General features: G+C 55.7%; 50 protein-coding genes, 1 tRNA gene and 1 riboswitch (2 of these 52 only partly in view). Of the genes, 22 read left to right on the top strand and 29 right to left on the bottom strand.

Features of this window, described 5'->3' with window-relative positions; translation table 11 throughout:
• Both K5Y32_RS14460 and yeiP read right to left on the bottom strand, forming a co-directional pair.
• Positions 1-559: the 5' portion of a GTP-binding protein gene (locus K5Y32_RS14460; RefSeq protein WP_192411497.1), read on the bottom strand. It extends 416 nt beyond the left edge of the window; 559 of the gene's 975 nt are visible here — the first part of the coding sequence; the start codon lies at positions 557-559; its stop codon lies off the left edge, out of view.
• A 106-nt stretch (positions 560-665) separates the two neighbouring features.
• A complete protein-coding gene (gene yeiP, locus K5Y32_RS14465) occupies positions 666-1,241 on the bottom strand; it encodes an elongation factor P-like protein YeiP (protein WP_008105009.1) in 576 nt (191 codons plus the stop codon).
• Positions 1,242-1,393: 152 nt separating this feature from the next.
• Between yeiP and K5Y32_RS14470 the strand changes: the two genes are divergently transcribed.
• The 4 genes from K5Y32_RS14470 to fruA all read left to right on the top strand — a co-directional run bounded on the left by K5Y32_RS14470 (position 1,394) and on the right by fruA (position 5,706).
• The gene (locus tag K5Y32_RS14470) at positions 1,394-1,648 is read left to right on the top strand and encodes a YkgJ family cysteine cluster protein (protein ID WP_222184895.1); all 255 of its coding nucleotides are present in this window, start codon (positions 1,394-1,396) and stop codon (positions 1,646-1,648) included.
• A 278-nt stretch (positions 1,649-1,926) separates the two neighbouring features.
• Positions 1,927-3,057, top strand: a complete 1,131-nt coding sequence (gene fruB / locus K5Y32_RS14475) for a fused PTS fructose transporter subunit IIA/HPr protein (protein WP_101763701.1) — start codon at positions 1,927-1,929, stop codon at positions 3,055-3,057.
• A complete protein-coding gene (gene fruK / locus K5Y32_RS14480) occupies positions 3,054-3,992 on the top strand; it encodes a 1-phosphofructokinase (protein ID WP_101763702.1) in 939 nt (312 codons plus the stop codon). Before fruB ends, fruK begins: the two co-directional genes overlap by 4 nt.
• A 16-nt stretch (positions 3,993-4,008) precedes the next feature.
• The gene (fruA, locus tag K5Y32_RS14485) at positions 4,009-5,706 is read left to right on the top strand and encodes a PTS fructose transporter subunit IIBC (protein WP_222184703.1); all 1,698 of its coding nucleotides are present in this window, start codon (positions 4,009-4,011) and stop codon (positions 5,704-5,706) included.
• A 54-nt stretch (positions 5,707-5,760) separates the two neighbouring features.
• Here the strand turns inward: fruA and nfo are convergent, their stop codons facing one another.
• Complete coding sequence (gene nfo / locus K5Y32_RS14490) at positions 5,761-6,606, bottom strand: deoxyribonuclease IV (protein WP_101763704.1); 846 nt, start codon at positions 6,604-6,606, stop codon at positions 5,761-5,763.
• A 57-nt stretch (positions 6,607-6,663) separates the two neighbouring features.
• Positions 6,664-7,710 (bottom strand): YeiH family putative sulfate export transporter, encoded by a 1,047-nt coding sequence (locus K5Y32_RS14495; RefSeq protein ID WP_222184705.1) that lies wholly within the window; start codon positions 7,708-7,710, stop codon positions 6,664-6,666.
• 176 nt (positions 7,711-7,886) lie between these two features.
• Between K5Y32_RS14495 and yieE the strand changes: the two genes are divergently transcribed.
• From yieE to K5Y32_RS14515, 4 genes are all read left to right on the top strand, one after another.
• Positions 7,887-8,753: a DNA-binding transcriptional regulator YeiE gene (gene yieE / locus K5Y32_RS14500; protein WP_101763706.1), complete on the top strand. Its 867-nt coding sequence runs from the start codon at positions 7,887-7,889 to the stop codon at positions 8,751-8,753.
• 136 nt (positions 8,754-8,889) lie between these two features.
• The gene (locus K5Y32_RS14505) at positions 8,890-10,356 is read left to right on the top strand and encodes an amino acid permease (RefSeq protein WP_222184707.1); all 1,467 of its coding nucleotides are present in this window, start codon (positions 8,890-8,892) and stop codon (positions 10,354-10,356) included.
• Between the two features lie 162 nt (positions 10,357-10,518).
• Positions 10,519-11,598 (top strand): iron ABC transporter permease, encoded by a 1,080-nt coding sequence (locus tag K5Y32_RS14510; RefSeq protein WP_222184708.1) that lies wholly within the window; start codon positions 10,519-10,521, stop codon positions 11,596-11,598.
• The gene (locus K5Y32_RS14515) at positions 11,598-12,383 is read left to right on the top strand and encodes an ABC transporter ATP-binding protein (protein ID WP_222184710.1); all 786 of its coding nucleotides are present in this window, start codon (positions 11,598-11,600) and stop codon (positions 12,381-12,383) included. Before K5Y32_RS14510 ends, K5Y32_RS14515 begins: the two co-directional genes overlap by 1 nt.
• Before the next feature lie 208 nt (positions 12,384-12,591).
• Here K5Y32_RS14515 and fghA read toward each other — a convergent pair whose 3' ends face one another.
• From fghA to K5Y32_RS14530, 3 genes are all read right to left on the bottom strand, one after another.
• On the bottom strand, positions 12,592-13,434 hold the full coding sequence (gene fghA, locus K5Y32_RS14520) for an S-formylglutathione hydrolase (RefSeq protein WP_222184712.1): 843 nt from the start codon (positions 13,432-13,434) through the stop codon (positions 12,592-12,594).
• A gap of 12 nt (positions 13,435-13,446) precedes the next feature.
• Positions 13,447-14,571, bottom strand: a complete 1,125-nt coding sequence (locus K5Y32_RS14525) for an S-(hydroxymethyl)glutathione dehydrogenase/class III alcohol dehydrogenase (RefSeq protein WP_064739274.1) — start codon at positions 14,569-14,571, stop codon at positions 13,447-13,449.
• A gap of 67 nt (positions 14,572-14,638) precedes the next feature.
• Complete coding sequence (locus K5Y32_RS14530) at positions 14,639-15,550, bottom strand: LysR family transcriptional regulator (protein ID WP_101763711.1); 912 nt, start codon at positions 15,548-15,550, stop codon at positions 14,639-14,641.
• Between the two features lie 99 nt (positions 15,551-15,649).
• Here K5Y32_RS14530 and K5Y32_RS14535 point away from each other — a divergent pair, with 99 nt between their 5' ends.
• From K5Y32_RS14535 to mglC, 7 genes are all read left to right on the top strand, one after another.
• Positions 15,650-16,777: a YbfB/YjiJ family MFS transporter gene (locus tag K5Y32_RS14535; RefSeq protein ID WP_222184714.1), complete on the top strand. Its 1,128-nt coding sequence runs from the start codon at positions 15,650-15,652 to the stop codon at positions 16,775-16,777.
• A 117-nt stretch (positions 16,778-16,894) separates the two neighbouring features.
• Positions 16,895-17,560, top strand: a complete 666-nt coding sequence (gene folE / locus K5Y32_RS14540) for a GTP cyclohydrolase I FolE (RefSeq protein ID WP_049852430.1) — start codon at positions 16,895-16,897, stop codon at positions 17,558-17,560.
• 53 nt (positions 17,561-17,613) lie between these two features.
• Positions 17,614-18,774 (top strand): DUF418 domain-containing protein YeiB, encoded by a 1,161-nt coding sequence (gene yeiB / locus K5Y32_RS14545; RefSeq protein ID WP_101763713.1) that lies wholly within the window; start codon positions 17,614-17,616, stop codon positions 18,772-18,774.
• A 142-nt stretch (positions 18,775-18,916) separates the two neighbouring features.
• Positions 18,917-19,957, top strand: a complete 1,041-nt coding sequence (gene galS / locus K5Y32_RS14550) for an HTH-type transcriptional regulator GalS (protein ID WP_222184716.1) — start codon at positions 18,917-18,919, stop codon at positions 19,955-19,957.
• A 303-nt stretch (positions 19,958-20,260) separates the two neighbouring features.
• Positions 20,261-21,256 carry a galactose/glucose ABC transporter substrate-binding protein MglB gene (mglB, locus tag K5Y32_RS14555; protein ID WP_222184717.1) on the top strand — a complete coding sequence of 332 codons (996 nt, stop codon included), beginning with the start codon at positions 20,261-20,263 and terminating at the stop codon, positions 21,254-21,256.
• Between the two features lie 70 nt (positions 21,257-21,326).
• Positions 21,327-22,847 carry a galactose/methyl galactoside ABC transporter ATP-binding protein MglA gene (gene mglA / locus K5Y32_RS14560; RefSeq protein ID WP_110866613.1) on the top strand — a complete coding sequence of 507 codons (1,521 nt, stop codon included), beginning with the start codon at positions 21,327-21,329 and terminating at the stop codon, positions 22,845-22,847.
• Between the two features lie 18 nt (positions 22,848-22,865).
• On the top strand, positions 22,866-23,876 hold the full coding sequence (gene mglC / locus K5Y32_RS14565) for a galactose/methyl galactoside ABC transporter permease MglC (protein ID WP_007889502.1): 1,011 nt from the start codon (positions 22,866-22,868) through the stop codon (positions 23,874-23,876).
• A gap of 96 nt (positions 23,877-23,972) precedes the next feature.
• Here the strand turns inward: mglC and sanA are convergent, their stop codons facing one another.
• From sanA to metG, 6 genes are all read right to left on the bottom strand, one after another.
• Positions 23,973-24,692, bottom strand: coding sequence for an outer membrane permeability protein SanA (sanA, locus tag K5Y32_RS14570; protein ID WP_008104952.1), 720 nt, complete (start codon positions 24,690-24,692; stop codon positions 23,973-23,975).
• A gap of 134 nt (positions 24,693-24,826) precedes the next feature.
• Positions 24,827-26,524 (bottom strand): NAD-dependent malic enzyme, encoded by a 1,698-nt coding sequence (locus tag K5Y32_RS14575; RefSeq protein ID WP_176972365.1) that lies wholly within the window; start codon positions 26,522-26,524, stop codon positions 24,827-24,829.
• A gap of 160 nt (positions 26,525-26,684) precedes the next feature.
• Positions 26,685-27,581, bottom strand: coding sequence for a cytidine deaminase (gene cdd, locus K5Y32_RS14580; RefSeq protein ID WP_222184719.1), 897 nt, complete (start codon positions 27,579-27,581; stop codon positions 26,685-26,687).
• Between the two features lie 124 nt (positions 27,582-27,705).
• A complete protein-coding gene (locus K5Y32_RS14585; protein ID WP_222184721.1) occupies positions 27,706-28,398 on the bottom strand; it encodes a CidB/LrgB family autolysis modulator in 693 nt (230 codons plus the stop codon).
• Positions 28,391-28,774 (bottom strand): CidA/LrgA family protein, encoded by a 384-nt coding sequence (locus K5Y32_RS14590; protein WP_192411506.1) that lies wholly within the window; start codon positions 28,772-28,774, stop codon positions 28,391-28,393. The genes K5Y32_RS14585 and K5Y32_RS14590 overlap by 8 nt, the downstream gene beginning before the upstream one ends.
• Before the next feature lie 203 nt (positions 28,775-28,977).
• Positions 28,978-31,011 (bottom strand): methionine--tRNA ligase, encoded by a 2,034-nt coding sequence (gene metG, locus K5Y32_RS14595; RefSeq protein ID WP_222184723.1) that lies wholly within the window; start codon positions 31,009-31,011, stop codon positions 28,978-28,980.
• A 161-nt stretch (positions 31,012-31,172) separates the two neighbouring features.
• Here metG and apbC point away from each other — a divergent pair, with 161 nt between their 5' ends.
• Positions 31,173-32,285, top strand: coding sequence for an iron-sulfur cluster carrier protein ApbC (gene apbC / locus K5Y32_RS14600; RefSeq protein ID WP_222184725.1), 1,113 nt, complete (start codon positions 31,173-31,175; stop codon positions 32,283-32,285).
• Here the strand turns inward: apbC and K5Y32_RS14605 are convergent.
• Entirely contained in the window at positions 32,282-32,734 is a 453-nt protein-coding gene (locus K5Y32_RS14605; RefSeq protein ID WP_137386156.1) for a GNAT family N-acetyltransferase, read from the bottom strand. The genes apbC and K5Y32_RS14605 overlap by 4 nt on opposite strands.
• Before the next feature lie 325 nt (positions 32,735-33,059).
• On the opposite strand from K5Y32_RS14605, the gene ahpC reads away from it, so the two are divergent.
• The gene (gene ahpC / locus K5Y32_RS14610; RefSeq protein WP_101763328.1) at positions 33,060-33,623 is read left to right on the top strand and encodes an alkyl hydroperoxide reductase subunit C; all 564 of its coding nucleotides are present in this window, start codon (positions 33,060-33,062) and stop codon (positions 33,621-33,623) included.
• 67 nt (positions 33,624-33,690) lie between these two features.
• Entirely contained in the window at positions 33,691-35,259 is a 1,569-nt protein-coding gene (gene ahpF / locus K5Y32_RS14615) for an alkyl hydroperoxide reductase subunit F (protein WP_222184727.1), read from the top strand.
• 69 nt (positions 35,260-35,328) lie between these two features.
• Here ahpF and K5Y32_RS14620 read toward each other — a convergent pair whose 3' ends face one another.
• The 6 genes from K5Y32_RS14620 to K5Y32_RS14645 form a co-directional block, all read right to left on the bottom strand.
• A complete protein-coding gene (locus K5Y32_RS14620) occupies positions 35,329-35,532 on the bottom strand; it encodes a hypothetical protein (protein WP_101763330.1) in 204 nt (67 codons plus the stop codon).
• Between the two features lie 185 nt (positions 35,533-35,717).
• Complete coding sequence (locus K5Y32_RS14625) at positions 35,718-37,583, bottom strand: GNAT family N-acetyltransferase (RefSeq protein WP_222184729.1); 1,866 nt, start codon at positions 37,581-37,583, stop codon at positions 35,718-35,720.
• On the bottom strand, positions 37,583-38,614 hold the full coding sequence (gene galE / locus K5Y32_RS14630) for a UDP-glucose 4-epimerase GalE (RefSeq protein ID WP_222184731.1): 1,032 nt from the start codon (positions 38,612-38,614) through the stop codon (positions 37,583-37,585). The genes K5Y32_RS14625 and galE overlap by 1 nt, the downstream gene beginning before the upstream one ends.
• Before the next feature lie 56 nt (positions 38,615-38,670).
• Complete coding sequence (locus K5Y32_RS14635; protein ID WP_222184733.1) at positions 38,671-39,795, bottom strand: sugar efflux transporter; 1,125 nt, start codon at positions 39,793-39,795, stop codon at positions 38,671-38,673.
• 53 nt (positions 39,796-39,848) lie between these two features.
• Positions 39,849-42,512 (bottom strand): beta-N-acetylhexosaminidase, encoded by a 2,664-nt coding sequence (locus K5Y32_RS14640; protein WP_222184734.1) that lies wholly within the window; start codon positions 42,510-42,512, stop codon positions 39,849-39,851.
• Positions 42,513-42,563: 51 nt separating this feature from the next.
• Positions 42,564-43,961, bottom strand: a complete 1,398-nt coding sequence (locus tag K5Y32_RS14645; RefSeq protein WP_222184736.1) for an OprD family outer membrane porin — start codon at positions 43,959-43,961, stop codon at positions 42,564-42,566.
• Positions 43,962-44,227: 266 nt separating this feature from the next.
• Positions 44,228-44,323, top strand: a riboswitch (TPP riboswitch).
• Positions 44,324-44,356: 33 nt separating this feature from the next.
• Here K5Y32_RS14645 and thiM point away from each other — a divergent pair.
• From thiM to fbaB, 3 genes are all read left to right on the top strand, one after another.
• Entirely contained in the window at positions 44,357-45,142 is a 786-nt protein-coding gene (gene thiM, locus K5Y32_RS14650; RefSeq protein WP_222184738.1) for a hydroxyethylthiazole kinase, read from the top strand.
• Positions 45,139-45,939, top strand: a complete 801-nt coding sequence (gene thiD, locus K5Y32_RS14655; protein WP_222184740.1) for a bifunctional hydroxymethylpyrimidine kinase/phosphomethylpyrimidine kinase — start codon at positions 45,139-45,141, stop codon at positions 45,937-45,939. Before thiM ends, thiD begins: the two co-directional genes overlap by 4 nt.
• Before the next feature lie 147 nt (positions 45,940-46,086).
• Positions 46,087-47,139, top strand: coding sequence for a class I fructose-bisphosphate aldolase (gene fbaB, locus K5Y32_RS14660; protein WP_110866629.1), 1,053 nt, complete (start codon positions 46,087-46,089; stop codon positions 47,137-47,139).
• Between the two features lie 155 nt (positions 47,140-47,294).
• On the opposite strand, the gene K5Y32_RS14665 is transcribed toward fbaB, so the two are convergent.
• The 5 genes from K5Y32_RS14665 to K5Y32_RS14685 form a co-directional block, all read right to left on the bottom strand.
• Positions 47,295-47,981 (bottom strand): GntR family transcriptional regulator, encoded by a 687-nt coding sequence (locus K5Y32_RS14665; protein WP_101763339.1) that lies wholly within the window; start codon positions 47,979-47,981, stop codon positions 47,295-47,297.
• Between the two features lie 98 nt (positions 47,982-48,079).
• On the bottom strand, positions 48,080-49,540 hold the full coding sequence (locus K5Y32_RS14670; protein WP_222184742.1) for a mannitol dehydrogenase family protein: 1,461 nt from the start codon (positions 49,538-49,540) through the stop codon (positions 48,080-48,082).
• A gap of 44 nt (positions 49,541-49,584) precedes the next feature.
• Positions 49,585-50,868 carry an MFS transporter gene (locus K5Y32_RS14675; protein ID WP_101763341.1) on the bottom strand — a complete coding sequence of 428 codons (1,284 nt, stop codon included), beginning with the start codon at positions 50,866-50,868 and terminating at the stop codon, positions 49,585-49,587.
• An 84-nt stretch (positions 50,869-50,952) separates the two neighbouring features.
• Entirely contained in the window at positions 50,953-51,963 is a 1,011-nt protein-coding gene (locus tag K5Y32_RS14680) for a Zn-dependent oxidoreductase (protein WP_222184897.1), read from the bottom strand.
• A gap of 208 nt (positions 51,964-52,171) precedes the next feature.
• Positions 52,172-52,247, bottom strand: a tRNA-Asn gene (locus K5Y32_RS14685).
• A 306-nt stretch (positions 52,248-52,553) separates the two neighbouring features.
• Between K5Y32_RS14685 and K5Y32_RS14690 the strand changes: the two genes are divergently transcribed.
• On the top strand, positions 52,554-53,675 hold the full coding sequence (locus K5Y32_RS14690; protein WP_217548664.1) for a Gfo/Idh/MocA family protein: 1,122 nt from the start codon (positions 52,554-52,556) through the stop codon (positions 53,673-53,675).
• 40 nt (positions 53,676-53,715) lie between these two features.
• Here the strand turns inward: K5Y32_RS14690 and yegS are convergent, their stop codons facing one another.
• The 4 genes from yegS to baeS all read right to left on the bottom strand — a co-directional run.
• Positions 53,716-54,615: a lipid kinase YegS gene (yegS, locus tag K5Y32_RS14695; RefSeq protein ID WP_110866633.1), complete on the bottom strand. Its 900-nt coding sequence runs from the start codon at positions 54,613-54,615 to the stop codon at positions 53,716-53,718.
• A 249-nt stretch (positions 54,616-54,864) separates the two neighbouring features.
• Positions 54,865-56,232, bottom strand: a complete 1,368-nt coding sequence (gene yegQ / locus K5Y32_RS14700) for a tRNA 5-hydroxyuridine modification protein YegQ (protein WP_222184744.1) — start codon at positions 56,230-56,232, stop codon at positions 54,865-54,867.
• 145 nt (positions 56,233-56,377) lie between these two features.
• Positions 56,378-57,085 (bottom strand): two-component system response regulator BaeR, encoded by a 708-nt coding sequence (baeR, locus tag K5Y32_RS14705; RefSeq protein ID WP_101763346.1) that lies wholly within the window; start codon positions 57,083-57,085, stop codon positions 56,378-56,380.
• A gap of 9 nt (positions 57,086-57,094) precedes the next feature.
• Positions 57,095-57,671: the 3' portion of a two-component system sensor histidine kinase BaeS gene (gene baeS / locus K5Y32_RS14710; RefSeq protein ID WP_222184746.1), read on the bottom strand. Its footprint extends 809 nt past the window's final position; the window shows 577 of its 1,386 coding nt (coding positions 810-1,386); its start codon lies off the right edge, out of view — the gene reads right to left on this strand; the stop codon is at positions 57,095-57,097.

The raw sequence follows: 57,671 nt of genomic DNA on the forward strand, positions 1-57,671 counted from the left end.
CGATGCGTCCCCACGCCGCTTCCACCAGCTGACGCTCGCCCAAAAATTGCTGTTGCCAGGTGTGTAAACGCTGACGATCATCATCGTTCCAGCGGTCGCTTTTGTTCGCCACGATGATATCGGCCGCCACCAGCTGATCGCGGAAATTCTCATTCTCCACTACGCGTGCGTCGGCAAGCTGGCGCGGATCGAGCAGCGTTAAGGTGGCATCCACCTGAATCCAGGGTTGATAGACGGCAGCACGCAGCATGTTCAGCAGCTGTTTGGGATGGCCAAGGCCGGTAGGTTCGATAATCAGACGATCGGGTTTCGCCTGCTTCAGCAGCATGTTTAGCCCAACCTGCAGCGGCAAGCCGTTCACGCAGCACATGCAGCCGCCGGGAATCTCTTTCAGCGTGGCACCGCGATCGGCGAGCAGTGCGCCGTCGATGCCAATTTCGCCAAATTCGTTGACCAGAATCGCCCAGTTTTCATCCGCGGGTTTATTGGCTAACAGATGCAGCAGAGTGGTGGTTTTTCCGCTGCCGAGAAATCCGGTGATGAGGTTTACGCGCGTCACAAAAGGGCTCCCAAAAAAAGAGAATAAATCGCGCGTGGATGAGAGGCATCCGGCGCGCACGGCCTTGTTATACTATAACAATCACCGGCCGCCGGACGGAAGCACGTTATGAGTCAGCGCGTCCCATATAACGACGTTCAGCAATATGAATGCGGATGCGATCGCCATTACTCAGGTATTCCGGCACCTGAATGGATAAGCCGGTGCTCATGCCTGCGGGTTTGGAGCGGGCGCTGGCGGAGGCGCCTTTAATGCCCGGCGAGGTATCAACAATTTCCATATCGACGGTTTGTGGCAATTCAAGAGCCAATACCTGGCCGTCCATCGTCAGCACCTGAATACCGGGAATGCCGCCTTCGGGAATAAACAGCAGCTCTTCTTCGATCTGCTCTTTTTTGAAGTTGTATGGCGTGTAGTCTTCGTCATCCATAAACACATACTCATCACCATCTATATAGGAGAAGGTGACGGCGCGGCGGCTGAGCGAAATGGCGTCAATAATATCATCGCCCTTGAAACGCTCTTCCACTTTCAGGCCGGTGCGGACATCGGTAAAACGCATCTTATAGAGCGTCGCGGCACCGCGAGCACTTGGGCTCTGTACATCAATGTCTTTCACCAGCAACAGTTTGCCGTTCCAGGTGACAGCCATCCCTTTTTTGATCTCATTTGCCTTTGGCATGGTGTTTTTCTCGCTGACAGGAGGTTAATGCGCGTCACGTTACTCGCGCGGCGAAAAACTGGCAAGTCAGCCAATGTAAAATTGTTGCCACTGCATGGCATTCGCGTTCTGGGACTGTTATTGTCGCGGCGAATTCTCTGCAGGAGCGCATGATGTTTTGTCGTGACCATTGCGGTGCCTGTTGCACAGCCCCCTCAATCTCGTCCCCGATTCCTGGCATGCCGCACGGCAAGCCGGCCAACACGCGTTGCGTACAGCTTGATGAGCAACAGCGCTGCAAAATCTTTGGTTCACCGCTGCGTCCGGCGGTCTGTGCTGGCTTACAGCCCAGCGCCGAAATGTGCGGCAGTAGCCGTGATAGCGCCATGACATTTCTGCTTAAACTGGAAGCCGAGACGGCGCCCTGAAGCACTGCTGACGCATAGCTGAAGAATTGGGTTTAATGCCGTTGGTCTGTACAGCAAAAGCATCAGCCTGCCTGCCGGTAAAAATCTTAAATCCAACATGAAGTGTGCGGAACGTCAAAAATCTGCTACTCAGATCGCGCATTTTCTTGCCTGCTGTACGTGGCTGTACCATATTCCCTGAAACGTTTCAGCGTTGTCATTCCGGCTAAGTCCGCGATGCATAGCATCTTTTTACATCATCTAGCTGAAACGATTCAATACAGTAAGCGAGGAGAGATATGTTCCAGCTCGAAGTTCAGGCCATTCATACCGGTGCTAGCGCACAGAATAAAGAAGAGGCCATTCGTCAGGTTGCCGCTGCGTTAACCGCTGCAGGCAATGTGGCCGAAGGCTACGTTAACGGCATGCTGGCGCGCGAACAGCAAACCACCACTTTCCTGGGTAACGGCATCGCCATTCCGCACGGCACCACCGACACCCGCGACCTCGTGCTGAAAACCGGTGTCCAGGTTTATCAGTTCCCGCAGGGCGTGGATTGGGGCGAAGGGCAAACGGCGTATGTGGCGATCGGTATTGCCGCTAAATCGGATGAACACCTCGCGTTGCTGCGCCAGCTCACTCACGTATTAAGTGATGACAGCATTGCTGAACAGCTGAAAACCGCCTCGGCGGAAGATCTGCGTGCGCTGCTGATGGGCGAAAACCAGGCGGCAGAATTCAAATTCGATACCTCGCTGATTGCCGTTGATGTGGCGGCCAGCGATTTAATCACGTTACAGGCACTGAACGCCGGACGTCTGCAGGCTGCAGGCGCGGTGGACGCATCCTTTATTGCTGACGTGATTTCCCGCGCCCCACTGAGCCTCGGTCAGGGCATCTGGCTGAGCGACAGCGCCAACGGCAATCTCGGCAGCGCAGTGGCCGTAAGCCGCGCGGCAGCGCCATTCCAGCATCAGGGCGAAAACGTCGCGCTGTTGCTGACCGTGGCGGCTAACGATCAGCGTCCGTTGGAAGTGCTGGGCTATCTCAGCAATCTGCTGCTGAGCAACAAAGCTGAACGTCTGCTGAAAGCCGATGCCGCCGGTATCCTGGCGCTGCTGACCAGCGAAGTCGATGAAGCTGCCGAGCTGCTGACCGCTGAATTCACCATCCGCAACGAACACGGTCTGCACGCGCGTCCGGGCACGGCGCTGGTGACCGTCATCAAACAGTTCAACAGCGACATCACCGTAACTAATCTCGATGGCAGCGGTAAGCCTGCTAACGGCCGCAGCCTGATGAAAGTCGTTGCGCTCGGTGTGAAAAAAGGCCATCGCCTGCGCTTCACCGCCAGCGGCGAAGATGCACAGCAGGCGCTGAACGCAATTGAAGAAGCGATCAATTCTGGTTTAGGCGAGGGGGTTGCATGAGCCGTCGTGTCGCAACAATTACCTTAAACCCGGCTTACGATCTGGTCGGATACACGCCAGAAATTGAGCGCGGCGAAGTTAACCTGGTGAAAACCACCGGCCTGCACGCGGCGGGTAAAGGCATCAACGTTGCCAAAGTGCTGAAGGATCTCGGTATCGATGTCACCGTCGGCGGTTTCCTCGGCAAAGAGAATCAGGACGGCTTTCAGCAGCTGTTCAGCGAACTCGGCATCGCCAACCGTTTTCAGGTGGTGCAGGGCCGTACGCGTATTAACGTTAAGCTGACCGAAAAAGACGGCGATGTGACCGACCTGAATTTCTCTGGCTTTGAGGTCACCGCGCAGGATTGGGAGCGCTTCACCGCCGATTCTCTCACCTGGCTCGGCCAGTTCGACATGGTGTGCGTCAGCGGCAGCCTGCCAGCCGGCGTGGCGCCAGAAGCCTTCACCAAATGGATGAGCGATCTGCGCACGCTGTGCCCGTGCATCATCTTCGACAGCAGCCGCGAAGCGCTGGTCGCCGGTCTGAAAGCCGCGCCGTGGCTGGTGAAACCGAACCGCCGCGAGCTGGAGATTTGGGCTGGTCGCAAACTGCCTGCGCTGCAGGACGTGATCGGTGCTGCACATGAACTGCGTGAGCAAGGTATTGCGCACGTAGTGATTTCTCTCGGTGCGGAAGGTGCACTGTGGGTGAATGCCTCCGGCGAATGGATCGCCAAACCGCCTGCCTGCGAAGTGGTCAGCACCGTCGGTGCCGGCGATTCGATGGTCGGCGGCCTGATTTACGGCTTGCTGATGCGTGAATCCAGCGAGCACACGCTGCGTCTGGCGACGGCAGTGGCGGCGATGGCCGTCAGCCAAAGCAACGTTGGCGTGAAAGATCGTACCCAGTTGGCCGCGATGATGGCGCGCGTCGACTTACAACCCGTTAACTAACAGCAGGAGAGCGATAATGAAAACGCTGCTGATAAAAGATTCTTCACTGGGACTGGCGTCAGGACATCTGGCGCTGGAACGTTTACGCGCGACGGCGGCACAAGCTGGCCTGACGCTGACCAACAATGCCGCCGAAGCTGAACTGGTGCTGGTTGCTGGCCACAATATGCCAAACGACGCAGAGCTGGCTGGTAAATCGCTGGCGCTGGTTGATGTGCAGCAGGCGCTGCGCGATCCGCTGGCGGCAATCAATCAAGCCAAAGCGAGTGCCAAAACCTGGCAGCCTGCTGCTGCAACCGCTGCCGCGCCAGTAGCTGCGCAGAGCGCTGCTCAGAAACGCATCGTGGCGGTGACCGCCTGCCCAACTGGCGTGGCGCATACCTTTATGGCCGCCGAAGCTATTCAGGCCGAAGCGAACAAACGTGGCTGGTGGGTGAAAGTGGAAACCCGCGGTTCAGTGGGTGCAGGCAACGCGATCACACCAGAAGAAGTGGCGGCGGCCGATCTGGTGATTGTCGCGGCCGATATTGACGTGGATCTGGCGAAATTTGCCGGTAAGCCGATGTACCGTACCTCAACCAGTCTGGCGCTGAAGAAAACCGCGCAGGAGCTGGATAAAGCGCAGGCCGAAGCGAAAACCTATCAGCCGAGCGGCAATCAGGCGGCCAGCGCACAGGGCGACAGCAAAGAGAAAGCCGGTGCCTATCGTCACCTGCTGACTGGCGTTTCGTACATGCTGCCGATGGTGGTTGCCGGTGGTTTGAGCATCGCGCTGTCATTTGCCTTTGGTATCACCGCATTTAAAGAGCCGGGCACCTTAGCGGCGGCACTGATGCAGATCGGTGGCGGCAGCGCCTTCGCGCTGATGGTGCCGGTGTTAGCCGGTTTCATTGCCTTCTCGATTGCGGATCGTCCAGGTCTGACGCCAGGTTTGATTGGCGGCATGATCGCGACCAGCATTAACGCCGGTTTCCTTGGCGGCATCATCGCCGGTTTCATTGCCGGTTACGCCGCGAAGATGCTCAGCAGCAAAGTAAAACTGCCTCAAAGTATGGAAGCGTTGAAGCCGATTCTGATCATTCCGCTGGTGGCGAGTTTGATTACCGGTTTGCTGATGATTTACGTGGTAGGTAAGCCGGTTGCGGGCATCATGACTGGCCTGACAACCTGGCTGGCCAACATGGGCACGGCGAACGCGGTACTGCTGGGCGCGATTCTCGGTGGCATGATGTGTACCGACATGGGCGGCCCGGTGAACAAAGTGGCCTATGCGTTTGGTGTTGGTCTGCTGAGTTCACAAACCTACGCACCGATGGCGGCCATTATGGCAGCCGGTATGGTGCCACCGCTGGCGATGGGCCTGGCGACGCTGGTTGCGCGTCGTAAGTTCAACAAAGGTCAGCAGGAAGGGGGCAAAGCGGCGCTGGTGCTCGGTCTGTGCTTCATCTCTGAAGGTGCTATTCCGTTTGCGGCGCGTGACCCAATGCGTGTGCTGCCGTGCTGTATCATTGGCGGCGCGGTAACCGGTGCGATTTCCATGGCGATTGGCGCGAAACTGATGGCACCGCACGGTGGTCTGTTCGTCCTGCTGATTCCAGGCGCGATTACTCCAGTATTGGGTTATCTGCTGGCGATTGTGATTGGTACTGCGGTAGCGGGACTTGGTTACGCCATCCTGAAACGTCCGGAAGAAGAGCTGGTTAAAGCCGCGTAATCTTCGTCAGACATAAAAAAGGGAGCTGCGGCTCCCTTTTTTTTAATCAGATATTTAACCCTGCTGCTCCGACTTCAACCACGCAATCTCATCCTTCCAGATATCCGGATTAATGGTTTCCAGAATCATGGGAATGCCGTCAAAACGTTTATCTTTCATCAGCCAGCTAAACGCCGTTTTGCCAATATTGCCTTCACCCAGACTGTGATGGCGGTCAACGCGACTGCCCAGCGTGCTCTTGGCATCATTCAGGTGCATACCGCGCAAATACTGGAAACCAACGATGCGCTCAAAGTCGCTGAAGGTCTCGGCGCAGGCTTCTTCGGTACGCAGATCGTAACCGCCCGCAAAGGCGTGGCAGGTATCAATGCACACGCCAACGCGCGACTTATCTTCCACGTGCTCAATAATGGTGGCGAGGTGCTCGAAGCGGAAACCGAGGTTGCTGCCCTGACCGGCGGTGTTTTCGATCACCGCCACCACGCTGCTGGTTTTATCCAGCGCGATGTTGATCGATTCGGCGATACGCTTCAGGCAGGCTTCTTCTTCAATCTGCTTCAGATGGCTGCCCGGGTGGAAGTTCAGCAAGGTCAAACCCAACTGCTCGGCACGCTGCATCTCATCGAGGAAAGCCTCGCGCGATTTCTCAAGCGCTTCCATCACCGGATGGCCGAGGTTAATCAGATAGCTATCGTGCGGCAGAATCTGCGCGGAGGTGAAGTTATAGCGATCGCAGGCGGTTTTGAACGCATCGATCACTTCTCCTGACAGCGGTGCGGCTTTCCACTGGCGCTGATTTTTGGTGAACAGCGCAAAGGCTGTGGCTTCGAGTTCGTGGGCACGGATAACTGCCTGGTCCACGCCGCCTGATGCACTGACGTGTGCGCCGATATATTTCATGCCGCTCTCCTGATTGGGCGATTGCTGCTGCAAAGCTGCCCATCATAGCGGATGCGGTTACGCCATGAAATGTTGCACCAGCACATTGAGTGCTCCGCCGCCAACGATCAACCAGCCAAACATTATCAAGCCGAGCAGCAGCGGTTTCAAACCGGCCTGCTTTAAGGCACTGAAACGTGTGGTTAAACCCAGCGCCGCCATCGCCATCGCCAGCAGCAGATTTGCCAGCTGATTCAGTGTGCCAACAATATTGGCAGGCAGTAGATGCAGCGAGTTAAACAGCGCCACCACAATAAACAGCAGCGCGAACCACGGGAAGCTCACCGCCGAGGATGACTCTGCGCGTTGGTTACGCTGACGTTTCAGCCAGCTGCCGAGAATCAGTAAAAACGGCGCCAGCATCATCACGCGCAGCATTTTGGCAATCACGGCGGTGTTTTCGGCCTCGGCACCCATCGCGTGTCCTGCCGCAACGACCTGCGCTACTTCATGCAACGTCGAACCCGTGAAGATACCGAAATGTTCCGCGCTGACGTTTGGCAGCAGCGACCACAGCAGCGGATAGAGCACGATACCGAGGGTACCAAACAGCACCACAGTCGCAACAGCCACCGCCACTTTTGACGGCGCAGCCTTAACGATAGGTTCACTCGCCAGCACCGCCGCCGCGCCACAAATGCTGCTGCCCGCCCCAATCAGCCACACGGTTTCGCGATCCATCTTCAGCAGACGAATGCCGATAAAACAGGTCAGCAGGAAAGTGGAGCTGAGAACCATCACATCAATCAATACGCCGCTAAGACCGACATCAGCAATCTGCTGTATGGTAATACGAAAGCCATACAGGATGATGCCGAGGCGCAGCAAGCGCTGTTTCGCCAGCATTACGCCGCTGTCACAGGCGCCGGCCATCTGCGGATAAAGGGTGTTACCGAGCACGATGCCCAAAATAATCGCTAACGTCAGCGCACCGAATCCGGCCCCGGCCAACCAAGACTGATTGCTTAACCACGCCGCTGTACCTGCAATTGCGATGGTTAGCAGCAACCCAGGCAGCCAGTGATGTAGATGAAACGGGGTTTTATTGACACTTAACTCAGCCATACTCTTCTCCTCGATGGGCCGGCATAAATGCGCACCCTACAAAACCCTGTAGGGTCGCCATTCATGGCGACCTTCTAACCATCTCTCTCTGCCCTAAGCGTGCGCTGCGCTGGTATAAAAGTAAAATTGATAATATATTTATAATTAACCACAATAAGTAATATAAGGGAAACCGTATGCACATCACATTGCGCCAGATTGAAGTGTTTACCGAAGTGCTGAAGAGCGGCTCGACGACGCAGGCCTCGCAGGTACTGGCGCTGTCGCAGTCGGCGGTGAGCGCCGCGTTAGCAGATTTGGAAAACCAACTCGGTGTGCAGCTGTTTGACCGCGTCGGTAAGCGACTGGTGGTGAATGAGCATGGCCGTTTACTCTATCCGCGCGCCGTGGGTTTGATGGAGCAGGCGGGCGAAATCGAACAGCTGTTTAAGGAAGATAACGGGGCGATTCGCCTGTTCGCCAGCAGCACCATCGGTAATTACCTGCTGCCGGGCATGATCGCCGCCTATCGCCGCGATTTCCCCGCGTTGCCGCTGGAGCTGAGCGTCGGTAACAGTCAGGATGCGATTAATGCGGTGGCGGATTTTCGCGTCGATATCGGTTTGATCGAAGGTCCGTGCCACGAGCTGGATATTATCAGCGAGCCGTGGCTGGAAGATGAGCTGGTGGTGTTTGCCGCGCCGGATGCCGCCATCCTGCAGCAGCCGATTACGCTGGAAGCGCTCGCCGCCGCGCCGTGGATTCTACGCGAGCGCGGTTCAGGCACGCGCGAGATCGTTGATTATCTGCTGCTGTCGCATCTGCCGCAGTTTCAGCTCGGCATGGAGTTGGGCAACTCAGAGGCAATTAAACACGCAGTGCGTCACGGCATGGGCATCAGCTGTTTGTCGCGGCGGGTGATTGAGGATCTGCTGGAAGCCGGCACGCTGGTGGAAGTCGCGATCCCATTGCCGCGCCTGACGCGCACGCTGTATCGCATCCATCATCGACAGAAGCATGTGTCCAAAGCTTTAAGCCGTTTCCTGTCGTATTGCCGTGAATAATCACAGCGCTGATCACGCTGCGGCTAATAATTCCCGGCCGATCATGAAGGTAACTAATAACCCGACGTGAATGCTATACAGCTTGGGGCTAGCTGCTACAATCTCGCCTCATTTTTATCCAGCATAGCGTTTACACATGCATAATGACTCAAAAACAACACAACAACCTGGATTGCGCCGTGAATTAAAAGCGCGTCATCTCACCATGATCGCCATTGGTGGTTCCATCGGTACCGGCCTGTTTGTCGCCTCGGGTGCCACCATTTCTCAGGCCGGACCCGGCGGCGCGCTACTCTCCTATGCGCTCATCGGCCTGATGGTTTACTTCCTGATGACCAGCCTCGGCGAACTCGCGGCCTTTATGCCGGTTTCTGGCTCCTTCTCCACCTACGGTTCAAAATATGTTGAAGAAGGCTTCGGCTTCGCGCTGGGCTGGAACTATTGGTACAACTGGGCGGTGACCATCGCCGTTGACCTCGTCGCCTCGCAGCTCGTCATGAACTACTGGTTCCCGGACACGCCCGGCTGGATCTGGAGCGCACTGTTCCTTGGCCTGATGTTCCTGCTCAACTACATCTCAGTCAAAGGCTTCGGCGAAGCGGAATACTGGTTCTCGCTGATCAAAGTGACCACCGTCATCATCTTTATTGTGGTTGGCGTGTTGATGATCACCGGCATCCTGCGCGGCGCAGAAAACGCCGGCTGGCATAACTGGACCGTGGGCGAAGCGCCGTTCGCCGGTGGTTTTGCCGCGATGATAGGCGTGGCGATGATCGTTGGCTTCTCCTTCCAGGGCACCGAGCTGATCGGTATCGCGGCCGGTGAATCTGAGGATCCGGCGAAGAACATTCCGCGCGCGGTGCGTCAGGTATTCTGGCGAATTCTGCTGTTCTATATCTTCGCTATTCTGATCATTAGCCTGATTCTGCCGTACACCGATCCGAAGCTGCTGCATAACGATGTCACCGATATCGCCATCAGCCCGTTCACGCTGGTGTTCCAGAATGCCGGTCTGCTCTCGGCGGCGGCGGTAATGAACGCGGTGATTCTGACGGCGGTGCTGTCGGCGGGTAACTCCGGCATGTACGCCTCAACGCGTATGCTGTTCAACCTGGCACGCGAAGGTAAAGCGCCACGCATTTTCGGCAAGCTCTCGAAAGGTGGCGTCCCGCGTAACGCGCTGATTGCTACCACTGTGGTGGCGGGATTGTGCTTCCTGAGCTCGAAATTTGGTAACCAGGAAGTTTACCTGTGGCTACTGAACACCTCAGGCATGACCGGTTTTATTGCCTGGTTGGGTATCGCTATTAGCCATTACCGTTTCCGTCGCGGTTATATCGCTCAGGGTCACAATCTGGCCGATTTGCCGTACCGTTCGGGCTTCTTCCCGCTGGGACCGATTTTCGCCTTCATTCTGTGTCTGATCATTACGCTGGGGCAGAACTATCAGGCGTTCCTTGCCGACCGCATTGATTGGTATGGCGTGGCCGCGACCTATATTGGTCTGCCGCTGTTCCTGGTGATTTGGTTGGGCTACAAGCTGACACGCGGCTCGCGCTTTGTGAAATACAGCGAGATGGAATTCCCGACGTTTAAAGAGTGATTGTTGTGTGAAGGTTGCCATTAATGGCGATACGACAATCCTGCAAAGTGCGCAATTATGCGCACTTTTTTTTGGATTTTGTTACTCAGATTGAATTGATAATTATTATCACCTGCACTATTGTGGCTGCCGTTATGATTTCGACAAGAAACGGGTAGAACAATGCGTACCACCGACGCCACACTGCTGGCGGAAAACGGCCTCGAAACCGATACCATGACGCGCTATCGTCAGGTACTGCGCCAGCGACTGATATTAATTGGCGTGCTGGTGCTGGCGATACTGGCGTCAGTGATTCTTGATTTCACGCTCGGCCCGGCTGGGCTCTCCCTCGAAACCTTATGGCAAACGCTGACGCATCCCGATGCGGTCGATGCGGGCACGCGCGTGATTGTCTGGGATATCCGTTTACCGTACGCATTAATGGCGGTGGTGGTGGGCTTCTCGCTCGGCCTCGCCGGTGCAGAGATGCAAACCATCCTGAATAACCCGCTTGCCAGCCCGTTTACGCTCGGCGTCTCGTCGGCGGCGGCCTTTGGCGCCGCGCTGGCAATCGTCCTCGGTATCGGCATTCCCGGCGTGCCGGATCAGTGGTTTATCTCCGCCAACGCGTTTGTGTTTGCGCTGTTTGCCGCCTTAATGCTGGATGGCGTGACGCGCTGGACCAAAGTTTCGACCTCTGGCGTGGTGCTGTTTGGTATCGCGCTGGTATTCACCTTTAACGCATTAGTCTCAATGATGCAGTTCATCGCCAGCGAAGATACCTTGCAGGGCCTGGTGTTCTGGACCATGGGCAGCCTCGCGCGCGCCTCGTGGGAAAAACTCGGCGTATTAACCGCCGCCTTTGCCATCCTGATTCCGTTCTCCATGCTCAGCAGCTGGAAGCTGACCGCGCTGCGCCTCGGCGAAGATCGTGCAGTGAGCTTTGGTATCGACGTGCGCCGTCTGCGCCTGGCGACGCTGCTGCGCATCAGTATTCTCTCCGCGCTGGCGGTGGCGTTTGTCGGCCCGATTGGTTTCATCGGTCTGGTCGCGCCGCACATTGCGCGCATGATGTTTGGTGAAGATCACCGCTATTACCTGCCAGCCAGCGCGCTGGTCGGTGCGCTGGTGCTGTCGCTGGCTTCGGTGGCGTCGAAAAACCTGATTCCCGGCGTGATCATTCCGGTGGGAATTGTGACGTCGCTGGTCGGCGTGCCGTTCTTCCTCAGCATTATTCTGCGTCATCGGGGGACGGTGTAATGGAGCAGGGATTACGTCTGAAGCATTTCTCCGCCGGTTACCCGAAGCGCAAGGTGATTGACGATCTCAACGTGACGGAACTGCCGCAGGGCAAAATCACCGTGTTGCTCGGCCCCAACGGCTGCGGCAAATCGACGCTGTTGCGCGCGCTGGCCGGCTTGGGCAAAGGGCAGGGCGAGCTGTGGCTGAACGGTGAGGAGCTGATGAGCCAGCCGTTTGCGCGCCGGGCGCAGCGTGTGGTTTATCTGCCGCAAAGTTTGCCGGCGGGCGTGCATCTGCACGTGCTGGAGTCGATTATCGTGGCGCAGCGTGCGTCGGGTGGCTTGCACAGCGCCTCGAGCGAAGCGGAGATCATGCATCTACTCGAGCAGCTCGGCATCGCGCATTTAGCCATGCGCTATCTCGATCAGCTATCGGGCGGGCAGAAGCAGTTGGTGGGTCTGGCGCAATCGCTGATTCGGCGTCCGGAACTGTTGCTGCTGGATGAACCGCTCAGCGCGCTGGATCTTAACTACCAGTTCCACGTGATGGATCTGGTGCGTCGTGAAACCCGGTTGCGCAATATTGTGACGGTGGTGGTGGTGCACGATATCAACATCGCGCTGCGTCATGCGGATCACGCGCTGATGCTGAAGGATGGCAATCTGCTGGCGGACGGCGAGCCGTCGAAGGTGATTACGCCGGAGACGCTTGCGCAGGTGTATGGGGTGCGCGGCCGTATCGAGCACTGCTCACGCGGTATGCCGCAGGTGATGATCGACGGGCTGGCGGAGACGTTGGTGTAGTTGGGTGCACGCTGTCCCCCATATGGTGCACGCTGTCCCCCTCATTAGGTGCACGTTGTCCCCCTCCTCGGTCCTCCCCCATTAATGGGGGAGGAAGATGCTGCCATATGTGAGTATTGAAGCTGCATGTGGCAGCATCTCCTTCCCCCGTTTACGGGGGAAGGCCGGGATGGGGGGCAGCCAGCAAGATCTGGAACAACCAGCACAATCACACCAACAAATGCTTCGCGTGGAAACGCAGATGGTCTTCCACGAAGCTGGCGATAAAGAAGTAGCTATGGTCATATCCCGGCTGAATGCGTAACTCCAGCGGGAAACTTTGCTCACGCGCCACCGCTTCCAGTCGCTCTGGACGCAGCTGATCGGCGAGGAACTGATCGCTATCCCCTTGATCAATCAGAATCGGCAAGCGCTGTTCCACGTCACGCATCAACAGGCAGCTATCCCATTCACGCCACGTCTGACGATCTTCCCCCAAATAAGCGGTAAAGGCCTTCTGGCCCCACGGCACTTCGGTAGGATTGACGATTGGCGCGAAGGCAGAAGCCGACGCAAAACGTCCGCCAAGACGCAATGCCAGCACCAGCGCACCGTGTCCGCCCATTGAATGACCCATCACCGACTGACGATCGCTCAGCTTAAAGTTATCCGCCACCAGCTCCGGCAGCTCCGCGCTGAGGTAATCGAACATGCGGAAGTTCGCCGCCCACGGCTGCTGCGTGGCGTTGAGGTAGAAACCTGCGCCCTGGCCGAGATCGTAACCGCTGTCGTTCGCCACATCGTCACCGCGCGGGCTGGTGTCTGGCATAATCAGCACCAAACCCAGCTCCGCAGCCACGCGCTGTGCGCCGGCTTTGGTGGTGAAGTTCTCATCGCTGCAGGTCAATCCGGCGAGAAACCACACCACCGGCGGCGGTGCGTCACTCTGCGGCGGCGGCAGAAAAATGCTGAAGGTCATCGGACAGTTCAGCACCGCCGACTGATGACGCCAGCGCTGCTGCCAGCCACCAAAGATGCGATGCTCTTCTAACAGCTCCAAAGTGGAAGCCATAACGTCTCCTGATTACTTAGTAAAATGCACCACCGTACGGATGGATTTCCCTTCATGCATCAGATCAAAGGCGTCGTTAATCTCTTCCAGCGGCAGGTTATGGGTGATGAAATCGTTCAGGGCGAATTTACCGTCGAGGTAATCCTGCACGATGCCCGGCAACTGTGAACGGCCTTTAACGCCACCAAAAGCGGAACCACGCCATACGCGACCGGTCACCAGCTGGAATGGACGGGTAGAAATCTCCTGGCCCGCGCCAGCCACGCCGATAATCACTGATTCGCCCCAACCTTTGTGGCAGCACTCCAGCGCCGAACGCATCACGTTAACGTTACCGATGCACTCGAAGGAGAAATCGACGCCGCCGTCGGTCAGTTCAACGATCACATCCTGAATCGGTTTATCGTGATCTTTCGGGTTGATCAGATCGGTTGCACCCAGTTTGCGCGCCAGATCGAATTTACTGGTGTTGAGATCGATACCGATGATGCGACCGGCTTTCGCCATCTTCGCGCCGATAATCGCCGACAAACCAATGCCGCCGAGGCCGAAGATCGCCACGGTATCGCCTTCTTTCACTTTGGCCGTGTTCATCACCGCGCCCATGCCGGTGGTGACGCCGCAGCCCAGCAGGCACACTTCTTCAAGAGGCGCTTCTTTGCTGATCACCGCCAGCGAGATTTCCGGAACCACGGTGTATTCAGAGAAGGTTGAGGTGCCCATGTAGTGGAAAATCGGCTTGCCGTCTTTGAAGAAGCGGGTGGTGCCGTCTGGCATCAAACCTTTGCCCTGGGTAGCGCGAATCGCCTGGCACAGGTTGGTTTTGCCCGAAAGACAGAACTTACACTTGCCGCACTCTGGGGTATAAAGCGGGATCACGTGGTCGCCGACGGCCACGCTGGTCACGCCTTCACCCACTGCTTCCACCACGCCGCCGCCTTCGTGGCCGAGGATCGCCGGGAATACGCCTTCCGGATCTTGTCCCGACAAGGTGTAAGCATCGGTGTGGCACACGCCGGTGGCCACGATGCGCACCAGCACTTCACCTTTTTGCGGTGGCATCAGATCCACTTCTTCGATTTTCAGCGGTTCGCCAGCTGCCCAGGCAACGGCGGCGCGGGTTTTAATCATGTTCATGCAATCCCTCTTCCTGTAGATGCGGGGTAAGTGGCCCCGATGGTCGTGATGTCGATAAAACAGAAACTCACTCGGCAACGTGCAGCGGATGCCGCAACTCGTCGTTAACCGGGCGATCGTCAAACAGTTCAATAATCAAGTATTTCAGCGCTTCCACATTGGGTGTAAACGCATCGCGTCGCCACATCAGCCAGGTGGCGGTATCGCGGTAAGCAGGCGGTAGCGCATGTTCCTGCACGCGTGCGCGCGCCGGCATTTGTGCCAGCACCGAGGCGGGAATCATCGCCACGCCCGCGCCGCCGGCCACACACGCCACCATCGCGTGGTAAGACTGTATCTCCATCACGCTGCTCGGCGCGGTTTGGCTTTCGCGATACCAGGCTTCCAGCTTGGTCCGGTAGGAACAGCTGTTGCGGAAAGCAAACAGCGTGTCGCCTTGCACATCGCGCGCGCTGGCAATCGGCGCATGCTCCGGGCTGGTGATCAGCACCATCTGCTCATTAAAGGCAATGCAGCCATTGAGATCGTCGTGTGCCACCGGGCCATCCACCAGCGCGGCGGCCAGCGTGCCTTCGCGCACTTTGTCGATGATTTCACCGGAGGTATTGGTGATCAGCGACAGCTCCACCGCCGGAAAACGCTGGTGATAGGCCGCCAAAAGGGCAGGGAGGCGCGTCGCGGCGGTGCTCTCCATTGAACCGAGCGCGAAGTTACCGCCCGGCTCACCGGCGCGCGCCATGTTCAGCGCTTCATCGCTCAATGCCAGGATGCGCTGCGCATAGTTAAGAAAATTGTGGCCCATCGGCGACAGGCGAATGCGTTGCTTCTCACGAATAAACAGATCAACGCCAATTTCATCTTCCAGCTGGCGCAGACGCGTGGTGAGATTGGAAGGTACGCGATGGAGTTGCTCGGCGGCACGGGCCAGCGAACCGGATTCGGCCACGGAGCAAAACATGCGGAGCTGTACTAAATCCATATTCTCTTCTCGTAAACAACTTGGTTAGTATTATTCACTTTCCGTGAGTTTAAACGTCATGCATGCTAGTGACAAGTGATAAAACATCCTGAGGTCGGTATGGCGTTTCGTGTCGCGCTTAGCGCGTTCTTAAGTTTAGTGGTTGCGATGGGGATTGGGCGATTTGCTTTTACGCCGCAGGTTCCGCTGATGATTCATGACCATCAACTGACGCTCACCAGCGCCAGCCTGGTGGCGGCACTCAACTATCTTGGTTATCTGTTTGGCTCGTTTGATGCGATGCGCGCGCGCAACCGCGTCGAGTGGCGTTTACAGGCGGGCGTGTGGGGCGCAGTGATTTTAACGCTGCTCTCGGCCTGCGTCAGCGGTACGTGGTTACATGGCCTGATTCGTTTCCTGATTGGCTGGGCCAGCGGCTGGGCGATGGTGTTGCTGGCGGCATGGGCCAGCGATCAGCTGCATCATCACGGACGTCCGGGCTTGCTGGCGGCGGTATTTGCCGGACCCGGCACCGGCATCTTTATCAGCGGCATGCTGGCGGTGGCGCTGCACGCCAGCGGTGTTAGCGCGGCCTTTGCGTGGGCGGCTTACGGTTTGCTGGCGCTGTTGTTGATTGCCGCGATTGCGCGTTTCCTGCCGCGTACTGGTCAATTGCATCGTCCCAATCAAGCTGCATCGCCGCTGGTGCTGAATGGCGATCTTAAGCGATTGGTACTGAGCTACAGCCTCGCCGGCTTTGGCTACATTCTGCCCGCCACCTTTATGTCGCAAATGGCGGCGGCGCGTTTTCCTGACAGCGCCTTTGCCCAGTTCGTCTGGCCAGTGTTCGGTGGCGCGGCGGTGATCGGCATCGTGTTAGGCATCCTGACGCGTCACTGGGGCAGCAGCCATGTGCGTCTGGCGATGGTGCTGTGGGCGCAGGCGTTGGGCGTTATCGCCGCGATTGTGCTGCCCGGCTTAAACGGCCTGATGCTGGGTGCGGCGCTGATTGGCGGCGGCTTCCTGTGTGTGGTGCAACTGACGCTGCAATATGGGCGTGAGCTGGCACCGCAGCATGCGCGCTATCTTGCCGGTTTGCTCACCACCGGTTATGCGGTCGGGCAACTAGGTGGTCCGCTGCTGTCGTGGATTTCCAGCATGCTGTGGCATCAACTGGAACCGGCGCTGTGGGTGGCGGGCGCCAGCTTAATCCTTGCGGGAATGCTGGTTTTACGTCGCCGCACGTGATGAAAAGCTTATCAGAATGATTACTGGATTAAGGGCGCGGAGTATTTCACAATACGCGCTCAGAATTTCCCCCGTGGGCGAAAACCCGCGGGCGCATCACCTGTCGGAGAAGAGTAAATGAGCACCTTAAGTCAGGAAGCCGCCCTGGTTCACGAAGCGCTGTTGGCGCGTGGTCTGGAAACGCCGTTACGCGCCCCGGTGCGTGAAATGGATGACGCCGCGCGTAAACGCGAAATTGCCGGCCACATGACGCAAATCATGCAGCTGCTGAACCTGGATCTGGAAGATGACAGCCTGATGGAGACGCCGCACCGCATCGCCAAGATGTATGTGGATGAGATTTTCTCAGGTCTGGATTACGCCAACTTCCCGAAAATCACCGTCATCGAAAACAAGATGAAAGTGGATGAGATGGTGACGGTGCGTGATATCACGCTGACCAGCACCTGCGAACACCACTTTGTGATTATCGATGGTAAAGCCACCGTGGCCTATATCCCGAAAGAGAAAGTGATTGGCCTGTCGAAAATCAACCGTATCGTGCAGTTCTTTGCCCAGCGTCCGCAGGTGCAAGAGCGCCTGACGCAGCAAGTGCTGGTGGCGCTGCAAACGCTGCTTGGCACCAATAACGTTGCGGTGTCAATTGATGCGGTGCATTACTGCGTGAAAGCGCGTGGCGTAAAAGATGCTACCAGCGCCACCACCACCACCTCGCTGGGTGGCTTGTTCAAATCCAGCCAGAACACGCGTCAGGAGTTTTTGCGCGCGGTTCGTCACAGCTAATCTGTTTGGGCAACAGCCTGTTGCCCGATTTCCTCTCTCCGTCAGGGCACTCGATGCAACGCTATCTCGCGCTGGATTTCATTCGTGGTTGCGCCATTCTCGGCATCTTGCTGCTGAACATTGTCGGCTTTGCGTTGCCATCGGCCGCCTATCTCAATCCGGCGTGGCGCGGTGAGGCTGCTACGTCTGATGCCTGGACGTGGGCAATCATGGATGGCCTGGCGCAGCTGAAATTCCTCACGCTCTTTGCCTTGCTGTTTGGTGCCGGCCTTTATATGCAGGCGCCGCGCGGCAGCCGCTGGATGTCGGCGCGTCTGACGCTGCTGGTGCTGCTCGGTTTCATTCACGGCATCTTTTTCTGGGAAGGCGACATCCTGCTGGATTATGGCCTGATTGGGCTGATTATCTGGCGCATGCTGCGTGATGTGCCTTCCGACCGCGCTTTGTTACAAACCGGCGCATTACTCTATCTGGTCGGCTGCGGCGTGCTGCTGATTTTCGGCGCGGTCTCCAGCCCCAATCCCACGCGATCCTGGCTGCCGGGTGCGGCGGACCTGCAGTATGAAAGCTACTGGAAACTGCTCGGCGGTTGGGAAGCGGTGCAGAACCGGCTGGATCATCTGTCATCCGGCTTGATGGCGCTGGCATCGCAATATGGCTGGCAGCTGGCGGGTTTGATGCTGATTGGTGCGGCATTGATGCGCAGCGGCTGGCTCAGCGGGCAATTTAGCGTGCAGCACTATCGCCGTTCGGCGGCGCTGCTGCTGACTATCGGCTGGCTGATCGCCATTCCCGGCATCGCCGCGCAGTGGATGATTGGCTGGGAATTCCGCTGGACCGGCTTTTTCCTGCAGGTGCCGCGCGATCTCGCCAGTCCGTTTATCAGCCTCGGTTATGCCGCACTTTGCCTGGGATTCTGGCCGCAAATTGCGTCAACGCGTGTCAGCTACGCCATTCAATGCGTTGGCCGCATGGCCTTGAGCAATTACCTGTTACAGACGCTGATTTGCACCACGCTGTTCTACCGCTTTGATCTGTTCCTCAGGTTCGATCGACTGCAGCTGCTGGCCTTTGTACCGGCTATCTGGCTGGTTAATATCCTGTTTTCCGTACTGTGGCTGCGCGTCTTCCCGCAAGGCCCAATGGAGTGGATCTGGCGCAAACTGACACGTCTTGCCGCGGGAAAAGCTGATCCTTCCTCCTCGCTCAGATAATGATGTTCATCACAAAGGTTGCAGAATTGTATGTAACCGTTTTCATTGCTGTGACGTGATTCACGTAGTCGTTTCACATGCCCTGACAGAATAGCGCCGTTACGCGCTTGTCGCGCATTTTCAGCCTCTGTGGAACAGCTGCATGATAACGATTCGTGATGTCGCCCGTCAGGCCGGTGTGTCAGTAGCCACCGTGTCGCGTGTGCTCAACAACAGCAGTGCAGTCACCGCCGATACCCGGGAAGCCGTGCTGGCCGCCGTTGATGCGTTAGGCTATCGCCCGAACGCCAACGCGCAGGCGCTGGCTACGCAAATCAGTGACACCATTGGCGTGGTGGTGATGGATGTTTCCGATCCCTTCTTTGGCGCGCTGGTAAAAGCGGTGGATACCGTGGCGCAGCGCGTACATAAACACGTGTTAATCAGTAACTCCTGGCATCAGGAAGAGAAAGAACGTCACGCAATTGAGGTGCTGATACGTCAACGATGTAACGCATTGGTGGTGCACGCGAAAACGCTTTCAGACGCCGAACTGACGCAGTTTATGGATCAGGTTCCCGGTATGGTGTTGATTAACCGCACAATTCCTGGTTATGAACACCGCTGCGTTTGCCTGGATAACGTCACCGGCGCGCAGGTAGCCACGCGCATGTTGTTACAACAGGGACATCAACGCATCGGCTTTCTTAGCTCCAGCCACCCGATTGAGGATGTGACGCAGCGGCGTGAAGGCTGGCTGCAGGCCTTGTCAGAGCAGGGAATTCGCCCGCAGGAGTCATGGATTGCGCATGCTGAACCCGACATGCAAGGCGGCGAAGCAGCGATGGTGGAATTGCTGGGTCGTAACTTACATTTAACAGCAGTGTTTTCCTACAATGACGGCATGGCGGCCGGTGCATTGACCGCTTTGAAGGACAACGGCATCCAGGTTCCGCAGCATTTCTCTGTCATTGGCTTTGATGATATTCCCATCTCCCGCTATACCGATCCGCAGTTAACCACGGTCCGTTATCCTATTGTTTCTATGGCGAAACTCGCCACGGAATTAGCGCTCAAAGGTGCCGCAGGCGAGCTGGATCAGCTGGCTACACACTGCTTTATGCCCACGCTGGTGCGTCGCCATTCTGTTGCCCAGCGGCAAATTGTGGAGTCGGTCACTAATTCAGGCGATAGCCCAGTGTAACCGTTTCCAATCTGTGATTGCATTCACAGTTAATTAACATGCCGCTCACTATGATGGCAGCGTCTTACCGGACTGAAACATCATGTAACGCTGAGAAATCCTCTTCCCAGCCGGTTTCAGTAGCCGATTGAAATAGTTCACAACACTCTTCAGGAAGCGTTTACCTACAGGGAAGTCAGGATTGCGATGGTGGCCCGGCTTTGCGTTACGCGTCCGCCCATTATCAGGTTTACAACCGACGGCGCTGTTTGCCCGCAGGCAAATAGCGCAATGAAATGCCCTACATAAAAAACCGGAGATACCATGAATAAGAAGGTTTTCACGCTCACAGCACTGGTTGCCAGCATGATGTTTGGTGCAACTGCGCACGCCGCCGATACCCGCATTGGCGTGACCATCTACAAATACGACGACAACTTCATGTCGATGGTGCGTAAGGACATTGAGAAAGAAGCAAAATCATTGGGCGGCATTCAGCTTTTGATGAATGACTCTCAGAACGACCAGTCTAAACAGAACGACCAGATTGACGTGCTGATGGCGAAAGGCGTGAAAGCGCTGGCCATCAACCTGGTGGATCCGGCTGCTGCGGCAGTGGTGATTGATAAAGCGCGTGGCAACGATGTGCCGGTGGTGTTCTTCAACAAAGAACCTAACGCCAAAGTGCTGGCCAGCTACCCGAAAGCGTATTACGTCGGTACCGACTCTAAAGAGTCAGGCATCATCCAGGGTCAGCTGATTGAGAAGCATTGGAAAGCCACGCCAGCCTGGGATCTGAACAAAGACGGTACCATCCAGTTCGTACTGCTGAAAGGCGAGCCGGGCCATCCGGATGCCGAAGCGCGTACCAAATACGTGATCGATACCCTGGACAAAGACGGCCTGAAAACGCAGCAGCTGGCGATGGATACCGCGATGTGGGATACCGCACAGGCAAAAGACAAAGTTGACGCCTGGCTCTCTGGCCCGAACGCCAACAAGATTGAAGTGATCATCGCTAATAACGATGCGATGGCGATGGGTGCGGTTGAAGCGCTGAAAGCGCACAACAAAACCAGCATTCCGGTGTTTGGTGTCGATGCACTGCCAGAAGCGCTGGCGCTGGTGAAATCAGGCGCGCTGGCCGGTACCGTGTTGAACGATGCGGAAAACCAGGCGAAAGCGACGCTGGATATTGCTAACAATCTGGCCAATGGCAAAGAGCCAACCGCAGGCACTAACTTCAAGATGGACAACAAAATCGTACGTGTTCCTTACGTACCAGTAGATAAAGAAAATCTGTCGCAGTTTGTGAAGTAATTCATCCTGGGCGCGGCATATCGCCGCGCCTTATTGCATCTGACCAACGCTTTATTTAGCCAGGTAAATTATGGCCAGTGAGAATCCGACCACACAGCGTGAATATCTGCTGGAGATGACGAATGTCTCGAAATCATTTCCAGGGGTTAAAGCCTTAGATAATGTGAATTTAAAAGTGCGGCCGCACTCTGTTCATGCATTAATGGGCGAAAACGGCGCCGGGAAATCTACATTATTAAAATGTCTGTTTGGGATTTATAAAAAGGATACGGGGAGCATCCTTTTTCAGGGTGAGGAAATTGATTATAAGAGCTCCAAAGAAGCGCTGGAAAATGGCGTTTCCATGGTGCACCAGGAATTAAACCTGGTTCTGCAACGCAACGTCATGGATAACATGTGGCTTGGCCGTTATCCACGTAAGGGCGTGTTTGTCGATCAGGATAAAATGTATCGCGATACTAAAGCGATCTTTGATGAATTAGATATTGATATCGATCCGCGCGATAAAGTTGCCACCTTATCGGTGTCGCAGATGCAGATGATCGAAATCGCCAAAGCCTTCTCCTATGACGCCAAAATCGTCATTATGGATGAGCCGACATCATCGCTGACCGAAAAAGAAGTGAACCACTTGTTCACGATTATTCGTAAGCTGAAAGATCGTGGCTGCGGCATTGTGTATATCTCGCACAAGATGGAAGAGATATTCCAGCTGTGTGATGAGATCACAATTTTGCGTGACGGACAGTGGATCGCCACCCAGCCGCTGGAAGGTCTGGACATGGACAAAATCATCTCGATGATGGTTGGCCGTTCATTGAACCAGCGTTTCCCGGACAAGACCAACGTGCCGGGGGAAACCATTCTTGAGGTGCGCCATTTAACCTCACTGCGCCAGCCGTCGATTCGTGATATCTCGTTCGATCTGCGTAAAGGTGAAATTCTTGGTATTGCCGGTTTGGTGGGCGCTAAGCGTACCGACATCGTCGAAACCCTGTTTGGCATTCGCGAGAAGTCAGGCGGTACAATTAAGCTGCACGGCAAGAGTATTAATAACCACAGCGCCAACGAAGCCATTAACCACGGCTTTGCGCTGGTGACGGAAGAGCGTCGCTCCACCGGTATTTATGCGTATCTGGATATAGGCTTTAACTCGCTTATCTCCAATATTAAAAAGTATAAATCCAGCATGGGGCTGCTCGATAATAAACGCATGAAAAGCGATACCCAATGGGTCATTGATTCGATGCGCGTGAAAACGCCGGGTCATCATACGCAAATTGGTTCGCTTTCCGGTGGTAACCAACAGAAAGTGATTATTGGTCGCTGGTTATTAACGCAGCCGGAAATATTGATGCTTGATGAACCGACGCGCGGGATTGATGTAGGCGCGAAATTCGAAATCTACCAACTTATTGCTGAGTTGGCGAAGAAAGAGAAGGGCATCATTATTATCTCTTCTGAAATGCCAGAACTGTTGGGTATTACCGATCGTATTTTAGTGATGAGTAATGGCCAGGTAGCAGGCATTGTTGATACCAAAACGACCTCGCAGAATGAAATCCTGCGTTTAGCGTCATTACACCTTTAATGAAGCAAGGGCTTTAACATGAAAGCGACTACTAAAAAGAATGCGCTAACCTGGTTAAAAGAGGGCGGCATCTACGTTGTCCTGTTTGTACTGCTGGCAATTATTATTTTCCAGGATCCAACCTTCTTAAGTTTAATGAACCTGAGTAACATTCTGACTCAATCTTCGGTGCGTATTATTATCGCACTGGGCGTGGCCGGTTTGATTGTCACCCAGGGTACCGACCTTTCAGCGGGTCGCCAGGTTGGCTTAGCGGCGGTGGTTGCAGCCACGCTGCTGCAGGCAATGGATAACGCGAACAAGGTGTTCCCGCATCTGGATACCGTGCCAATTCCGGTGGTTATCCTGACCGTGTGCATCATCGGCGGTGTGATTGGTCTGGTGAACGGGGTGATCATTGCTTACCTCAAGGTAACGCCATTTATCACCACCTTGGGCACCATGATTATCGTTTACGGCATCAACTCACTCTATTACGACTTCGTGGGTGCATCGCCGATTGCCGGTTTCGATCCTGGCTTCTCCAAATTTGCTCAAGGCTTCCTGCGTTTCGGTGATTTTAAGCTGTCGTTCATCACCTTCTACGCTGTGATTGCCATCGTCTTTGTTTGGGTGCTGTGGAATAAAACCCGCTTCGGCCGAAACATCTTCGCTATCGGTGGTAACCCGGAAGCAGCGAAAGTGTCTGGCGTGAACGTACCGTTCAACCTGATTCTGGTGTATGCATTGTCTGGCGTGTTCTACGCGTTCGGCGGGATGCTGGAAGCGGGCCGTATCGGCAGCGCCACCAACAACCTCGGCTTTATGTATGAGCTGGATGCGATTGCGGCTTGTGTGGTCGGCGGCGTGTCGTTTGCTGGTGGCGTGGGTTCCGTGGCGGGCGTGGTGACCGGTGTCATCATCTTCACTGTGATCAACTACGGTTTGACCTACATCGGCGTTAACCCTTACTGGCAGTACATCATCAAGGGCGGCATCATCATCTTCGCCGTGGCGCTGGATTCACTGAAGTACGCACGAAAAAAATAAGACATCACCCAGCAAACAAAGGGCCGCGCAATGCGGCCCTTTTTGCATTGGCGGTCGCCATAAATGGCGTCCCTACAAAAAATGCACCGGCCACACTTACTTCTGCAGTTTCTCTTCCAACTCTAAAAGCTGCTCCGGCGTCACCGCCGGATAACTCTGCGCATCTTCCGGCACTTCATGCACCGCAGGAATCGGCACTAACGGGCCGAGGAAACGCGGCTCGCGCTTCATCAAATACAAATCCGCCAGCGCACCCAAACGTGCACCCACTTCGCGGAAACGTACCGACAACATGTTTTTCGGCGATGGCACCGCATAACACTGCGCCTGAATCCCCAGATGCTGCGCGATATACAGCGCGCGTTCGCAGTGGAAGCGCTGAGTAATGATGATGAAATCGTTGGTATCGAACACTTTGCGCGTGCGCACAATTGAATCCAGCGTGCGGAAGCCAGCGTAATCCAGCACGATGTCCGACGGCGCTACGCCCGCTTTGATCAAATCGCGGCGCATGGTCATCGGTTCGTTATAGCTTTGCTGCGCATTATCACCGCTCAGCAGCAGGTAATTGACCTTACCGCTGTTATAGGCGTTCAACGCACCCTGAATGCGATAGAGGTAATACTGATTGATAACGCCTGTGCGGTAATACTTGGCTGTGCCCAAGACCACGCCGACCTGACGATGCGGCAGCGAGGTGACATCTTCGTAAATAAAGGGCGCGGTTTTCCAGCTGATCCAGCGATCCAGGCCGAGCGCGGTCGCCACCATCAGTAAGATGATGAAAAACAGACCAAAGAAAACGCGTTTAATCATGCGCGCGGGCACTCGGTTGGCAGAATTCAGAATGGATAAAGGCTACTTGAGGCGGGCGGGGGAAGCAAGTAAACGCCAGTTGGCTGACGTTTTTTTAAACGTTGCCGGATCTAAATGATCCGGCAACGAATTTATCAGATCGAAGTACGACGATAGTTACGATACTGCGGCAGCCAGAAGTTGTTGCTGACAGCTTTCGACAACACATCTTCCGACGTCACCACCGCCACGCCCGCCAGCTGCGCGGCTTTACCCACTTCGATGGCAATCAGCTTGGAAACGCCCTGAATGTCTTTGATCTCCGGCAGAACCGGACCTTCACCATCGTTAACCAGCGGCGAGCAGTCGGCCAGCGCGCGGCTGGCGGTCATCAGCATCGAATCCGTCACGCGACTGGCGCCCGCCGCGATAACACCCAAACCAATACCAGGGAAGATATAGGAGTTGTTGCACTGGGCGATTGGATAGGTTTTACCTTTCCAGGTCACCGGCGAGAACGGGCTGCCGGTGGCAACCAGCGCGGCGCCATCGGTCCAGGCAATGATGTCGGCTGGCGTCGCTTCAACGCGTGAAGTCGGGTTCGACAGCGGCATAACAATCGGACGCTTGGTGTGCTTGTGCATCTCGCGGATGATCTCTTCGGTGAACAGGCCAGGTTGGCCAGACACGCCGATCAGAATATCCGGTTTGGCGTTGCGCACCACGTCGAGCAGCGAAATTGAGTCGCTGCTGGTGTCCCAATCTTTCAGGCTGTCGCTCTTCTGCACCAGCTTGCTCTGGAAATTGAGCAGGTTCGGCAGCTTGTCGGTGAGCAAACCGAAGCGATCGACCATCATCACGCGGGCACGCGCTTCATCATCGCTCAATCCTTCCGACTTCATTTGCGCGATGATCTGCTCAGCGATACCGCAACCGGCAGAACCGGCACCGAGGAACACCACTTTCTGCTCGCACAGGCGGCTGCCGGCAGCGCGGCTGGCGGCGATCAGGGTGCCGACGGTCACTGCGGCGGTGCCCTGAATATCGTCGTTGAAGCAGCAGATCTCATCGCGATAGCGCTCCAGCAGCGGCATGGCGTTTTTCTGCGCGAAGTCTTCGAACTGCAACAGCACGTTCGGCCAGCGACGATTCACTGCCTGAATAAACTCATTGACGAACTCTTCGTACTCTTCGCCAGTGATACGCGGATGACGCCAGCCCATATAGAGCGGATCGTTCAGCAGCTGCTGGTTGTTAGTACCGACATCCAGCACCACCGGCAAGGTATAAGCCGGACTGATGCCGCCACACGCGGTATACAGCGACAGTTTACCGATTGGGATGCCCATGCCGCCGATACCCAAATCGCCGAGGCCGAGAATACGTTCGCCATCGGTCACCACGATCACTTTGACATTCTGCTTGGTGGCGTTCTGCAGCATGTCTTCAATGCGGTCGCGATTGTTATAAGAGATGAATACGCCACGCGCGCGACGGTAGATTTCAGAGAAGTGTTCACAGGCGGCGCCGACCGTTGGGGTGTAGATAATCGGCATCATCTCTTCGAGATGATTGTCGAGCAGGCGGTAGAACAGGGTTTCGTTGGTGTCCTGGATGTTGCGCAGATAGACATGCTTGTCGTTGTTGTTTTTAAAATCCAGGAACTGGCGCCAGGCACGTTCTGCCTGCTCTTCAATGGTTTCTACCGCTTCGGGTAGCAAGCCGTTGAGGTTAAATTCGTTACGTTCTTCGAGGGTGAAGGCGCTGCCTTTATTCAACAGCGGAAATTCCAGCAGGATCGGACCCGCATAAGGAATATACAGCGGGCGTTTACTTTCGTAGTCGAGTTCCATGCAGTGCTTGCTCCGGTTGCAGTGTTTTCTGACGTATCGCCGGGAAAAGGTAACGCCAGTCCATCTTGAAGTGAAGAGGTTCTGGCGCCCGATCCTATGAAAATTCCTGCAGATGTACAGCTTTTGTTAACAGAAGGTCACAAAAGCGGTAAAAGGATCACTAAACTGATGTTTTCGAAACTAAAGTAAGTGAGAAATCCTCACATCCTAACGCCTTAAGCGTAGCGCGGGTGGCATCCAGCTGACTCAGCGTGCTGTCCTGGCATTCCGCCAAAACCGCTTGCTGAATTGTCTCCAACGCTTCGTTGCTCATGTTCATCAAAATCAGTGCAGCCTGCAGCGGCGGCAAGCTGGGGTTGAAGGCGGCGTTTTCCGCATAGCGACCGGTAAAGACCTTGCCGCTCTGGCTGCGCAGCGCCACGCCGCTGTAACTCTGGCTGTAAGGCGCGTGACTGTGATTGGCGGCGGTAATGGCAGCTTGTTGCAATGCATCGCCTGCAACCGCAAAACCATGATCGACCGGCGTCAGCAGACGTTCGGTGATGTTCAGATCGGCAGGGCCAAACGCATCCGGCAGATAGTCGCCCAGCGTACTAACCGCGCGTCCCGGCAGGCTGATGCGAATCGCCGTGCCGCTATTCAGCTCGTTCATAAACTGACGACAATGTCCGCACGGCGTGTAGTTAACGGTAATCGCCGCCAGCTTCTCTTCACCGCGCAGCCAGGCATGCGTAATGGCACTTTGCTCGGCGTGTACCGTCTGCTGCAGCGGGGTATGCAGGAACTCCATGTTGGCGCCGAAGTACCAATGGCCGCTGACGCCGCGCGAAATCGCGCCGACGTTAAAATGAGACACGGTTGCCACGGCGCAGCTCGCCGCCAGCGGCAGCAGTTCCAGCGCCAGCGCATCATCATCCAGACCGGTAAGCTGTTTCAGTTGCGCGACATCCTGCGGACGCAATACGCCATGGAAATCCGGCGCATCCAGCAGCGGCTGAATCGCAGCTTGCAGCGCAGCGGGCAGGGCGGAAAAAGCAGTAAGGAATCGTGAATGCATGATGTGATGGCCTCAGTTACGCGTTAGCGGCGATGCGCCGCCTGACGTTTTATATGTGATCCAAGTCGCTCTGACAATGCAAGCTGATTGGGTTGTTTCAACTTTGCGAGATCTCTCGCAAGTTTTAGCCCCACCAATGCATTAATAGCGGAAAAAGCAGCGGCGCCAGTAACGAGGTGATGATGCCGCAAATCACCAGCGCAAGGGAGCTGAACGCGCCTTCCTGATAATCAATCTCGGCTGCGCGCGCGGTACCTAACGCGTGCGATGCGTTACCAATTGCTAACCCGCGCGAGGATTTGTTTTTCACCTTAAACAGATTGAGTAGCATATGGCCAAACACCGCACCCAGCACGCCGGCGATAAGCACGCAGATGGCGCTGATGGCAGGAATACCGTGCAGCGATGCGGAGACCGCCATCGCAATTGGCGTGGTGACGGATTTCGGCATGATGGTGGCGGCGATTTCCGGCGTTGCGCCCATCCACAGCGCAATCGCGGTGCCCGATACCATTGCCGTGATGCTGCCGATGAAGCAGACGCTGATGATGGTTTTCCAGCGCGCGCGAATCTGATGCATCTGCTCATACAGCGGCAACGCCAGTGCCACAACCGCCGGTTGCAGCAACTGATTGAGCAGGCTGCTGCCGGCAAAATAGCGCGTGTAAGGGAGGTTAGTCAGCAGCAGAATCGGAATGACAATCGCCATCGCTACCAGCAATGGATTGACGATGGATATATTAATTTTCACCGCCAGCTTACGCGCCAGGAAATAGGCGATCACGGTCAGCGGCAGCGACCACCATGCATCACTCATTCGGCTTCTCCTGCGGGCGCTGCAGGCGCTCTGCGCTGAGCCCGACAATCAGTAGCACCATAAAAGTACTGACAATGCATGACACCACAATCGGGCCAAACTGCGCGGTGAGAATATCGGTATAGCCCATTACGCCGACGCTAATCGGCACAAACAGCAGCGCCATATAGCGAATCAGCAAATGGCATCCGGGTTTCACCCACTCAACCGGCATGATTTGCAGACCCAGCAGCAGGAACAGCAGCAGCATGCCGATGATGCTGCCGGGAATGGTTATCGGGAGCAGGGCTGAAATCCCCATTCCGGCGTAAAGCGCCGCATAAATGATCACGAAGGCGCGCACATAGCGCCAACAAGCAGAGAGAACGGCAGGCATGTCAGGCTCCTGTTTTCGTAGCGCTTTATCATACGCATTAAGCGATTAGCGTGCTAGCGATCACAATACTGTCTGGCCTGGTCGCCATAAATGGCGACCCTACGAAAAACGCGCCAATCCTTTGTAGGGTCGCCATTAATGGTGACCCCACAATGCGCAGGATCAACAGGTACAAAAAAGCCGCCCTAAGGCGGCTTGTTAGCTTACTTAACCGGCATGCCCGGCACTGCGCCGCTATCAACGGACAGCACAAACAGGTCTTTGCCGCCTGGACCCGCTGACAGCACCATACCTTCGGAAATACCGAAGCGCATTTTACGCGGCGCGAGGTTGGCGACGATGATGGTCATCTTGCCGACCAGCACCGACGGATCCGGATACGCAGCGCGAATGCCAGAGAAAATCTGACGCTTCTCGCCCCCCAAATCCAGCTCCAGACGCAGCAACTTGTCAGAACCCTCAACCAGCTCCGCTTTCTCGATCAGCGCCACGCGCATATCGACCTTGGCAAAATCATCAATGGTGATGGTGTCGCCAATCGGCGCATCAGCCAGCGGACCGGTGGCTGCAGGCTTATTCGCCGCCGCCGCATCTTCTTTCGAGGCCTCAATCAGCGCGTCAACTTTGGTCATTTCGATACGGCCATACAGCGCTTTGAACGGCGCCACTTCATGATCCAGCAACGGTTGGGCAATTGCATCCCAGCTCAGTTCGCTCTGCAGGAAGGCTTCGGCACGCTCGCTCAAAGATGGCAGCACTGGCTTCAGCCAGGTCATCAAGACGCGGAACAGGTTAATGCCCATGGAGCAAATCGCCTGCAGGTCGGCATCGCGGCCTTCTTGCTTTGCTACCACCCAAGGTGCCTGCTCATCGACATAGCGGTTGGCCAGATCGGCCAGCGCCATGATTTCACGGATCGCGCGGTTATATTCGCGGCTGGCCCAGGCTTCGCCAATCTTCTCTGAGGCCGCCACAAAGGTTTGATACAACGCGGGATCGGCCAGTTCACTCGCCAGCTTGCCGCCAAAGCGTTTGGTCAGGAAGCCGGCATTACGTGACGCCAGGTTCACCACTTTGTTCACCACGTCTGCGTTCACGCGCTGCACGAAATCTTCCAGATTCAGGTCGATGTCGTCGATGCGTGAAGAGAGCTTGGCTGCGTAGTAATAGCGCAGGCTATCGGCATCCAGATGCTGCAACCAGGTGCTGGCTTTAATAAAGGTGCCGCGCGATTTAGACATCTTCGCGCCGTTCACCGTCACATAACCGTGTACGAACAGATTGGTTGGCTTGCGGAAGTTGCTGCCTTCCAGCATCGCCGGCCAAAACAGGCTGTGGAAATAGACGATGTCTTTACCAATGAAGTGATACAGCTCAGTAGTGGAATCTTTCTTCCAGAACTCGTCGAAATCGATATCGCCGCGTTTGTCGCACAGGTTTTTGAATGAACCCATGTAACCGATTGGCGCATCCAGCCAGACGTAGAAGTATTTACCCGGCGCGCCAGGGATTTCGAAGCCGAAGTAAGGTGCGTCGCGGGAGATATCCCACTGCTGCAAGCCAGACTCGAACCACTCTTGCATCTTGTTAGCCACCTGCTCTTGCAGTGCGCCTGAACGCGTCCACGCTTGCAGCATCGCGCTGAAAGAGGGCAGATCAAAGAAGAAGTGCTCGGAATCGCGCAGCACCGGCGTCGCGCCTGAGACCACAGATTTCGGGTCGATCAGCTCGGTTGGGCTGTAGGTTGCGCTGCACACTTCGCAGTTGTCGCCATACTGATCCGGTGACTTACATTTCGGGCAGGTGCCTTTGACGAAACGGTCCGGCAGGAACATGCCTTTCTCAGGATCGTACAGCTGCGAAATGGTGCGGTTCTTAATGAAGCCGTTCTCTTTCAGGCGACCATAAATCAGCTCGGACAGCTGACGGTTTTCGTCACCGTGCGTCGAGTGATAGTTGTCGTAGCTGATATTGAAGCCAGCAAAATCCGTTTCGTGCTCCTGCTTCATCTCCGCGATCATCTGCTCCGGCGCGATGCCCAGTTGCTGAGCTTTCAGCATAATCGGCGTGCCGTGAGCGTCGTCTGCACAGATGAAGTGAACCTGGTTGCCACGCATTCGCTGGTAACGGACCCAAATGTCAGCCTGAATGTGTTCAAGCATGTGACCGAGATGGATTGAACCGTTTGCGTACGGCAGTGCGCACGTTACCAGAATTTTTTTAGCGACTTGAGTCATGTTTGCGTAGCGTTCCGTTGAAGAAAAATCGGTGTTAGATGTTAACCGAAGCACCCTCTGGCGTAAACACAGCTGGACATCCACGTCACTTTTAGCGCCTATCTGATATTATTGAACAGACACCGCCGCAATCTGGCGTGATGAATAAACAAGGAGAGGGGATGACTTCACAATCCCAGCAACATCATTCACCTGAGGCGCTGCGAGCATTGGTTATCGGCGTGTTGAGTGACTTTGAACATCCGACGCTGCAACATAACCTGACCACGCTGAAAGCCCTGCGCCATGTCGCGCTGCTGGATGACAAGCTGCATATCGAGCTGGTGATGCCGTTCGCGTGGGCCAGCGCTTTTGAAGAGCTGAAAGCGCAAACCAGCGCCGAACTGCTGCGCCTGACGGACGCCAGCGCCATTGACTGGCGACTGCGCCACGACATCGCCACGCTGAAGCGGGTGAAAAACCATCCGGGCGCAACCGGTGTGAAGAACATCATCGCCGTGAGTTCTGGCAAAGGTGGCGTGGGCAAATCCAGCACCGCTGTGAACATGGCGCTGGCGCTGATCGCTGAAGGGGCGCGCGTGGGGATTCTCGATGCGGATATTTACGGTCCGTCGATCCCTAACATGCTCGGCACCGAAAATCAGCGTCCCACCTCGCCGGATGGCACGCACATGGCACCGATTATGGCGCACGGCCTGGCAACCAATTCTATTGGTTATCTGGTCACCGACGACAATGCCATGGTGTGGCGTGGTCCAATGGCCAGCAAAGCCCTGATGCAGCTGCTCAACGAAACTCTGTGGCCGGATCTCGATTACCTGATCCTCGATATGCCGCCCGGCACCGGCGATATTCAGCTGACGCTGGCGCAAAACGTGCCGGTGACCGGCGCGCTGGTGGTCACCACGCCGCAGGACATCGCCTTGATTGACGCGCGTAAAGGGATGGTGATGTTCGAGAAAGTGAGCGTGCCGGTGCTGGGTGTGATCGAGAATATGAGCATGCACATCTGTAGCCAATGCGGACATCAGGAGCCGATTTTCGGCACCGGCGGTGCGCAGAAGCTGGTGGAAGATTACAGCACCCGTTTGCTGGCCCAGTTGCCGCTACACATTACGCTGCGTGAAGATCTGGATGATGGCGAACCGACCGTGGTGCGCCGTCCGCAGAGTGATTTCACCGCGCTCTACCGCCAACTGGCGGGTCGCGTTGCGGCGCAGCTCTATTGGCAAGGGGAAATTATCCCTGGCGATATCGCGTTCCGCGCCGTTTAACGGCGTCCATTTCCGCTGGTGCGCGTCGCTAGCGGAAAATGCATCAGCACATATTTTCCCTGCTCACTCTCGCCAACCGCTTCGCGCCGCCAGCCGTGTTTGAGATAAAAATCCATCGCCGCCTGATTCTGTTGCAGGCATTTCAAGGCGCCCGTCGAGCTAAATCGCGATTGCACTTTTTCTAACAGCGCGCTGCCCACGCCTTGTCCCTGCGCATCGGGGTCGACATACAGGCTATGCAGGAAGTTGTCATTATCCAGCACCGCCGCAAACCCCACGCGATGCCCATTCAGTTCAGCGACCAGCACGGTTTCGCCCAAAATCACCGCATCGAAATCTTCTAACTGCCAATCATCGCCATCCAGCCACGTCCAGTTATGGCGTCGCGCGGCAAGATACAGTGTGCGCAGAAAAGGCCGATCGGCTTCGTCAAAAAAACGTATATGCACCTGAGAGCTCCATTATGTGAGATGCGCAGAGGCCGTAGCGGCGCAATTTATTGCGCACAATTGACGATTGTTCCGTCTGAATGACGCGCGATAAATCGCGCCGCTACAAATCCGTGCGATAACGCAGCTTAAACTAGCAGTTTCACCGCAAAAAGATAAAGCCTGACAGAACCGCGCCCTTTTTGTGTAGAATGCCTCCGCGAGCCGCATGAAATCAGGTGTCGGCGCTTTGATAGCTTTTGGTTATCTGATTGATAACGTCTGCATATTAGAAGTTGGCCCGAAAATTCTGTAGCCTGCATCACATCTTTTAACGGAGGTCACCATGTCCATCATTAATACCAAGATCAAACCATTTAAAAACGCAGCGTTCAAAAACGGCGAATTCATCGAAGTCACCGAGAAAGACGTTGAAGGTAAATGGAGTGTTTTCTTCTTCTACCCGGCTGACTTCACCTTCGTATGCCCAACCGAACTGGGTGACGTTGCAGACCATCACGAAGAGTTCCAGAAACTGGGTGTAGATATCTACTCTGTTTCTACTGACACGCACTTTACCCACAAAGCCTGGCACGGTTCTTCTGACACCATCGCGAAAATCAAATACGCAATGATCGGTGACCCAACTGGCGCGCTGACCCGTAACTTCGAAATCATGCGCGAAGACGAAGGTCTGGCAGACCGCGGTACCTTCATCGTTGACCCGCAAGGCATCATCCAGGCGATCGAAATCACTGCAGAAGGCATTGGCCGTGACGCATCTGACCTGATCCGCAAAGTGAAAGCCGCTCAGTACGTTGCTTCTCACCCAGGTGAAGTTTGCCCGGCAAAATGGAAAGAAGGCGAAGCAACTCTGGCTCCATCACTGGACCTGGTTGGCAAAATCTAAGTTAGCTGCCATTCGATCTTTCTCTATCGGGTGCTACGGCACCCGATTTTCATGACAGGAACTCACTATGCTCGACACCAATTTAAAATCCCAACTCAAGGCTTACCTTGAGAAACTAACGAAACCGGTTGAGTTGATTGCCACATTGGATGATGGCGCCAAATCGGCAGAGATTCGCTCTCTGTTGGCCGATATCGCGGGCTTGTCAGACAAAGTCAGCTTCCGCGAAGAGAACGATCGTCCGGTGCGTAAACCCTCTTTCCTGATCACTAACCCAGGCAGCCAGAGCGGTCCGCGTTTTGCCGGTTCGCCAATGGGTCACGAATTTACTTCACTGGTTTTAGCCCTGCTGCAAACCGGTGGACACCCTTCGAAAGAAGCGCAGAGCCTGCTGGATCAGGTTGTGGCTTTGGAAGGCGACTTCCACTTCGAAACGTATTACTCCCTGTCGTGCCACAACTGTCCTGACGTGGTACAGGCGCTGAACCTGATGGCGGTGCTGAACCCGCGTATCAGCCATACCGCGATTGACGGCGGTATGTTCCAGAACGAAATCACCGAGCGCAACGTGATGGGCGTGCCGGCGGTATTCCTCAACGGCAAAGAGTTCGGTCAGGGCCGTCTGAGCCTGGCGGAAATCGTCGGTAAAGTGGACACCAACGCCGACAAGCGCGCGGCGGAAGAGCTGAACAAACGTGATGCCTACGAAGTATTGATCGTCGGCAGCGGCCCGGCGGGCGCAGCAGCGGCCATCTACTCGGCACGTAAAGGCATCCGTACTGGCCTGATGGGCGAGCGTTTCGGTGGTCAGGTGCTGGACACCGTAGACATTGAAAACTACATCTCCGTACAGAAAACCGAAGGCGCGAAGCTGGCCGGTTCTTTGCGTGCCCACGTTGATGATTACGATGTTGATGTGATTGATACCCAGAGCGCCATCAAGCTGATTCCGGCGGCGAAAGAGGGCGGTCTGCACGCAATTGAAACCGCATCTGGCGCAGTACTAAAATCCCGCAGCATCATCATTGCTACCGGCGCACGCTGGCGCAACATGGGCGTACCGGGCGAAGAGCAGTATCGCACCAAGGGCGTAACTTATTGCCCGCACTGCGACGGCCCGCTGTTTAAAGGCAAACGCACCGCGGTGATCGGCGGCGGTAACTCAGGCGTGGAAGCGGCAATCGATTTGGCCGGTATTGTTGAGCACGTGACGCTGCTGGAATTTGCCAGCGAAATGCGCGCCGACAAAGTGCTGCAGGACAAACTGCGCAGCCTGAAAAACGTCGATGTGATTCTGAACGCACAGACCACCGAAGTGAAAGGCGACGGCAGCAAAGTCACCAGCCTGACCTACATCGACCGTAACAACCAGAGCAGCCACGAAATCGCGCTGAGCGGCATCTTCGTGCAGATTGGTTTGCTGCCGAACACCACCTTCCTGGAAGGTGCGGTTGAGCGCAACAAGATGGGCGAAATCATCATTGATGCCAAGTGCGAAACCAGCCTGAAAGGCGTGTTTGCCGCAGGCGACTGCACCACGGTGCCGTACAAGCAGATCATCATCGCCAGCGGTGAAGGCGCGAAAGCCTCACTCAGCGCCTTTGATTATCTGATTCGCACCAAACCGGCTGAATAAGTTTTGCGATAGCCACGCAATAGCCCTGCAACGCATGTTGCGGGGCTTTTTTTTATATAGGAACAATGATTAGCCTAACCAGCGTATGGCTTGCGCATCGCTAATATCGCGGTAATAGATTTTATGCAGCCGTTCGCCACAGCCTTTACATTGTGCTTCAACATGAGTTGAGAAGTAGGCTCGCCCGGTGGGAGAAATAGCGCCTTTGCGGGAAATACGGATGTTATGCCATTTGTGTGCATGCGGAATAAAGCTGAAGAATTTTAATTTCATTATCGCTACCGGAATGGAGTGGGCGGTGTTTATCTTCAAATCCGGAGCGCAATTAGGCCCGTTTTCTGGCCTAATAAATTTGATAAGTATCAAGGTGATTAAAACTTTGCTTATTTCACCGCGCTTCTGTTGCTTCCGGTGCGAATAAAAATAGATTCGCACCGGATTATTTGATCGCGGAAGGATTACAGCGTTAGCGCCATAAACACGATTTCATCACTAAACCGTGCAACCTCCTGTTTCATACTGCTCATCACCTTAAAACCTTTCTTGCGATAGATCATAGCTGCCGGGTTCGATTGCCAGACGCATAAGGTGATGCGGCGCATTTTTTGCTGTTTGGCTTGATCCTTAAGCTTTGACAAAATTTGATTGAAATAGCCTTTTCCCTGTTCCTCTGGCTCCAGCGCCACGCTGCAAATGAAGAAATCGTCCGGCTGGCGATGCTGATTCACGAAACTGTCGTAAGCCACATCCAGTGGAAAAACCTCCTGACGATAGCCATATTGCACCTTGATGTGATCGTAATCCTGAATCGGCGCAGCGTTAACGAAACCCACCATTTTTCCCTGCGGATTATAAATCACGGCAATCTGTTGCAGGAAAGGCTGGATATTTTGCCGCAGCTGTAGGGTGGTTATATCAGTGGCATAAATATTATCGACCGAGCAGTATTCCAGATAGCTGGTGGTGAAAATTAATTTCGCCATCGCGAGTTGTTCTTGCTTGTCTGTAATACTTCCCGGTTTGAAGATCAGTGGCGACGCTTTCTGACCATCAATCGGCTGCCAGAAATCACCTGCTTTAATATTCTTTGCGGTAAGCGCAATTAAAAAATCGCTGAATAATGCATTCACTTTATCCAGTTGCGGATCCTGAGAGAGCACGCCGTAATAGTGATAATAGGGAATTTCAGCGCGCAGCTGCGGCGCATAAGCAATTTGCAGCATATCGCATTCAGAAAGCAAAGGTACCAGTTCACCCAACTGCAGAGGATCGCTTAATTGCCAGTCGCGTTGTGCTAGCTGAGTAATCGTATGCTGATAATGCTGCTGCTCTTCACCACTCAGCGGGCGACGTTCACCGCTGAGAATATCCTCCGTCAGGCGCATGCCTTTAATCCCGCTCACGCGATGCTGCTGAACATCAAAACCCCATACGGCAAACCGGCTGAAATCCTGATGGCTGAGCTGCGTGACCTGCAATTGCTCGCACCATAACTGGTAAAAAGGTTCGAAGATGGCGCGTTCGCTTTCCGGCGTTTTTGCTGGAATTGGCTGAGGCCAGCCGCGATACACCGCACTGAGCCGCCGTTGTAAATTCTGCAACACCGGATTGTTTTGATGACTGATGATCATGCCGGTTTCATCGGTGAAGAGATTCAGCCAATTTATTTGCTGCTGTTCTGCCGTAAAATCAGGCAGTTCAGGATGACAGAGAAACAGCGTCGCAGGCTGAGCGGGAAGTGTATCGGCATCCATATAAACGCCGCCGCACCGATTGAGAATCGCCAGGCGGAAGAAGTCAGAGAGCGTGGCGTAATAGCGCTTATCATGCAGTTGCTGCAGCACATTGATCAGGGCGCCATCAAATGACTGCATCAGTGCGCTCAGGCTGTTGACCTGCACCAGCGCATCAGGCAGAAACAGCGTGCCAGCATGAAAGGGGCTGTTTCCCTGCTGAGCGACGAAGCGGCCCTCTGTCGCCAGCTGCTGTGCATCCCACACCCATAGCGTTTGCTGGAAATCACTGCGACTGGCTTCTATCGCGCGTTGCCATTGGGCAATGGTGCGGTTGACGTTGAGTGGTGATGGTCCGCCGAGCCAGACGCGATGGAGCGTGCATTCATTACCTGTCAGTCGGCTGGTGGGCACCGCGAACATCGAAGAGAGTTCCGCAACGCACACCTCGTGCGGCTGGTGTTCCACTTGCCACTGTTTAAACTGCCGTAACGCTTGTTGCCAGTCTGCTGTCGCGGGATAGGTAAAGCGCTTTTTAAGCGCGGCGAGTTGGCGTTCGTAGTGAGGTAAAAACGTTTCGCGCGTCATCATCAGATTTCGCTCCCGGCTGGTTGAGCAACATAGCCTTGCGGATTTTGCGTATGCCAGCGCCATGCGTCGCGCAGCATGTCTTCGAGGCCGCGAGTTGCTTGCCAGCCCAATTCTTTTTTCGCCTGACCGGGATCGGATAAGCAGATGGCGACATCGCCGGGACGACGCGGGCGCATATCGAGCGGCACGCTTCGGCCGCTCACCTGTTCAAACATCTGCACGATTTCCAGCACCGAGTAGCCTTGTCCGGTACCCAGGTTGTAATGGCGATAGCCCGGTTTGAGATGATTTAGCGCCTGAATATGACCTTCGGCTAAATCCATCACGTGGATGTAGTCGCGCACGCCGGTGCCGTCGGGCGTTGCATAGTCATCACCAAATACCGGCAGATGGCTTCTTAGTCCATTGGCAACCTGAAACAGATAGGGCAGCAAATTGTTGGGAATCCCTTCAGGATGCTCACCAAGCTGGCCGGAGGGATGTGCGCCGGCAGGATTGAAATAGCGCAGTGCGGTAATGGCTAACTCAGGTTGTGCATCAACCACTTCACCCATGATCTTCTCCACCATATATTTGGAGGCGCCATAAGGGTTGGTGGTATTGCCGGTATCACAGTTCTCACACAGCGGAATCTTTACCGGAATGCCATAAACCGTGGCGGATGAGCTGAAAATAAGTTTTTTCACCTGATGCTGCTTCATGGTTTCCAGCAGCATTAGCGTTCCGGCAATATTGTTTTGATAATACTTCACCGGTTTCTGCAGCGATTCATTTACCGATTTCAGCCCAGCCATATGAATAACCGCATCAATTGGCTGATGGCTAAATACCAGATTTAGATCGGTGCGGCGGCGAATATCGCCCTGATGAAACGTCATTTTCTTTCCGCTTAACGCTTCGACACGCCTTAATGCCAGTGGTGAGCTATTACACAAATTATCCAGCACGATCACACGATGGTTTTTTTGCAGCAGGCTAAGGGCAATGTGTGAGCCAATATAGCCCGCACCGCCAGTAATTAAGACATTCATTTACGTACACTCCATGTGTTTTGTTGCGCGCAGCGGTGCGCGACGAATGAGGGTGTTTAAACATTGTCGACCTTTGTTATCAGTAGTAATGACATCACCAACAGCACACAGGCTGCCGGCCAGATGGCCAGCGGTGAGACGGTGGTGATAATTCCCTGTAAAACGCCAGCAAGCAGCACGCCGATGGACATCGAATTGGTATACAGCGTGGCCGCCATTCCCTGACGATGTTGCAGTAAATCCTGAAACCAGAACATGCCAACGGTAGCGATGATAGCGATGAAAATGGCATTGAAAATTTGCAGTAACATCAGTGGGATAAAACTTTTACTGAAGTAAATTCCCACATAAAACATCATGCCGCACAGCATGGCTGCCTGCATTTGCGTTTTCTTACCCCAGCGTTTGAGCATGCTGGCGCTGAGCAGCATGATCGGTATTTCCAGCGCCGCAGCGAGGCCAAAAAGCACGCCACTCCAGTCGGCAGACAAGGTTGGCTGCTCTGCCAGATGCAAAGGAAACGCAATCAGATAGAGTGCGCTGCAGCTCCATACCAGCAAGGTGGCAAACATCAGGAAGCAAAGGTTTTGCCCCAGCGGCTGCCGGTCCGGTTGCTTTGCAGGAGTAGCGCTTGCCAGCCGCTCGCCAGGCGGCAAGGTGACAGCCAGCAGCGTCACGCTCAGTAACAGCACGAACATGACGGCATACAGCCAGGTGAAGCCGGCCAACTGAACAATCCAGAATGCCAGCGGTGGGCCGAATACCCACGCCAGCGAAAATTGCGCGCGTAAAATGGCGCTGAAAGCATTGTCACTGCGGGTTTGCCGTGCCAGCGCGAACAGTTGCGGTATCGCCGCACTGCCGCAAGCATTGAGCAGCGAGCCGAGCGAAATTAACAGCAGATAATCGCGGCAGAAGATAAACAGCAGCGCATTGAGCGCCTGTGCGAATAAGCACAAGAGCAGTAGCGGGCGACGCTGCGTGACACGATCTGAATAACGGGCAATCAGTAAGCTCATCGCAATACTGCTGAGCGCATTAACGCTGTAAAAGGCGCCGATTTTCCAGGCTGCTACGTTGAGTTCAACTGCCAGAAATAAGCTGAGCGTCGGAATGAACAGGGCGCCGCTTAAACCGGCACCCAGCGCAACCATATAAAAAGAAAAGGTTGAGTGTTTCATCGACATCCTTGTCAGTGTTCGCCCCAGGCACTCCAGCGAGGGGCAGAAAGTTTTTAAAGTGCTTCAGCGCGGCTGAAGCGTTTGCCATCCGGACTCACGCTACGCACCCAGACTTTATCGCTAGTAGTAATCGCCGGTTTGGCATGCGGTTGATAACGCTGCCAGCGCTTACCCTTATCCAGGCTGTACTCCAGCGGCAGACCCGGCAGCGCAATGTTCATGGTCAGCGTGCCATTCTCGACGCGCGCACCCGGCACCGGTAAACGGTAGTGAATACCGGCTTTATCCATCTTGCCTAGCTCACGCTGGCCTAACAGGTTGGCGAAACGCTGCCAGTCCTGATTGCGCTGCTGCTGGTTAACGAAGTGGGTTTCACCGCCTTTAAAGGTGCGGCCTTGCTGATAATCCAGCTCCCACTCCGCGCGATGCCAACCGCGTTCGGCCACCGACAGCAGGCGCGGGAATACCATGTAATCCATCTGCTGATCGGTACGCGTGGTTTCACTCCACAGCTGTACTGAAATGCCGTATGCGCCTGACCACGGCTTATTCGAGGTGGCATCAAAGGTCTTCCCGTCGCGATCCACCGAGGTTTCAGCGTTCTGCGGCAGGTTGTCCGGCGCGAAGCCAAACATCTTGCGCTCATCGCTGAAGCGTGTGCCCCAGTAATAGCCGCGCTCGTTAGGATTCACCTCATACGGGAAGTCCATGTAGACGTAATCCGGATTGGAGATCACCACTTCATAATCTTTCAGCGTCCAGTCGTTGGCGGTGTCAAAGCCGCCCCAATAGAGCGTGTCCCAGAAGTTAACGCGTACGCGCGAAGTGGCGAAGGCGTGCGCGTCAGTGGCATCTTTCAATCCATCCTGCCAGGCCTGCATCACCGGAATGCCGTGCGCTTTCACCATCTTGCTCACTTCCAGCGCGAAGTGACTTGGCAAGTGCTCCAGATCTTCCACCTTGCCGGATTTCACCACCGCCTGGCAGACCTGAGATTTTGCCCAGGGTTTGTCCTCTTTGCTTTGGTCTAAAATGCCCGTTCCCGCTTTCGGGTTCTTAACATCGCTGTAGCCGCTACCGAGGCGAATGTTTTTCGCTTCATCACCGCCAAAGTGCCAGGTGGTCAACGGTTGGCCGGCTTCGCGGTGCATCGCCTGCACTTCACCCATCACTTTATCGACAAATCGCTTCGAGGAATCGAGGCAAGGATTGAGATAGCTGGTGCGGTCGTACAGCTGCACGGAACGGGTATTCGAGGTATCCGTGGGATCCACCAATCGATATTCACTGGCCTGCTGCGGTTTACCCGCTTTCATCAGTTGCTGATATCGCGCCTCCATAGAGATCACCGCCGCGCGTGCATGCGCGGGCATATCGATTTCCGGGATCACTTCGATGTTGCGCGCCTGCGCATATTTGACGATCTCGATATAATCGGCGCGGCTGAAATGTCCGGTTCCGTTGTTATTCGTGAGCGGGCCGGAGCCCAATTGCGGCAGAAGACATTGCTGCTCAGTCAGATCGTGACAACGCTTACTGCCGACGTCGGTCAACTCTGGCAGACCGGGGATTTCGATACGCCAGGCTTCGTCATCGGTCAGGTGGAAGTGGAATTTATTCATCTTCCACGCCGCCATTTGATCGAGCATGCGCAGCACCGCTTGCTTGCTGTGGAAATTACGCGCCACATCGAGGAAGGCACCGCGATAGGCAAAGCGCGGTGCATCTTTCGCTTCAAGCGTGGCGATAATCGGTTTACCTTCAGCCGGCACCAGCGACAGTAACGACATTAAGCCGTAGTAAACGCCAGCCTGATCGTAACCAATGATATCGGTGCCGCGCGGTGTGATGCGCAGTTGATAAGCACCGGAAACCGCCTCTGCGCCGTGGAAATGATTGACGGCGATACGGGTATGAATGTCATAACCCGCTGACTGCGATTTGAGCCCCATCAAATCGAAACGCTGTTTAACTGCATCGGCCTGGTTGTCCGCCAATACCTCAAGATGCAAGGCAACGCCACGGCTCAGATCTACATCCGCCGCATGAACTTTCACCGAACGCGGCGTTGGGGTGATTTGTCCGCGCAGCGCGCTGGCAGGCAGTTGCGCCACATCGGCATTCTTTGAGAAGCGACTTTGCGGCAGCATTAGCACGTTTTTATCGTCGGCAATGCGCTTCCATTGGCCGCCAAACGGCTTAACAAAGTCGCTGAGGTTTTCGGTATCGGTGCTGGTGATAATTTTTGGCGTGGCATTGGCGGCGGTGACATACCAGCGCGGCATCACGTCGGTGATAAACAGCTGCCAGTATTCATTGACGATAGGGATCTCAATCGACTCACCCGCCGCGATACCTTTGAATTTCTCCGTCGGTTCCAGACGGGTTAAATCGCCGACGATATGGGTCATTTTGAACTGATCCTTATCCACCCGCAGCGTTTCGTGCACGTTGCTCATGTAGATTGCCCAGTTTTTACTGGTGAGCGCCGGACCGTTGTTGGTCAGCGTGATGGTAGCGGTGTTGCAGGATGCCCAATCGGCACCGAGTTTCGCGCAGTTCACGCCGTGATCGGCCGCCTGGTTGTCAGTGACCTGATACTGCACGCCGAATTGACTGATTTGATCGACGACCTGCTGATTACTGCGCGGGGATGAACTGCAGGCGGCAAGGCTCATCACGCTCAGCGCCAGTAAACTGATTTTTAACTTTTTCATGTTGTTATCCTTCTCCACGGAGGTAAGTCTCTGGCTCCTGCCAGATCGGGGTCAAAACAGGGTGAATGGCGCGACGACCATAAATTTGATGTCTTTCTCGTCCTGGAAGATGTTGCCGTAGCCGCCGCTATAGCTGGGAAGATCGCTGTGATTGTCGTAGCGGGTGTAGTGCAGTTTGAATTGGGTGTCTTTGGCGCGGCCTTGCTGGATGGTGTAAACCAGGTCGAGGCTCCACGCTGATTCTTTCAGGCGCTGATTTTGGTCGTAGAGGGGATTGGTGGAAGGCTTCGCGTCCCAACCGTAGGCGTACGATGTACCGACTTGCCAGCCAGGTAATTGCCAGTGTCCCAAATCGACCATCACACCGGCGAAGAGCGCTTTCTCACCGTTGGCGTTCCAGTCTGAGCGAGAATCCCACCACACGTCCATGCGGCCATTCGAGCTGGCGTAAGACGGCGTCATACGTTGCAGGAAGAAGCCCTGATTACCCTCGGCTTTTACCCATGTGCCTTCGAGGCGGAAATCGAACGCGCCGAGCGTGTAGCCGAACGTCAGCGCCTGCAGCCACGCGAGGCCATCGTAAACATCGTTCACCTGGCCAACGCCGCTGTTGTCACGATCCTTCGCGCCATAAAATTGATAACTGGTGCGCAGCGGTGCATCGGCCAGCGGCAGCTGATAAGAGGCTTTGGCAAAATACTGATCCATGTAATTTGCCGCCTGGCCGTAGGCGCCTTCCAGCACCAGCGCGTTTTTAAAATCGTATTTGGCACCAAAGGATTGCAGCCACGGAATCTCCGTCACGCCATCGGCTTTACGGAAGTTGTACATGTCGCGATACCACGGCGCTTTGTATTCGTCAGTCCACATCCAGGAGACGGAAAGGGCGCCGGCGTCGCTAAAATCAAAGGAGGTGCCGGCCTCAACGCCGCGATAGGTGCCGGGCAGGAAGCTCCAGTGCGGTGCCAGCAGCGTCTGCCCGGTGGGCTGCAGATAGCCTGCGCGCAGCCAGTTATCCTGCCATTTTGCCTTGATGGCGGCTTTATAGAGACTTAAGCCGCTCTTATCTCCGCTCCAGTCCTCATCCCAGCGCGTACGGGCATTGCTGAAACCAATTTCATTCGGTGCCGCCGGGCCGCCGTTGCTTAACTCCAGCGCGCCAAACGCTGCCAGATCGAGGCCGATCACCTCACCGGCGTAACCGGATGAGAAGTCGAGATTGGCATTCGCAGAGGCGTGATGCAGATTGGCATCATACTGACCGTACGAGCCTTTTTGCGGATCCATCTCTTTGCGATCGCGCTGGCGTTGCCAGTAAAACAGATTGCCAGAGAGAGTGGCGTCTTCGACAAAACCCACGGCGTGGGCGGAGGGAACCGGCACAAAAGTGCCGGCAAACAGGGCAGAGACAATGGCCGCAGAGAGCGGCGCGCGTGGAATCCGACGCATAGCAAATCCTCCGTGATGCTTCCATGAACAATTAATAAATCCGTATTGTTTCGTCATGAAACAAGTTGCCGAGGATGCTATTTTTCGCGACGCGAATTATCAATGGGATTTATTACAAAGTATGACGCAGCACGCAAAAAAGCGTCGTTTTAAGGCGTTTTATCAATAAGTTACATGAATGTGTAATTTGTTGCTTTGTGAGCCAGATTCCAGGAAAGCGGCGTTTACTTGCTTTACCCCAACTTGTTCCCTATGCTCGCCAACGTAGTTTTGACTCGGGGTGCCCCTCTAATACAGGGCTGAGATACACCCGCCGACCTGATCTGGATAATGCCAGCGTAGGGAAGTCAGATGCCTGACCGCATTCGCCTTCTTGATCGCCGGTTGGGAGCCTTATGAAACAGCCTGACCTTCTTTCCCCCGCGCAACTCGCGCACTCTCTGCAACGGCTGCGTCAGCAAGCGCCGCTGGTGCACTGCATGACCAATGACGTGGTGCAAACCTTTACCGCCAACGTGCTGCTGGCACTGCAAGCTTCGCCCGCGATGGTGATCGATCCCGAAGAAGCGGCGCAGTTCGCCGGTTTTGCCGATGCGTTGTTGATAAACGTAGGTACGCTGACGCGCGATCGCCGTGATGCGATGCTGGCGGCGGTGCAAGCGGCGCAAAGCGCAGGCACGCCGTGGACGCTGGATCCGGTGGCGGTCGGCGCATTAACGCTGCGCACCGCCTTTTGCCAGCAGTTGCTGAGCCTGCAACCGGCGGCGATTCGCGGTAACGCTTCAGAAATTCTCGCACTGGCGCAACAGGCTAGCGGCGGACGCGGTGTCGACAGTCTGCATCAGGCCGATGCCGCGTTAAGCGCTGCCCAGCAGCTGGCGCGTGATTACCACACCGTTGTGGCGGTGACCGGTGAAGTGGATTATGTCACTGACGGCGTGCAGACATTCGCCATCCCCGGCGGCAGCCCGCTGATGACGCGCGTGGTTGGCACCGGCTGCGCGTTGTCGGCGGTGGTTGCCGCCTGCACCAGCTTGCCGGGCGATCGCCTGCAGCATGTCGCTGCGGCCTGCCGCGTGATGTCGCTGGCGGGTGAGCAGACCGCACGTCAGGTCGCCGGGCCAGGCAGCTTTGCCGCTGCTTTCCTCGATACGCTGTGGACGCTGGAGGTCGAGTCATGAAACGCATCAATGCATTGACCATTGCTGGCACCGATCCGAGCGGCGGCGCAGGTATTCAGGCCGACCTCAAAGCTTTCTCCGCGCTGGGCGCGTATGGCACCAGCGTCATCACCGCGCTGGTGGCGCAGAACACCTGCGGCGTGCAGTCGGTGTATCGCATCGAACCTGATTTTGTTGGCGCACAGCTCGATTCGGTACTGAATGATGTGCGCATTGATGCTGCGAAGATTGGCATGCTGTCCGAAACCGCGATTGTCGAAGTGGTCGCCGAGCGGCTGAAACGGGCCAGCCTGCCGTTTGTGGTGCTGGATACGGTGATGATTGCCAAAAGCGGCGATGCGCTGCTGTCGCCGGATGCGGTGGCCAGCGTGCGCGAATTGCTGCTGCCGCAGGTATCACTGATCACACCAAACCTGCCGGAAGCCTCCGCGCTGCTGGGACGCGCGATGGCGCAGGATGAGAAAACCATGTTGCAGCAGGGCGATGCGCTGCTCGATCTTGGCTGTGAAGCGGTGCTGATGAAGGGCGGACATCTTAGCGATGCCGAAAGCCCGGACTGGCTAATAACGCGCGACGGACGCCAGCGCTTTACCGCGCCACGCGTCAATACGCGCCACACGCACGGCACCGGATGCTCGCTCTCCGCGGCGCTGGCGGCGTTGCGTCCGCGCCATGATAGCTGGGCGGCAACGGTGGCCGAAGCCAAAGCGTGGTTACAGCAGGCGCTTCTGCACGCCGATTCGCTGGAGGTCGGCAAAGGCATTGGGCCGGTGCACCATTTCCATCAATGGTGGTAGGGCGTAACGCCAGATTGCCGCTTTTTCACTGCACATCCGTCTGAAAAATGGAGTCAGCAATTTGCCAGCCTGGCGCTTTCCGGTCCAGGCTGTTGGGGGCGAATCGGCAACGGCCGGTTCCAATCCAGCCATTTATCAGGAGCGAACATGACGGACATCGTACAGTTATTGGGCAAAGAGGCGGATAGCCTTCTTCAACATCGCTGCATGACCATTCCAGCGGATAGCCTCTATTTACCCGGCGCGGATTATGTTGATCGCGTGATGATCGACAACAATCGTTCTCCTGCCGTACTGCGCAACATGCAAACGCTGTACAACACCGGACGTTTAGCCGGCACCGGCTATTTGTCGATTTTGCCGGTCGATCAGGGCGTTGAGCACTCGGCGGGCGCATCCTTTGCGGCCAATCCAGCTTATTTTGATCCAAAAAACATTGTTGAGCTGGCGATTGAAGCCGGCTGTAACTGCGTCGCCTCTACCTACGGCGTGCTGGCTTCGGTTTCTCGTCGCTACGCGCACCGCATTCCGTTTATGGTGAAGCTGAACCACAACGAAACGCTGAGCTATCCGACGCAATACGATCAGACGTTGTACGCCAGCGTGGAACAGGCCTTTAATCTGGGCGCGGTGGCGGTTGGCGCCACCATCTACTTCGGTTCTGAACAATCACGTCGCCAGATTGAAGAGATCTCGGCGGCCTTTGAACGTGCGCACGAGCTGGGCATGGTGACGGTGCTCTGGGCCTATCTGCGTAATGATGCGTTCAAGAAAGAGGGCGTCGATTACCACGCCAGCGCCGATTTAACTGGCCAGGCCAACCATCTGGCGGCGACCATTGGTGCGGATATCGTGAAGCAGAAGATGGCGGAGAATAACGGCGGCTATAACGCGGTGAAATTTGGTCATACCGATGAGCGCGTCTACAGCAAGCTAACCAGCGAGAACCCGATTGATTTGGTGCGTTACCAGCTGGCGAACTGCTATATGGGACGCGCAGGTTTGATCAACTCCGGCGGCGCTTCTGCGGGTGAAACGGATACCGCGGAGTCAGTGCGTACGGCGGTGATCAATAAGCGTGCCGGCGGCATGGGGCTGATTCTGGGGCGCAAGGCGTTTAAGAAGACGTTGAAAGAGGGCGTGCAGCTGATTAATGCGGTGCAGGATGTGTATTTGTCGAAGGATGTGACGATTGCTTGATTGAGTGGGGTTGTGCTCGCTGTCCCCCATCCCGGCCTTCCCCTGCAAGCGGGGGAAGGAGATGCTGCCACATGCTGCTTCAACACTTACATTTTGCAGCATCTTCCTCCCCCATTAATGGGGGAGGACCGAGGAGGGGGACAGCGAGCACTAAATCAAGGCGCCTCAAACCACTCACTATTACGCTCGGCAATCGGCGTAATGGTCAAAATCATCTCCTGCAGATGACGGCGCATTGCGCTTTCAGCTGCGTCAACATCATGCGCTTTCAACGCGTTATAGATATCTTCATGCTGCTGAATCAAACGCTCCGGTGGTGACACTTCGCTCAGGGTCAGAAAGCGCACGCGGTCCATGGTAGCTTTGATGTTCTCCACCGTTTCCCACGCCAGCAGGCAATTAATCCCTTCAGCAATCAAGCGGTGAAACTCATCGTCCAGCCCCAGGAAAGCCTGGCTGTCATGACGTTCAGCGGCGAGACGCTGCAGCTGCAGGTTATGCTCCAGCGCCATCAATCCGGTCGCACCCATCTCCTGCGCGGCGCGGCGAACCACGGCGATCTCTACCGCTTCACGGATAAAGCGACCGTCGGCCACGCGCTGAGCGGAGATTTTGCGCACGAAGGTGCCGCGCTGCGGTAGCACTTGCACCAGTCCGGCTTCCGCCAGCTTGATAAAGGCTTCACGTACCGGCTGACGTGACACGTTGAAACGCGCCGACACTTCCTTCTCCGACAGCAGCGAGCCCGGATGAATAACGCAGGTCACAATATCTTTGCGCAGATAACGATAGATCTGCTGATTTACCGGTTCGCTGGTGGTTATGGTATAGGCAGTCGACATGCAGCAATATCCGTATTACGGCTGGCATCTGCCAGCCCGTTAAGAAAGGTTCAGTCTAATCAGCACGCTGCGTCTGCGCTACACATTTGTGCAGTCGCTTAGCCTGGGGTGACGAGGCTTTGAACGGTGGCGCGCGCGCCCTGTTTAACCAGTTGCTGATAGAGTTCAGTCACGCGTGAGATAAAGGCGGGCTGCTGCTGCAGATCGTCACCGAACACGGCGTTGAGGCCGAGCAACGCCTTAACACGTGGCGCACCGTCCTCACTGTTGGCCACAATGTCCGCCAGCTGATCTTTCAGCGGATCGCGAATCTCAATGGCCTGACCTTGCTCATCCACACCGCTGACATAGCGCATCCAGCCCGCCACACCCAGCAACACGAAATCGCACGAGGTGCCATTGCGCAGATGCCAGCGCGCGCTATCCAGCAGGCGCTGCGGCAGTTTTTGCGTGCCATCGGTGGCGATTTGATAGGTACGATGTTTGATGGCGCGATTCTCGTAACGCGCAATCAGGGAATCAGCGTAGGCTTCGAGATCGACGCCTTGCGTGCGCAGCGTCGGCGCCTGATCCTGCAACATCAACGCGCGCGCCGCCGCACGATAGCTGGCATCCGCCATGCAATCGCTGATGTGTTCATAACCGGCGAGAAAACCGAGATACGCGAGGAACGAGTGGCTGCCGTTGAGCATCCGCAGCTTCATCTCTTCGAACGGCAGCACATCGCTGACCAGCTCAGCGCCCGCGTTTTCCCACGCCGGACGTCCGCTAACGAAGTTATCTTCGATGACCCACTGGAAAAACGGTTCGGCTTCAACCGCCACCGGATCGCGGCTGCCCAAACGTTCCGTCAGCGTGTCGAACGCTGCATCGGTCATGGCCGGGACGATGCGATCAACCATGGTCGAAGGGAAAGTAATGTGCGCCTGGATATACTCCGCCAGCGCAGGGTTGTGGCGCGCGGCCAACTGGGTGATCACGTTGCGCGTGACATGACCGTTCTCTGGCATATTGTCGCAGGACATCACGCTAAACGGCGGCAGATTGCGTTCGCGGCGGCGGATAATGGCCGCCAGAATCAAGCCGGGCAGCGAACGTGGCTCACCAGGATGAGCGAGGTCGTGCACAATATCGGGATGATCGGGATTGAGCTTGCCGCTCGACGGCATGTAGCAATAACCCTTCTCGGTTACGGTCATCGAGACAATCGCCACGTCCGGCTGGCTCATCGCCTCGATCACCGCCTCAATGCCGTCGCCTTTGCCATGCAGCGCTTGCGTCACCACGCCAATCACCCGCGTGTGTAATCTCTCATCCGCCATTTCGGTTAGCGTGTAGAGCAGATCCTGCTGACGCAGCGCCTGAATCAGCGTGCCGCTGTTGAGATTCACCTCGCAATAACCCCAGTCGCTGCCCTGAGCGGCCAGCTTATCGGTCGCCAGCGCCTGATGCGCGCGGTGGAAGGCGCCAAAGCCGATGTGCACCATGCGGGTCTTGAGTTGGCTACGATCGTAAGCGGGGCGTTGGACATCAGCGGGGAGGCGTTCAAGCTCTAACATAGTCATTCCTTTTAGCAAATGGGGCGCTCAGCGCCCCATGAGATTTACACTGAAACCGGTTTATTGGTGGCTTTAGGTTCACGAATTACCAGCAGTACCAGCAACGCGCCGACGCCAGCCACCGCACCTGCGAGGATAAAGGCGCTGTCAAACTTACCGGAGTGCTGCACGATGAAGCCAGTCACCACCGGGCCGATCACACCGGACAAGCTACCTATCAGATGGATAAAGCCACTGATGCTGCCGACGCGGCTTTTGTGCACCACGTCCTGCACAATAGCCCAGTAAATTGCGCCGGTGATGTAGAGGAAGAAGATCGAGATCGACATCATGATCACCGCCGAGTTGACCTCTTTTATCGTACCTGCCAGCGCCACGCAAATCGCCGCGGCGGTAAGTGAAACCACCAGCACAATTTTTCGAGAAAGTAGCAGCTTGCCGGTGATGTTGAAAATCTTATCGGAGATCCAGCCACCCAGCGCCAGGCCCACGAAGCCAACAATCCACGGGATCATGGTGGTGATGCTCATCGCTTTGATATCGAGGCCGTGCGCCTGCACCAGATACGCCGGGAACCAGCTCAGGAAGAAGAACAGAATGTAGTTGTAGCAGAAGAAGGCAAAGGCGGTGACCAGAATGATCGGCTGGCGCAGATAAAAGCCCAAACCATGCGCGGCGCCGCTTGAGTCGATCACGTCGGCCGGTTCTTCGGCTTTCAGTTTTTCTACTAAGGCACGCTCTTCTGCCGAGACGCGCTTACTTTTCGCCGGATTATCTGACGCGAAGAAGAACCACAGCGCCAGCCAGACGAAGCCAATCGCGGCGATCACTACAAATGCCGGACGCCAGCCGAACGACAGCGCCAGATAGCCAACAATCGGACCGGCAACCGCGCCACCCAGCGGTGAACCCGAGCTGAGTAAGCCCATTGCGGTGGCGGCCTGTTTTTTCGGGAACCAGCCGTTAATGGCTTTGTTCGCTGAGGCAGAGATGGGGCCTTCCGCCATGCCAAACAGCACGCGCAGAATCATCATCGACCAGAAGCCAGTCGCCATCGCGGTCAGGCCGCAGAACAGCGACCACATGCCAACGGCGGTGCCGAGCACGATGGTCGGGCCAAATTTATCCGTCGCCAGCCCGCCGATGAAGTTAAACAGGGCATAACCGAAGAAGAAGCTGCCGAAAATCATGCCGAACTGCTCGGCGTTGATCATCAGGTCTTTTTCCACCAGCGGTACCGTCAGAGAGAGGGCGATACGATCAAGGTAGTTGATCATAAACACCAGGAACAACAGCAGTACGAGGGTCCAGCGCAGGTTCTTAAACATAGAAACTCCGTCATCGTCATTTTTTATAGTAATAATGCCGGCAGGTAAGGGACCGGCATGGGGACACCTGGTGTGCGGGTTAACTTAACCCATTTGTAGGATCACTTTGCAGCAGGTGCGGGGATCTTTTTCGAACAGCGTCATGGCTTGCTCTACGTCTGCCAGCGGGAAATAGTGCGTCACCAGTTTCTCCGGCTGGATCTGGCCTTGCTCAATCCACTCAATCACCTGCGGGAAGCGATTGCTGTTGAGACGCGAGGTGAACAGCGACAGCTCTTTGCTGGTGAGACTTTGCTGCGTGATGCTGCACGGCTCGCCAGAAAAACCCAGCAGGCCGATACGCGCCGCCGGTGAGGCGAGGGCGGCGGCTTCTGCCAGGATCGAAGGATGGCAGGCGGCGTCGATAATCAGCGTTGGCTGCACGCCTTCCAGCTGCGCGGCGAGTGGAATCTCACTGTTGTTGAACACCTGATCGGCACCGTTTTCCTGCGCCAGCGCCAGGCGTTCTGGCAGACGATCGACCACCAATACCTGTTCAACGCCATACACGCCTTTTAGCACCTGAATGGCGGTGAGGCCCATTGGCCCGGCACCATAAATCAGCGCCACATCGTTTGGCTGTGGTTTGAGGAAGGCGGTGATATTGGCCGCGATGGTGAAGGGTTCGACCATGCTGGCGAGTTTGTCGGGAACGCTATCCGGCAGGCGGAAGGCGTTTTTAGCTGGTGCTACGGCATATTCGCTAAAGCCGCCGTCGCGGTGCACGCCAATCACCTGCAACTCTTTGCAGACGTTTGGGCGACCAATCGAGCAGGGATAGCAGTGACCACAGCTGACCACCGGATCGACCGCCACGCGTTCGCCAATGCGGCTGGCGGCAACGTCATCGCCAACCGCATCAATCAGGCCAAAAAACTCGTGACCAATCACGCGCGGATATTTAGCAAAAGGATTGTGACCGTGCCAGATATGCACATCGGAACCGCAGATGCTGGCAAATTGCACCTTCACGCGTACTTCACCGGCAGCGGGTTGCGGCAGCGGACGCTCTGCCAATATCAGTTCACCCGGTTGCTCAATCACTACACTTTTCATCATTTACTCCAACGGGAATGCAATGATGAAAAAATACGCGCACAAATACTACCATACAAGTCGGCGTTAAAGAGTTGTGAAGAGAATCACAGAGGAACAGTTACGTAGGGGCGCCATTCATGGCGACCGGGAAATCACGGCCACCCTAAATGGCGACGCTGAAATGACAAAAACCCGCTCAGGTTTCCCTGAGCGGGTTTTTTAAATTTGGCTCCTCTGACTGGACTCGAACCAGTGACATACGGATTAACAGTCCGCCGTTCTACCGACTGAACTACAGAGGAATCGTTTGAACGGGGCGCATATTATCGAGCGGCCCTCGCCTTGTCAAAACTCTTTTTCACAATTCGTTCTGACTGCTGAATAAAGCGTCAATTGCGGGCTATGAGCGGACTCAGCGCGGCAAAATCACGACTGATACAACCTCTTTTGTGACGATGATCACCATCTCTATGCAAAATTACATTCTGATTTGTCGATTTTGTCAGATACCTCGCATGCATGATCACAGATATTTCATTTCGCCGTTGTCGGGGCCAAAAGCGAAACATATATTCCAGATCAACTCTTAAGCGAATGCGGGAATAGTCATGAACAAAGTCAGAATCGGAATGATTGGCAGTGGTTACATCGGTCGTTGTCACGCGATTGCTTACGCTCAGGCACCTACAGTTTTTGCCCTGAAAGGCGAGATCGTGCGTGAGATGCTGGCGGAAGTGAATCCTGAGCTGGCAGCGAAACAGGCGGCAACTTTTGGCTTTGCCCGTTCTACTGGCGACTGGCATGAGCTGGTGCGCGATCCGAACATCGATGTGGTTGATATCTGCGCACCGAACTTCCTGCATAAAGAGATGGCGCTGGAAGCGATTCGCAACGGCAAACACGTCTACTCCGAGAAACCGTTGTCGCTATCCGTGGCCGACGCGGAAGAGATGGTGCAAGCGGCACAACAAGCGGGCGTGAAAACGCTGGTCGGCTTTAACTACATGAAAAATCCGACCAGCCAGCTGGCACGCGAGATTATCGCTCGTGGTGAAATCGGCGACGTGGTGCACTTCTACGGCACGCACAATGAAGATTATCTGGCACGTCCGGAAACGCCGCTCGACTGGCACTGCCAGAAAGCGCTGGCCGGATTAGGCGCGCTGGGCGACCTTGCCGCGCATATTGTGAATATGGCGCACTATCTGGTCGGTGATATTGAAGAAGTCAGCGGCGATATGATGACGGTGATTAAGGAGCGTCCGGATCCAAAGGATGCTTCGCGCCTGCTGCCGGTGGAAAACGAAGATCAGGCCAGCGCCTTACTGCGCTTTAAAAACGGTGCGCACGGTGTATTTGAAACCTCGCGTATCGCCTGCGGCAGCAAAATGGGCCTGACCTATGTGGTTACTGGCACCAAAGGCACGCTGCGTTACACCCAGGAACGTATGGCCGAGCTGGAACTGTACATCCACGATGAACCGGCAGGGCGTCAGGGTTTCAAAACCATTTTGACCGGTCCGGCGCATCCGGATTACGCCAACTTCTGCGTTTCAGCCGGGCACGGCATCGGTTTTAACGATCAGAAAACCGTCGAGATTCGCGATTTAATCAATGGCATTGCCGCCGGCGATCGCATGTGGCCGGATTTCGCCGAAGGATTGCAGGTGCAGAAAGTACTCGAAGCGGTAGCGGTTTCCGCGCTGGAACGCCGCTGGATGAAGGTGTAAATCAGCTTGCGGGTCGCCATGATTGGCGACCCGCAAAAAATCACGCTAACAACGGGCACTGCGGCGGCAAACGGCAGCTCAGTGCGCCCGCCATCACTTCAATCTCAAACTCACTTCCCGTCAGCGGTTCGCCATCCAGATTAAACGTCATCTCATGCGGTGAACGAATGGTAAGCGACTGCAACTGCGCCGTGACGATATTCGGATTCTCATCATCACGCGTCAGTGAATGCAGCAACGTTGGCAGCAGCTCTTGCGCGGTGACAATGCTGAGATTGAGCTGTCCGTCATTGATCAGCGCATCCGGGCAGAGCTTTTGTCCGCCGCCAGCCTGACGTCCATTGCCAATGCCAATCACCAGCGCATCGCCTTGCCAGTTAAAGCCGGGGCCGCTGATTTCACAGCGATCCGGTTTTAGCGCATCGACGCGCATCAAACCATGAATAAAGTACGACACGCCGCCGAGCGCGGATTTCAGCTTTTCGGGGGTTTCGGTAGTAATGCGCGTGCCAAATCCGCCGGTTGCCATATTGATAAAGTAGCGATCGCCGTTCACGCGCGCCAAATCGATAGCCGTGGCTTTTCCCACCAGCGCGAGACGTAAAGCCGGTTCCATGCCTTCCGGAATACCGACGCTGGTGGCGAAATCATTGGCGGTGCCGAGCGGTAAAATGCCCAGCGCCGGACGCTGCTGCTCGGGTAATCCCGCCAGCGCGGTGGCGATCTCATTGATGGTGCCATCACCGCCGCCAGCCACCACGGTTTCTGCCTGCAAAGCGACCGCTTCTTGTACATAACGATCGCCATCACCTTTTTCCCAGGTGACGCGCACCGCCAGATTAAAGCCTTCATCACGCAGCGTATTCACCGCAGCGCGCAAATCTTCATTACCTGCGCCTTTCCCGTTGAGGATCAGCAGCGTCAGCGGTTTGTTTTGCATTATCAGTTCCTTGATGCGAGAGACAGAGCACTGGTTATAGCATAGCTGGGGAGAGAACTTTATCGGCGGGCGACGAAAAAATCGGTGGGCGATCAAAAAAGAAAACCCGCACGGGGGAGCCGGGCGGGTGAATGAGGTGGTTCCTGGTACTACCTGCTTTTATTCTTACTCGTTAGCAGCAGGCGAGATTCTAAAGCGAGGCGAAGAAAGGGTCTGTGATCCTACTCTAACTTCGCTATTTTCTTTTCTTTATGTGCGATTTTTCCCGTGTGGATCGTAGGTGCTGTGGCCATCGGTGAAATTACGCAACAGCAGGGCGAAGGCGAGGTTGACCGATTCCGGGACCGGGATCCACACGCGGTGTCCATCGCCTGGCGCCACGTCCACCGCCGATCCTTTATCGTTCTGCATGGTTTCCAGCGTGCAATTAAGGTTGCCTTCGGGCGTCATGATCTCGACAGAATCCCCGAGCATAAACTTATTCTTTACCGCAATCTGCGCCCAGTCACCGCGACGTTCGCCGGTGAATTCGCCGACAAACTGCTGGCGCTCGGAGATGGAGAAACCTTGCTGGTAGTTCTGATAGCTGTCATGGGTATGACGACGCAGGAAACCTTCGGTGTAACCGCGATGCGCCAAACCTTCCAGCGTCTCCAGCAGCGCCGGATCGAAGGGTTTACCCGCAGCGGCATCGTCAATAGCACGGCGATAAACCTGCGCGGTGCGCGCGCAGTAGTAGAAGGATTTGGTGCGGCCTTCGATTTTCAGCGAGTGAACACCCATTTGGCTCAGACGTTCAACGTGCGCCACCGCGCGCAGATCTTTTGAGTTCATGATGTAGGTGCCGTGTTCATCCTCGAAGGCGCTCATCACCTCACCCGGCTTCATCTTCTCTTCCAGCAGGAACACGCGGTCGGTGGTCGCGCCGGCGCCCAAAGTCGGCTCCTGCACCTTAACCGGCTCATGGAAACCGACGATATTGCCCATCTCATCCTGCTTGCCTTCTTCCACTTTATATTCCCAGCGGCAGGCGTTGGTGCAGGTCCCTTGATTCGGATCGCGTTTGTTGAGGTAGCCGGAGAGCAGGCAGCGGCCGGAGTAAGCCATGCACAGCGCGCCGTGCACGAAGATCTCAATCTCCATTTCCGGCACTTGCTGACGGATTTCGGCAATCTCATCCAGCGACAGCTCGCGTGAAAGAATCACGCGCGTCAGCCCCATCTGCTGCCAGAATTTCACCGTGGCCCAGTTAACCGCGTTGGCCTGCACCGACAGATGAATCGGCATCTGCGGAAAGGCTTCACGCACCAGCATAATCAGGCCGGGATCGGACATGATCAGCGCGTCCGGCAGCATGGCAATGACTGGCGTCAGATCGCGGATAAAGGTTTTCAGTTTGGCGTTGTGCGGGGCGATGTTGACCACCACGTAGAATTTCTTACCGAGCGCATGGGCTTCATTGATGCCCTGCGCCAGAATCTCGTGGGTGAATTCGTTGTTGCGCACGCGCAGGCTGTAGCGCGGTTGGCCAGCGTAGACGGCATCAGCGCCGTAGGCAAAGGCATAGCGCATATTCTTCAGCGATCCCGCTGGAGAAAGCAGTTCAGGTTTTAACATGGATTTTCTCACTGATGTCAGGTCAGCATGCCATCGTGGATGGCAGGTGCAGCGGCCGCATTATACGGCCCTGCAAAAGGTGGGGAATTGTAGGCAGGCCCGCACCCGATGTAAATTGACCTGGATCAATGTAAGCCGTTGCAGGCTACAGCAAGCGGCAGACGTCCGCTTCCCAGCGATACCCCATGCCGTACACCGCGCGGATAAACGGCTGTTCCGCATCGAGGCTTTCCAGCTTGCGGCGCAGGTTTTTGATGTGACTGTCGATAGTGCGATCGGTGACTACGCGGTAATCGTCGTAGAGATGATTGAGCAACTGCTCGCGCGAGAACACTTTTCCCGGCTCCAGCGCCAGCGTTTTCAGCAGACGAAATTCGGCGGGCGTCAGCTCCAGCTGTTGTTCACGCCAGCTGGCCTGAAAGCGGCTCTCATCAATATGCAGAGGCGATTCCTGCTGCGCCTCTTCCGGCGAACGTTTGACGCGGCGCAAAATGGTTTTGACGCGCGCCACCACTTCACGCGGGCTGAACGGCTTGCAGATATAGTCATCAGCGCCGATTTCCAGCCCCAGCAGGCGATCAATCTCCTCGGTGCGCGCGGTCACCATGATGATCGGCAGTTCCGAGAAACGTCGAATTTCGCGGCACAGCGTTAAGCCGTCGCGGCCGGGCAGCATCAAATCCAGCAGCATCAGGTCCGGCGGCGTGTGCTGAACATAGCTCAACACCGCGTTACCGTCGGCAATGTGGTGCGTGCGATAGTTGGACGCCTGCAGATAATCAATCATCAGCTGCGCCAGTTTGGGTTCATCTTCTACAACAAGGATCAGAGGATCGCTATTTTCCGGGCTCATAAGTGGCGTCTAGTGAGGAACATACGGCAAGTTTAGCGTGATTTGCAGTCCACCTAAATCAGAGTGATCCGCACTGATGCTGCCGTCATGTGCTTCCACGATGTTTTTACAGATCGCCAGGCCAAGCCCAGAGCCGCCGCTGGCGCGATTGCGTGAACTTTCCGCGCGGAAAAATCGTTCAAATAATTGTGCCTGATGGGCCGGATCAACGCCCGGCGCGCTATCCGCAAACCGCAGCTGCCAGTTTTCGCCCGCCAGCTGCATCGAGAGCTGCACCGCGCCGCCGCTGTCGGTGTAACGCAGGCTGTTTTCCAGCAAATTGGTGAACAGCTGCATCAGGCGATCGGGATCGCCAAAGCTCTCCGCCTGCGCGGGCAATGCCAGATTCAGCGCCAAGCCGCGGCTGCGATAACGTTCGCCGAAGCTGCCGGCCACCACTTCCAGCAGATTGACCAGGTCAACCGGCTGCTTGCGATAGGCGAGGGCACCCGCGTCAGACAATGACAGCTGATGCAGATCGTCAACCAGTTTGGTCAGCACCACCACTTCGCTCTGCAGCGAGCTAATGGCTTCCGGCGTCAGCTTG

This window comes from Pantoea sp. DY-15, assembly GCF_019795935.1.
Classification (GTDB): domain Bacteria; phylum Pseudomonadota; class Gammaproteobacteria; order Enterobacterales; family Enterobacteriaceae; genus Pantoea; species Pantoea leporis.

Bases quoted from the DNA above. Each gene is read 5' to 3' on its own strand.
- yeiP (WP_008105009.1), bottom strand. From the start codon at position 1,241: ATGCCAAAGGCAAATGAGATCAAAAAAGGGATGGCTGTCACCTGGAAC.
- K5Y32_RS14470 (WP_222184895.1), top strand. From the start codon at position 1,394: ATGTTTTGTCGTGACCATTGCGGTGCCTGTTGCACAGCCCCCTCAATC.
- fruB (WP_101763701.1), top strand. From the start codon at position 1,927: ATGTTCCAGCTCGAAGTTCAGGCCATTCATACCGGTGCTAGCGCACAG.
- fruK (WP_101763702.1), top strand. From the start codon at position 3,054: ATGAGCCGTCGTGTCGCAACAATTACCTTAAACCCGGCTTACGATCTG.
- fruA (WP_222184703.1), top strand. From the start codon at position 4,009: ATGAAAACGCTGCTGATAAAAGATTCTTCACTGGGACTGGCGTCAGGA.
- nfo (WP_101763704.1), bottom strand. From the start codon at position 6,606: ATGAAATATATCGGCGCACACGTCAGTGCATCAGGCGGCGTGGACCAG.
- K5Y32_RS14495 (WP_222184705.1), bottom strand. From the start codon at position 7,710: ATGGCTGAGTTAAGTGTCAATAAAACCCCGTTTCATCTACATCACTGG.
- yieE (WP_101763706.1), top strand. From the start codon at position 7,887: ATGCACATCACATTGCGCCAGATTGAAGTGTTTACCGAAGTGCTGAAG.
- K5Y32_RS14505 (WP_222184707.1), top strand. From the start codon at position 8,890: ATGCATAATGACTCAAAAACAACACAACAACCTGGATTGCGCCGTGAA.
- K5Y32_RS14510 (WP_222184708.1), top strand. From the start codon at position 10,519: ATGCGTACCACCGACGCCACACTGCTGGCGGAAAACGGCCTCGAAACC.
- K5Y32_RS14515 (WP_222184710.1), top strand. From the start codon at position 11,598: ATGGAGCAGGGATTACGTCTGAAGCATTTCTCCGCCGGTTACCCGAAG.
- fghA (WP_222184712.1), bottom strand. From the start codon at position 13,434: ATGGCTTCCACTTTGGAGCTGTTAGAAGAGCATCGCATCTTTGGTGGC.
- K5Y32_RS14525 (WP_064739274.1), bottom strand. From the start codon at position 14,571: ATGAACATGATTAAAACCCGCGCCGCCGTTGCCTGGGCAGCTGGCGAA.
- K5Y32_RS14530 (WP_101763711.1), bottom strand. From the start codon at position 15,550: ATGGATTTAGTACAGCTCCGCATGTTTTGCTCCGTGGCCGAATCCGGT.
- K5Y32_RS14535 (WP_222184714.1), top strand. From the start codon at position 15,650: ATGGCGTTTCGTGTCGCGCTTAGCGCGTTCTTAAGTTTAGTGGTTGCG.
- folE (WP_049852430.1), top strand. From the start codon at position 16,895: ATGAGCACCTTAAGTCAGGAAGCCGCCCTGGTTCACGAAGCGCTGTTG.
- yeiB (WP_101763713.1), top strand. From the start codon at position 17,614: ATGCAACGCTATCTCGCGCTGGATTTCATTCGTGGTTGCGCCATTCTC.
- galS (WP_222184716.1), top strand. From the start codon at position 18,917: ATGATAACGATTCGTGATGTCGCCCGTCAGGCCGGTGTGTCAGTAGCC.
- mglB (WP_222184717.1), top strand. From the start codon at position 20,261: ATGAATAAGAAGGTTTTCACGCTCACAGCACTGGTTGCCAGCATGATG.
- mglA (WP_110866613.1), top strand. From the start codon at position 21,327: ATGGCCAGTGAGAATCCGACCACACAGCGTGAATATCTGCTGGAGATG.
- mglC (WP_007889502.1), top strand. From the start codon at position 22,866: ATGAAAGCGACTACTAAAAAGAATGCGCTAACCTGGTTAAAAGAGGGC.
- sanA (WP_008104952.1), bottom strand. From the start codon at position 24,692: ATGATTAAACGCGTTTTCTTTGGTCTGTTTTTCATCATCTTACTGATG.
- K5Y32_RS14575 (WP_176972365.1), bottom strand. From the start codon at position 26,524: ATGGAACTCGACTACGAAAGTAAACGCCCGCTGTATATTCCTTATGCG.
- cdd (WP_222184719.1), bottom strand. From the start codon at position 27,581: ATGCATTCACGATTCCTTACTGCTTTTTCCGCCCTGCCCGCTGCGCTG.
- K5Y32_RS14585 (WP_222184721.1), bottom strand. From the start codon at position 28,398: ATGAGTGATGCATGGTGGTCGCTGCCGCTGACCGTGATCGCCTATTTC.
- K5Y32_RS14590 (WP_192411506.1), bottom strand. From the start codon at position 28,774: ATGCCTGCCGTTCTCTCTGCTTGTTGGCGCTATGTGCGCGCCTTCGTG.
- metG (WP_222184723.1), bottom strand. From the start codon at position 31,011: ATGACTCAAGTCGCTAAAAAAATTCTGGTAACGTGCGCACTGCCGTAC.
- apbC (WP_222184725.1), top strand. From the start codon at position 31,173: ATGACTTCACAATCCCAGCAACATCATTCACCTGAGGCGCTGCGAGCA.
- ahpC (WP_101763328.1), top strand. From the start codon at position 33,060: ATGTCCATCATTAATACCAAGATCAAACCATTTAAAAACGCAGCGTTC.
- ahpF (WP_222184727.1), top strand. From the start codon at position 33,691: ATGCTCGACACCAATTTAAAATCCCAACTCAAGGCTTACCTTGAGAAA.
- K5Y32_RS14620 (WP_101763330.1), bottom strand. From the start codon at position 35,532: ATGAAATTAAAATTCTTCAGCTTTATTCCGCATGCACACAAATGGCAT.
- K5Y32_RS14625 (WP_222184729.1), bottom strand. From the start codon at position 37,583: ATGATGACGCGCGAAACGTTTTTACCTCACTACGAACGCCAACTCGCC.
- galE (WP_222184731.1), bottom strand. From the start codon at position 38,614: ATGAATGTCTTAATTACTGGCGGTGCGGGCTATATTGGCTCACACATT.
- K5Y32_RS14635 (WP_222184733.1), bottom strand. From the start codon at position 39,795: ATGAAACACTCAACCTTTTCTTTTTATATGGTTGCGCTGGGTGCCGGT.
- K5Y32_RS14640 (WP_222184734.1), bottom strand. From the start codon at position 42,512: ATGAAAAAGTTAAAAATCAGTTTACTGGCGCTGAGCGTGATGAGCCTT.
- K5Y32_RS14645 (WP_222184736.1), bottom strand. From the start codon at position 43,961: ATGCGTCGGATTCCACGCGCGCCGCTCTCTGCGGCCATTGTCTCTGCC.
- thiM (WP_222184738.1), top strand. From the start codon at position 44,357: ATGAAACAGCCTGACCTTCTTTCCCCCGCGCAACTCGCGCACTCTCTG.
- thiD (WP_222184740.1), top strand. From the start codon at position 45,139: ATGAAACGCATCAATGCATTGACCATTGCTGGCACCGATCCGAGCGGC.
- fbaB (WP_110866629.1), top strand. From the start codon at position 46,087: ATGACGGACATCGTACAGTTATTGGGCAAAGAGGCGGATAGCCTTCTT.
- K5Y32_RS14665 (WP_101763339.1), bottom strand. From the start codon at position 47,981: ATGTCGACTGCCTATACCATAACCACCAGCGAACCGGTAAATCAGCAG.
- K5Y32_RS14670 (WP_222184742.1), bottom strand. From the start codon at position 49,540: ATGTTAGAGCTTGAACGCCTCCCCGCTGATGTCCAACGCCCCGCTTAC.
- K5Y32_RS14675 (WP_101763341.1), bottom strand. From the start codon at position 50,868: ATGTTTAAGAACCTGCGCTGGACCCTCGTACTGCTGTTGTTCCTGGTG.
- K5Y32_RS14680 (WP_222184897.1), bottom strand. From the start codon at position 51,963: ATGAAAAGTGTAGTGATTGAGCAACCGGGTGAACTGATATTGGCAGAG.
- K5Y32_RS14690 (WP_217548664.1), top strand. From the start codon at position 52,554: ATGAACAAAGTCAGAATCGGAATGATTGGCAGTGGTTACATCGGTCGT.
- yegS (WP_110866633.1), bottom strand. From the start codon at position 54,615: ATGCAAAACAAACCGCTGACGCTGCTGATCCTCAACGGGAAAGGCGCA.
- yegQ (WP_222184744.1), bottom strand. From the start codon at position 56,232: ATGTTAAAACCTGAACTGCTTTCTCCAGCGGGATCGCTGAAGAATATG.
- baeR (WP_101763346.1), bottom strand. From the start codon at position 57,085: ATGAGCCCGGAAAATAGCGATCCTCTGATCCTTGTTGTAGAAGATGAA.